Genomic DNA, 57,671 nt, shown 5'->3' on the forward strand with positions numbered 1-57,671 from the left:
AATAGGCGATATGCCTTGAAAACACAGGGTTTACAGAGGATTGAATAGATAAATTGGAATTTGTTTATAACTTTCTAATCGGAAAAAACATATAATTTTTCCCTGTCTGCGGACAAGTAAAATCATGAACTGCACCCACCAATGGAATAGCATTATCTTCCAGATATTTTATCGCCTTTGAAAAGGTATCGTCACTTTCACATTCCACATAAATATATTCATAACCAGGAATAATCCATTTTGTCCAACCGTTGGGGGCTTCTGCGTCATCACTACATTCTACTCCGGCAAGATAAAGTCCTTTGTTGAAGTCCTCCCATGGATTAAATGAATGAGAAAAATCAGACATTGCTCCCCATATTCCACCTATATTTCCGTTTTCATCTTTCTTTGCTAAATGTTGAACTTCTTCAAAATGGGAATTTGCCTCGTCCCATAATTTTTGAATAAATCCTGCTCCATCTAATGATGAACCCTCTTTCCCTATTACAACAAAGGACTCTTTTTCACATCTTTCAATTTTCATTTTTTACCTCCATCAAATTCCAATTTGTTGAATCGAATAATTCTTATTATTTACTGAATTCACATTCATATGTTACATATGAATGTGAAAGATGATAGCCTAGCTTTTCTGCCAAATGTACTGACCTTAAATCGTGAGCATCCCAACTAGGATAGATATTATTTGCAAGGCATTCCAAAATCAGCTTTGCTCCACAAACTGTAGCCAGACCTTTTTTTCTGTATTCTGGTTTTGTATCAATCTCGATTTCTATTCCATTCTTATATATGGCATAAGGAGAAGCACCAGAAACCAACTGTCCTTTATGAAGTATTGCTACTCCAAGTGCACGCTCTTTATAATCTTGATAATTCTCAAATTGGGAGCATAAATCAACTGACCAATTTTCTTTCTTTGCTAGTTCAAAAACTTCACAGTCAAATTGCCTGATTTCATAGTCATCATCAAGAGATTCTACTATTGATTTAAGATATTCTTTATCAAAAATATCAGGTTCTTTTTTAATTGCATATCGTAATGTTTTTTTTGCTTTTTTTCCAAAAGTGTGTTCAATCATTGGATACCAATCTTCATTATTAGCTGCAATAAGCATAAAGTCACGGACTGGAATTGACTTTAATAAATTTTCATTTGGAATTCCAGCACAAAAACTGAAATCACCATTTATTACAATGGCAGATTCAGGAGTCATTTCATCATCCGTAATCAGTGTCCCCATATACCCTTGCAGACAAGACCAGATTAACGCTTCTTCCCAATTTTGGAATAGCGCAATTGCTTTCTCATTATACATAAACTCACCTTATCCCCCCCCACTAGACAAACTCTATTTTATGAAACGCTTTCTGCTTTGATTGTATCATAGAAGCTTTATAACCACAAATCTTTATGAAAAAAAGAAAGTCTATTATCCTTTAGACTTTCCTTTTCTTATTATTTCTTTTCATACTGTAAACTATAGCTCCCGCAGATATCAGCAGTATTCCGATATTGAATCCAATAGAATTCATATCTCCTGTTGGTGGTACTTCATGGGGAACTGCTGTTCCTACTTCTGTAATCTCAAATTCCTTCACTATCTCTGCTGAATGATAGTATTCATCTTCCCCTACACTAATCTTCACCCTATATGTTCCCACTTCTCTTGGTGCTGAATTCAATTTCACCCAGCTGTCTTCTCTTTTTTCTTCATACAGGATTGTGATAGGCTTTGATGAGCCTTTGACTGTAAGATCTGTTTCATTTAATTCTATTGGCTGACCATCATATGTCTTGCTTAGCTCCTTATTAAGAGTAATGAGACTATCTCCCTTTTTCACATTTAAATGAAGCGTCACCTGCATCGTTTCTTTTCCATTGCCTGATGTTCCACAATCATACTTATATACAATAGGTGTTCCCACCTGATAGTGACTTACAATCCCTGTTTCCTTATCCAAGTCTCCTCCACTTATCATCGTCATGTTATTTGGATCGATTCCTTTGTATGCTTCCTTTATATTAAAGCTGCTTCCTACGACATCCAAATTGACTGTAGAATCTGTTTTATTTAATTCAGTCAGATTTTCATTATTCCCAAGGTTGAGATAAGCTAATGGGCTATTCTCACACCTCAGGATATTTAAATTCTTATGCTGACTTACATCCAGTATATTTAGATGGGTATTATTACAAATTAAATTCCTTAAAGCTAGATTAGCACTGATATCCAGTTCCCTAATATCAGTATCACTAACACCTAACCCCATTAATGCTTTATTTTGACTATGTAATCTTTGTACCTGAACAATACAAAAACCACAATTCTGAATTACCGCTGACATCCAGATGCCCAATCTCTGTATTATCCACGTACAGTGCTAGTAATCTCTTATTGCTTTTGACCTTTAAATCTTTAATACCTGTAGAGCTTAAATCCAAGTATTCCAATTCTTCAAGCCCCATTATATTTAATGAGAATAGATTTTGATTATCCGCACAGTTGATCAATCTGAGTCTCTTATTGCTCGTTAAATCAAGACTTTCTATGCTTGTTCTCCAGCATTTTAGTTCCAGAAGCGATGTGAAATATTCGATTCCTTTTACACTTTTTATCTGTGTATTTCCACCAATACTTATTCTAGTTGCTGCTTCAAGTTCGGCTACAGACAGCACATCATTGCCATTTTTATCAAATTCCGTTTTAACATATTCTCTGAATGCTGAATCTGGGAAGTTTTTGACATTAATCGAAACTTCTCCTTCCTTTGGCAGTTGTGGAATAGGAACGGGTACCTGATATATTCCCAATAAAGTAAAGTCTAGATTTATCCACAATTCCCCACTGCTGATGGATGTAGCTTCTTGTATAATTCTCATTGTTATATCGAGAAGCTCACATTCTATTCCACCCTTTGTAATGGTTTTACCCTCAAGAGCTTCCTTTACAATTTCATATATTTCCTGTTCTGTAATCTCATTGCTTACCTTTCCATCTAGTGCCTTCTCTATAAGCTCCAAAGCTTCATCTGTTGTAATAGTGCTTTGCCCTGTTGCCTTGACACTGGTCAATGGCATTGTGCCTAATAGGATTGCTATTGTAAATAGACATATCCCTATTTTCTTCATTATTCTTTTCATTCTCTTCATCTCCTTTTCATCCTGTTTCTAAACATATACCTTTGCGAATATCTATTATTATATCATAAGTACCTCATAAATTTACATTCTACAATAAAATCAGCTAAATATTGTTGGTTTTTTTATTTTTCTCAACTTTTTATGCTGTCCGTTAAGGTATGCTATTGTGAATAGATGTCATAAATTCTATCAACTTTCTTCAATCATCTTTAGGGCATGATAAACTTTCTCATGAGTAATTGGCTTCATATTGAAGTAGGGGATACCCAGTTGATATGCCTGTACCCCAAAGTCCAGATCTGAGAACCATATCAGCCTTCCGAGTGAAACTTTCAGTCCTGTGATGATATCAAGTCCAGCCACGCCAGCCTTTGCTACAATGACGGGATTGGCTGGCTTTTCTTTGAGCAGACAGGTGAGTTCCTGCCAGTTGGTACAGCAGCGTATCAGCACTTGAACATTCCTGCCTTTACAGTAGTCAATGACAGACTTTTCAATCACAAGAGTCTCTACAATGTCATGGTCACAAATAATTAATTCCATACATACTCGCTCCTTTCTGTGCGTGGTCTTTCCTACTCTTACCATATCAAAAATAAGGAACATTTCAATAGGTTGGCTGCAAATTGCAGATTTTGGCATAAATTTGCATGGAATTGATTCACTTTTTATATAAAATAGGGTTGACAAATTCTTTTTACTCGTTCACTTCCTGTTAAGGGAATATTAAAAATCATAGATGTAGCAGTTGATTATAAGACATTCAAAAGAGGTTATGGGTTCTTGTATGCATGTAATTAAAGATAAATTTTGACATTAGACAGTCAAAAAACTATACCATTAATGCATACTGGAGTTATATGAAAGATGTGATAGTTAAGTCTGAATTTTCTATTAGATTACTTAATGATGGTTCTTTCTTAGATGTTTATGCAATGCCAAAAGATAATACACCATTTGATATGCGTGATATTATTAAAAAAAGAAACAGTAAAAAAGATTGAAATTCAATTTCAATCTTTTCTAAACTTCATTTTTCTTAATATTATCAAAACGTTTTGTTGTGACTATAATAACCAAAGCAATTACAACAATTATAGCACTAATTAAGAAGATTTTATATGATCCAAAATATTGATAAATACTTCCAAAAATGTAACCATAGATAGCTTTAGCAATACTCATTGCAGCATTTAACAATGTAATTGCAGTGCCAAATACAGCAGGATTTACAACCTCTCTGATATAGGCTAAACTTGCTACTGTTGAACATGCAACACCTAAACAGTGAACAATGCTTATTAAAACAAAGACATATGAATTAGGAATAAAAGCATAAACGAATAAACGTATAGCCATTAAGGCTGTTGCAATAGTAAAAAATTTTTTATAACCAAGTCTTTTTATAATCTGTGAGGCAACCATAAGAAATAAGAATTCAGGTAAAACTTGGACAAATGTTAACCAACTGATTAAAGAATTATCTCCTTTAAGAGTAGAAATCAAGTGGTTACCAGCATAAGCACCAGAACTGTCTACAACAATTTGTGTAATCATAATTAAAACTAAGATAAAAATAAAGTTTTTATTTGTGAGCAGTTCTTTAAAGTTACCTTTTTGAGGTTTCTCTTTCTCTTCTTCTTTTGGATCTGCTTTTGGAAAGGTAAAGCAGATGAATAAGGCAATACCCAATAAGAGTATATAAGATGTAAATAGAGGTCCATCTAATCCATACATATCAGCTAGAAAACCAACTGCCATACTTCCTAACATGTATCCTAAAGAGCCCATTCCTCTTATAGAACCATAGTTACCACCAATTTTAGCAGTATAATTCATCGTGATAGTGTCAGCCATAGGTGTAGAACCCAATCTTGCAACTTCCAACATAAGTGCAAAGACAATGACACCAATATAAACTGTTTGTTTAGAGTAAAAATATAAGACAACAATGCTTGCTGCTAGTGAAATCATCAACATTAAATTATATTTCCTTGTTTTATCACCAATGATTCCCCATAAAGGAATAACACAAACTCCAAGTATTAATGAAATAGCAGTAATGAGACCAATTTGTGACCCATTTAATCCAATGCTTTGTTCTAAATAAACATTAATATAAGGAGTAAAACAACCAACTGCCCCAATCAATAAAAAATAGAAGACTTGAAACTTCAATATATTTTTATCCTTCATATAAAAAATCCTCCCGTAATCTTTATTATACATAAAATATATTTCAACAGACTCAATCTTTCATAAATAGAAAATAATAGATTTCATTCTTCTATGTCAAATCATAAAAATACACTGTATAATGTATTTGAGAGGAGTGGCTTTATGAAATTTAAATCTTCCATTAAGAGAGTAGATATTCAAGCATCTTTCATTTGTGTTATTTTAGTTATTTGTTCGAGTTTATCTATCTTCTATATTAATTATCAAATTACATATAATAATATTATAGAAACTTTACATACTAGAACAGATGCTATTTATAATGTAGTAGATTCATTATTATATTCTGAATTGTTTGATCAAATCAATTCTGAGGATGATTTCAATAGTGACATCTATAAAGAATATCAAAATAGATTATTACAAATGCGAGAAGTAGCCAATGTTCGTTATCTTTATACTGCTAAGAAAAATGCTGATGGAGAATATATTTATTTAATTGATGGACTACCACTGGATTCAGAGGATTTTAGAAAACCAGGAGAACTGATTGAATCAGATATCATTGATGATATTGCTAGAGTTTATCAAGGTGAAATTGTCTTACCTAATGATATTTTAGATACATCTTGGGGAAAAATATTTTTAGCATATTACCCTATTCATGGAGGACCTGGTCATACGGAGGAAATTGTTGGTGTTGTTGGTATAGAAATAGATGCTGAAACACAATATAATACATATCATGATCTTCTTAATGTTACACCTGTTATTATTATTACTGTATGTATCTTGGCGTTTCTCATATTTAGATGGTGTTTTAGATACATTTCCAATCCAAGACGAAAGGACTTGTATAATGTTGATGGATTGACTGGGCTTAAGAATAGAGCTTCTTTAGAATATGATTATATGAATTTCTATATCAAAGATAAAGTTTTAAGTATTATCATGATAGACTTAGATAGATTAAAAAAAGTAAATGATAATTATGGGCACAGTTATGGTGATGAATATATTCGCTTGGCTACTGAGGCTATCAAGAAGGCAGTTGGCAAATTGGGGATCAGCTATCGGCTTGGTGGTGATGAATTTGTTGTTATTATGAATTGTGTAAATAGGCAAAAAGTAGAGACTATGGTTGAATGTATTTATAATGAGTTTCATAAACGTACTATTGATTTTCTAGAAAATCCAGATTTATCAATTGGTTTTGCTATTTATGATGAGAGTAAAGATAGTGATTTTTATGACGTATTGAAACGTGCTGATGAAATCATGTATAAACATAAAAAAGAGAAATATATGAGAGAAGATGATTAATCTCTCCTTTTTTTATAATTAAATGTAAAATGAACTTTACATTTAATGTAAAGTGTACTATACTATTTATAAGGAGTGATAGTGTGAAAACCAAAATAAAAGAGTTAAGAAAAATAAATAAAGTCTCGCAAGATGAATTGGCTTTAGCAGTAGGTGTAACAAGACAAACAATTATATCACTAGAAAAAGAAAAATATATAGCATCTTTAGTTTTGGCTTATAAGATAGCAAAATATTTTCATTTAAGTATAGAAGAAGTATTCGATTTTTCAGATATGGAGGGAATGATTTAATGGAAGATTTTAAAAGAGTTATTCAAAGAAGAAATTTTATATTAAAATGTCTAATACTTTTGGCAGTTATATTAGATATTGTTTTAAATATTATTCCTATTGATCCTCAATTAGATATAGCTACTAGTTTTCAAATAGGACTTCTTATTGGATTGTCATTGTTAGGATGTATAGGTGTTTATAAGTATTCACGCATACTTAAAGATGATAATGAATTAAAGAAACTTGAAATTTCTGAACATGATGAAAGAAAAAAGATGATTAAGCAAAAGACAAGTCAATCTACACTTATAACAGTTGTTATCACTTTATTAATGGTAACTTGTGTTATAATTTATTTCAATCAATTGATTGCTTTTACATTGTTATGTGTTATTTATAGTATTCTTCTTATTACAATTGCTTTCAAAATTTATTATTCTAAAAAATACTGAGGAGGAATAAATATGTGTAAAAGAGGGTGTAAACCAAATTATTATATTTCTATTGGGATGCTGTTGAGTACAGCAACATATTTTCTTTATGATGCACATTGGATAACGCATGAAATAAGATTTATAAGTTTGGTTATATCAGTTATATTGATGATGTATGGTTTGTTTAAAACAAAAAGTCAATCAAAGAATTAAGGATAATTAGAAATAATTATCTTTTTTGTTTCATATTTAGAAAAAATAACACTGAAAAATGACTTATAATATAAATATATATGATATAATAAGAGAAAGCAAAGGGGGAGTTATTGTGAATTTTGTTTATATATCACCAAGTTTTCCAAAAAATTTCTTTCATTTTTGTGATCGTTTAAAGAAAAAGGGTGTGACAGTTTTAGCTATTGGAGATACCCCATATGGAGATTTAACAGAAGATTTAAGAAATGCTATAGATGATTATTATCAAGTTTATTCTATGGAAGACTATCAAGCAATGGTAAAAGCTATGGGTTATTTTGTATTTCATTATGGCCATATCGATTGGTTAGAATCTAATAATGAGTATTGGTTAGAACAAGATGCAAGATTAAGAACTGATTTTAATATAACAACTGGAATTCATACAAATCATATTGATGATATAAAATGCAAATCAAAGATGAAAGCATTTTATCAGAAAGCAGGAGTCAAAACAGCTAGATATCATTTGGTTAGTGATTTACAGGATGGTTTAAAATTTATTAAAGAGGTTGGATATCCTGTAGTTGTCAAACCGGATAATGGAGTAGGAGCAGCTAAGACATACAAAATAACTAATCAACAGGAGTTGGAATTGTTTTATCAGGAAGAACATATCACACAATATATTATGGAGGAGTATGTTAATGGATTAATTATTTCTTATGATGGTATTGCAAATTTAAATAAGGATATTCTTTTTGAAACATCTCATGTTTTTCCAAATCCAATTATGGATGTTGTGAATAATGCAAGTAGTATGTATTACTATTCTTTAAGAGATATTCCATATGATTTAAAGATGGCTGGTCAGGCATGTGTGAAAGCATTTTATACAGCTGGAAGATGTTTTCATATGGAGTTCTTTAGATTATTAGAAGATAAGCAAGGATTAGGCAAAAAAGGTGATCTCATTGGATTGGAAGTTAATTTAAGAACGCCAGGAGGATATACACCAGATATGATGAATTTTGCAAATAATATTGATGTTTATGATATCTATGCTGACATGGTTACGAAAGGCTTTAGTGAATATAATCATGAAAGACCATATTATTGTGTATATTGTGGAAGGCGAGATCTGTTGAGTTATACTCACAGTCATAATCAAATTATGAATAAATATCAATTTGATTTGGTTACAGCTGAAAGAATGCCAGATATTTTAAGTGGTGCGATGGGGAATTTTACATATACAGCAAGGTTTGCAACGATGGATGAAGTCAATGCTTTTGTTGAATATGTTCTAGAGTAGGAGGAATCAATATGAAAAAAGAATGGTTTAAAGAATATAGTGAATGTTTAAATAGAGATATGGAGTTTATGGTTTATGGTCATGCTGGACAACCCATGCTAGTTTTTCCGTCGCAAGATGGACGTTATTTTGATTTTGAAAATAATGGAATGATTGCAACAATAGAACATTTAATTGATCAAGGAAGAATTCAATTATTCTGTTGTGATAGCATTGATCAAGAGTCATGGTCAGCTAAAGGAGCAGATAATCGCCATAGAACTTATATACATGAGCAATGGTTTTATTATATCGTTAATGAATTGGTACCTAGAATTTTTGAAATCAATTATTATGGAAATGGTGAAAGTTATGCAAGAGGTATTTATACAACTGGATGTTCAATGGGAGCTTCACATGCTTTGAATTTTATGTTAAGAAAACCTGATATATTTATTGGAACAATTGCATTAAGTGGATATTATGATAGTGATTTATTCTTTGATAATTATCATGATGAAATTCTCTATCGTAATTCTCCAATCCAATATCTTCATGGCATGAATTATGATCATCCTTATGTAGAAATGTATCGTCACAGTCATATTGTTTTATGTACTGGTCAGGGAGCCTGGGAAGATGATATGATAAGAAGTACGGCAAGAATGAAAGAGTTATTTGAATATAAAGATATTCCAGCATGGGTAGATTTTTGGGGTTATGATGTGGATCATGATTGGCCATGGTGGAGAATCCAATTTCCATACTTTGTAGAAAGGGTGGTGTAGTATGAATCTTATTTTTATATCACCACATTTCCCTCTTTATTTTTATAATTTTTGTGATCGATTAAAAGCACGAGGTGTGAATGTCTTAGGGATTGGTGATGCAAGTTATGAGAGTTTGCCATTTTATACTAAGATTGCCTTGACTGAATACTATAAAGTTAATAGTTTAGAGGATTATGAAGAGGTTTATCGTGCTTGTGCATATTTTACTTGGCATTATGGAAAACTTGACTGGATTGAATCTCAAAATGAATATTGGCTTGAATTAGAAGCAACTTTACGTAATGATTTTAATGTCACAACTGGAACAAAAATTCAAAATATGGTACCAATGAAATATAAATCAAAAATGAAAGATGTTTATAGGCAGGTTGGAATTCCAACAGCCAGATTTAGAATGGTAGATGATTATCAAGCTACAAAAGCTTTTGCCAATAAAGTTGGCTATCCAGTTATTGTTAAACCTGATAATGGGGTGGGAGCGAGTTCTACTTATAAACTTAAAAGTGATGATGAATTAGATTATTTCTTTGCGACAAAACAACCATATATATCATTTATTATTGAAGAAATGGTGCCTGGTCATGTTGAAACATTTGATGGTATTACTGATAAAGATAAAAATATTTTGATAGCAACAAGTCATGTGATGCTTAATTCTATTATGGATAATGTCAATGAAGCAAGTGATACAGCTTTTTATTCACAACCCATAGAAGGATTAGATTTATATGAAGTAGGAAAAAAGGCAGTTGAAGCATTTGATACAAGAAGTCGTTTTTTCCATTTTGAATTTTTTAGACTAGATGAAGATCGTGATGGTCTTGGTAAAAAAGGAGACATAGTTGGGTTAGAAGTCAATATGCGTGCTCCAGGAGCATATATGCCTGATATGATGAACTTTGCGTATAATGTTGATGTTTATACAATTTGGGCTGATATGGTCAAATACAACCAATGTTTTTATGATATAAAGAGAGAATATTGGGTTGCATATACTGGTCGTAGAGAAGGTTTTGGTTATGCACACAACTATGATCAAATTCGTGAAATCTATGGTCAAAATATTGCTTTAGAAACTGATGTTCCTGAAGTATTGGCAGCAGCTATGGGAAACTATGTATTTATTGTAAAATCTCGAACACAAGAAGAACTATTTAAAATGATTCGTTATATTTTAAAACGTGAGGATGGAACTGAGTGGATGTAGAATCTCATATTTAACTGTATTTAAACTTTTCATAAACAATATGTTATTGATATGAAAAATACAAGATAGTAAAAAGGAAGATAGAAACTATTAAAAATAAATAGTATCTACTTCCTTTTTATAAAATGTTGTTTTAAATTAAATATGGTAAAAATAAATTGGCAAGGCTTAGAAAAATGAAGAATCCTAAGACATCAGTTGCAGTTGTTAAAAAAATAGACGAAGCCAATGCTGGGTCAGCATGTAAAGCTTTTAATGCAACAGGTATAACAAATCCAAAAAAACCAGAAACTACAAGATTTCCAATCATAGCAATACAAATAATAATACCTAAATAAAAATTACCATATAAAACATAAACAATAACACCTGTCACTGCACCTGTCACTAATCCATTAATTATACCAAGAAATATCTCCTTTATAAAAGCTGGAAAGCAATCTTTAAAATGAACTTCTCCTAAAGCAATACTTCGAATCATAATAGAAAGTGTCTGACTTCCAGCATTTCCACCCATTCCAGTTACAATCGTCATTGTTGCTGATAAAGCAACAATTTGTTCAATAGTACTTTCAAACATTTTAACTGTAAAAGATGCTAAAAACGCAGTAACAAGATTCACAATCAACCAAGGTAAACGCATCTTGATAGATTCTAATAAAGTTGAATCCAAAGATTCTTCTTTATTAACCCCATGCATTTGTAACATATCTTCAGTATGCTCTTCTTGAATAACATCAATGATATCATCAACAGTAATAATTCCAAGCAATCCATTATTTTTATTAACAACAGGAATCGTTGTTAAGTCATATTTAGAAACGAGTAAAGAAACATCTTCCTGATCTGTTTCAGGAGCAACAGAAATAACTTGATCATCCATAATAGAGCCTAATGTTACATTATCATTAGCAACCAATATATCTCTTAAATCAGCTGTTCCAATTAATTGCTTTTTATCATTGAGAACAAATATAGTCTCAATAACTTCTGTCTTTGGACCAATCTCCTTAATCTTCTTCAATGCATTAATCATTGTAAGATTTTGAGAGAGAGCAATATATTCAGTAGTCATTAAACCACCAGCACTATCTTCTTCATAGCCTAGTAATTGTTCAATAACTTTTTTATCTCCAGCTTTCATTAAATTAATAAGTTGTTTTCTTTTTCCCATAGGGAGTTCCCCTAAGATATCAACAATTGTATCCTTTGGAATAAGATTAAATAAATCTAATATACGTTTATTATTTAAGCAATCAATAATATCAACTTGTAAATCTTCATCTGATTCTTCAAGAATCTCAGCTAATTTTTCATCATCAATATGATTACATAGATATTCTAATTGATTGTCTTCAAGATCTTCAATCTCTTTTGCTAAGTCAATGGTTTGAACATGTTCATAGATATCATCAATCTGTTGAGTATCATGCTTAACCAATGCTTGTAATAATTTTTCTAATTGAATCTGTGTTTTGTTTTCCATATTTGACCTCCATTCTTTATGTTGGTCTCATCATTGTGAGATCATAACTACTCGGTTTCGGTTTGCCTTCATCCATAATCCCACATCCTTTCTTTTTCTATTCAAAGTATGATGAAAATGTAGTGTAAAGTCAAGTAAAAATCTGTTAGATTTTGTATAAGTTTAAGATAATTTTGAGAATAAAAATATCTATCTCTATGAAGTGTTACCATTGATTATCATAATATAATATATGTGATATAAATTTTGTCGTGTATATCAAATAAGTCATCCATATAGAAAGAAAATGTAAAACTGTTTCAGTTTTTGAAAAAATAACTAACTTTTAAGGTAGAATATTATAATGGGAGTAAATATAAGGGATGTGTTTATTTTAGTATAAGAAGTCAGTGAATACATTTTCTTTTGAAAGGAGAAAGACATGGTAGAATTTAAATTTGATACACAATTATTGATTGAAGGACAGAATCTAAATGAAGATCAGATTAATGATTATATAACTAATCATTTTAAAGGAGATTGCTTATTAGCAGTTGGTGATGAGGAATTAATTAAAATTCATTATCATACTAATGAACCTTGGCTAATTCTGGAATATGCAGCAACACTTGGAGAGATCTATGATGTTGTCGTGGAAAATATGGAAAGACAGGCTAATGGTTTAAAAGGTTAGGGGGAATAAGTTGTGGATATTCAAGTTATATTAATGCAGATGATTCAGTTATTTTTGGTTATAGCGTTAGGATATTTTTTATTTAAAATGAAATTATTTGATGTTGATTTGAATAAGAAGTTAACATCAATATTATTAACAGTGACAACACCGGCTATGATTGTGTCATCTGTTTTATCTACAACTGTTACTCAAGGGTTAAGTGATATATTTTTTGTTTTTATATTAGGCTTTGCTATTTATTTCATTATGCCTATTTTGGGCTTTTTCATTGTTAAAGTTTTAAGAATTCCTTTGCCACAACAGGGACTCTATATCTTTATGACAGTTTTTTCAAATATTGGTTTTATGGGATTTCCAGTTATGAAAGCGATATTTGGTTATGAAGCAGTGTTTTTTACAGCTATCTTCAATATGATTTTTAATTTATTTGTTTTTACAGTAGGCGTTGTGATTATGAATTATGGGACAGGCCATAAAGTGAAATTGAATCCTAAGAACTTATTGTCTCCTGGTGTTATAGCTTCACTGGTTGCCTTATTCATTTATTTTACAGGCATAAAGTTACCTGATGTTTTATCTTCAACAATTACAATGATTGGAGATATTACAACCCCAATGGCAATGCTATTAATTGGGTCAACACTTGCTACAATTCCAATTAAGGAAGTGTTTACTGAATTTAAGATATATCCTTATACAATGATTAAACAAATTATTGTTCCAGTTATTGCTTATCCTCTTTTAAAATTGGTTGTTGGAGATCCACTTATTTTGGGAATTGCTTTAATTATGATATCTATGCCAGTTGCTAATAGTGCAGTTTTGTTTGCTACAGAATATGATGGAGATATTTCTCTTGCTGCTAAAACAGTTTTTATGACGACTTTATTGTCAGTTGTGACTATACCATTGATAGTTGCTTTATTTCTTGTGTGATAAGTCAATGCTGTTTTTCATTGAAAGGAATGTTTGAAGTTATTATTTCATAGATAAAAACAAGTTATCAAAACTCAAAACTTGTTTTCGTTGACAATTTATTGAAAATATGGATATAATAATTGAGGATAATTCATTTTATGCCCAGAAATGAGGCGTTTTTTTATGCAAAAAAATTATGATGTTATCATTGTTGGTGCTGGACCAGCAGGAATTATGACAAGTTATGAATTGTATTTAAAGAATCCAGAATTAAAAGTTCTTTTGATTGATAAAGGTCATGATGTTATGTATCGCCATTGTCCAATCAAAGATAAGAAAATCAAGAGCTGTCCACAAATCAAAGAACATGAGCCTGGGTGTTTACCAGCATGTTCAATTACTTCAGGATTTGGTGGAGCGGGGGCTTATTCTGATGGAAAATTTAATATTACAAGTGAATTTGGTGGTTGGCTGACTGACTATTTAGATAATCAGGAAGTTGAAAATGTTATTCATTATGTTGATGAATTGTATTTAAAACATGGGGCAACTCATGACATTACTGATCCAACAACTGATAAAATTAAGGATATTGAAAGAAGAGGTTATGCAGTAGGATTAAAGCTTCTTCGTGCAAAAGTCAGACATCTTGGAACAGAAGAGAATTTAAGAATTATGACTGAAATGTCAAATGAATTAAAAGAACATATAGATACAGCTTATAAAACTGCTGTGAAGGATATTATTGTAGAAAATAATCGTGCCAAAGGTATTGTTTTAGAAAATGGTGAAGAAATTACTGCATCTTATATTGTATTAGCACCAGGTAGAGATGGTTCAACATGGTTATCAAAAGTTTTGAAAAACCAAGGGCTGGAGTTATATAATAACCAAGTTGATATTGGTGTTCGTGTAGAAACAAATAATATTGTTATGGATGAAATTAATAAAAACTTATATGAAGGTAAATTTGTTTATAATGCATCAGTTGGTACAAAAGTGCGTACTTTCTGTTCAAATCCAAGTGGACATGTTGTTGTTGAAAATCATTCAGGAACAATGTTAGCAAACGGACATGCTTATCATGATCCTAAATTGGGAAGTCCTAATACAAATTTTGCATTGTTGGTTTCCCATGTATTCAGTGAACCATTTAATGAACCCAATGAATTTGCACATGAAGTAGCAAGATTAGCAAATATGCTATCTCATGGAAGTATTATTGTGCAAAGATATGGTGATATTAAAAGAGGGAGACGTACGACTGAGAAACGTTTAAAAGAAGGATACACAGTACCAACACTTCCAGAAGCTGTGCCTGGTGATTTAGGACTCGTTTTACCATATAATACTATGAAATCAATTATTGAAATGATTGAAGCTTTAGATCATGTTACACCTGGAATTGCAAATGAACATACACTGCTTTATGGTGTTGAAGCTAAATTTTATTCAGCAAGACCAAAAGTAAGGGAAGGCTTTGAAAGTGAAATTGATGGCTTGTATGTTGGTGGAGATGGTGCAGGTTTAACAAGAGGGCTTGCACAAGCTGGTGCGAATGGAATATTGATTGCCAGAGATATTATGAAAAGAATAAAATAGATAAGAAGAAACATATTTGTTTTTGCTCTTCTTCTTAACATAATTGATATAGAAATAGTGTTTACAATTCAATATTATTCTTGGTTAATTTGTATATAATGCTAAAAAACATGTTATAAGTTTCATAACATGTTTTTTTATTACCCTCATCTCTTATCATAGTATGTCGATGTTTGTATAATGGCATTGTGATATTAATTGAATACAAGAGTCTCAAAAGCAATGATTGTTTCACCAAAAAATGTATTTGCTTGATTTAAATCATGAGAAAATGAATCATAATTTCCTATAATTAATGGTAATGTCGAATATTTAAAAATAGAAGAATCCTGATTGCCTAGGAAACTGATAATTGGAACATGATTTGAAGCAGCAGTTTCAACAATCTCATTGAGACGTGGTGTTTTTCCTGAATAAGAAATAACAATTAGAATTGTATCATCATTAAACCATTGACTGAACATTTCCATATGGACAACACATAAGGCTTGATAACCAAGTAAAGTTAAACGTTGTTGCATGTATTCAGCAATAGGTGCAGAGAAACCTAATCCAAAGACAATAATTCGTTTAGATTTGTCATGAATTATGTAAGAGAATTGTTCGTGGTATTCATTATATTTCGATTGTAAGTCGATAGCATTATCCTTGGTAGATGTCAGGTGATAAATCATATCGCTATATCCGTCAAATCCAAATTTATCACATAACTTATAAATAGTGGATGTACTTGTATAGTTATCTTTTGCCATTTGACGTATACCAATTGACTTCAATTCCTTCATATGTTCTTGGATATATATGATAATTTGTTTTTCAAGATCATTTAATTCATATTTCTCTGATAAATGGACAATATTCATAAAGACACCTCCTGATATTATTATGTCATAGAAAAAAGAAAGGAGCAAGACGAATGGCTAAAACTATGTATGACCCATGGTCAAAAATTACAACAAGAAATGGATATGCTGGAGATGAAGTGATTTCAGCATTACAAAAATCAATAAGAAGAGGTTTAGAAGAACAAGCATGTATGTTTGCATATGAGATGTATATTTCATCACCTCAATTAGAGGAAAAGTTATGGAGGAGACTTCTAACAATATCAGTTGAAGATATTGGTATGGGAAATCCTATGGCTGCAATTATGGTGAATAATCTTTATCAGATGAGTAAACAATTTGATTATGCTGATGGTGATAAGCCAATGTATTTTATTCATGCAATCCGTTATTTATGTTCATCAGAAAAGGATCGCTCTAGTGACTTATTAAAGAATATCTGTATTAAGTCTTTTGCAATGGGTAAGTTTCCAGAAATTCCTGATTATGCATTAGATAAACACACACAAAGAGGACAGGCAATGGGAAGAGATTCATTTCACTTCTTAAATGAAGCTAGTAAAGTATATCCTCAAAAAGAGGTTGATAATGACTATAAAGAGAGATATGCAAAAATCTTAGAAGAATATGATCCAGAGAATGTTGTAGATTCTGCATTCAAATTCAATGGATGGCAATTTTAAATAAGGGAGAGCAAAAATGATTAGTTGTTTAGAAAGAATGTTAGCACCGTTAGCAAACAAACTCGGTAATCAAAGACATTTACAAGCAATTTCTAACGGAATGATGATGTCACTAGCATTAATTGTTGTGGGATCTATCTTTTTAATTATCGCCAATCCACCAATTAATTTAGATATTGTTGATTTGAATACAAGCAATATCTTTATGAAAATGATGATTGGATGGAAACAATGGGCAGTTGCAAACTATAATACAATTACAATTCCATATACGATGACAATGGGACTCATTGGATTAGTTACTGCTTTTGGAGTCAGTTATTCTTTAGCTGAAAGTTATAAAATGAAATCAGCAATTAATGGTATTATTGCAATGTGTGTATTCTTAATGATTAGTGCACCAGTGACTGATGGGCAATTGTCAATGACATATTTAGGTGCTGATGGATTATTTGTTGCCTTAATTGTTGGTTTATTATCGGTTGAAATCTGTCGTATTGTAGGTCATAAAATTGTTTTCACTTTTCCTGAAAGTGTGCCTACTGCTGTAACAAACTTCGTCAATTCATTATTACCATTAGCAGCAAATATTATTATATTATATGGATTAAATTTGATTTTAATAGCAATAACTTCAAAAGCTTTGCCAGAATTAATCATGAGTTTATTGACTCCAGCAATTTCAAGCGTTGATAATATTTGGGCTTATATGGCAATCTTTGCGTTTTCTAATATTTTGTGGTTATTTGGTATTAATGGATCATCTATTATTTTTCCAATTGTCTTTGTATTGGGATTAACAAATTCAGGGATTAATGCTGAACTCGTTAATGCTGGTAAAGGTCCAACTCAAATTATGAACTTACAGATGTATCGTTATGCTGTCCTTGGTGGTGGAGGAAATACATTAGGACTTGTTTTATTAATGTGTTTCTCAAGAGTAAAGCATTTAAAATCAATTGGACGTTTAAGTGTTGTTCCAGGTATTTGTGGTATTAATGAACCTGTTATTTTTGGAGGACCTATTGTCTTAAATCCAATTTTAGCAATTCCATTTGTAGTGATGCCATGTATTTCTATTGGATTAGGCTTTATAGTACAAAAAGTTGGATTGGTTAGTATGGGATATATCATTGACCCATCATTTACTCCATTCTTTGCGCAAGGTTTCCTATCAGCACTTGATTTTAGAAATATTATATTTATGTTTATTTTATTAGCAATCAGTGTTGCAGTATACTATCCGTTCTTTAAAGTATATGAAAGATCATTAATAGAAAAAGAAGGAATTGAAGGATAATGAGAAAACCAGAAAATCAGTTTGATTTCTGGTTTTTTTATCATAACGAAAAATATTATGATGAGGATTTTGATAGTGGCTTAAATCATTGAACTGGTAATAAGTCCAATTAAAAATGATATAACATTGGCAGTCATTGTGTATACTTGTATTTTTCTATGAGAAGGTTTAGGAAGTCCACATTTTTTAATACATTGTATATAAATAACCATCTCAATACCAATAACAAGTAATTCTATCCATAAATAATGAAAGATCAATAAAATAGTGCTTTGTTGAAGTGGAAGAAGATTAAATAAGGCATTTAATAGCAATTGTGTAAAAATATTCGTAACAATAATCAGTCCCCGTTGTTTAGGATTCTTGATATGAAACATATTAGCAACCATAAGTTCGATAATAATAGTGAGTAAGATTCTGATAAATAAAGAAGTTTGTATCCATCCAAATGCTATATTCTGTTCAACTTTTATTTGTCTATCCCATTCTTGAGAAGTCACATTAAGTTGTTGGGACTGACTATCTATTGTCACTTTATAATAACTATCAAAAGCATATCTTTTATAGGTTTTACTAGATATAAATTGATGAGAATCTGGAAAGAATAACAGTATTTTAAATTCTTCTGGTGGATGATATCCCCAGGTTACTCTTTGATTATTAGTGCATTCATCAAAAAACTGGAGAAAATAATAACCATCATTATCTTTATAATTCACAAAGGATTGCCAAATGTTTTCATCCATATTTTCCATAAGACGCTTAGAATCTTCTGTGTTTTTATATACAGACCAAGGACCAGATGAATCCTCTTTTGATAGAAGGGTAACATAACACTTTTCATTGTTTAAACCATAAAAGTTAAGAACAACACTTGGCTTTGGACCCATATCTGCATAGACATTTGTGGGAAGAAGAATGAAAATGAGGATACAAATAATAGCAGTTATTTTACGCATAATAGCATTCTCCTATCTTTTATTTTTGTTGAATATCGATTATATAATAGGCTTGATTATTGTTAATAGTATCTTGATTAAGGAGATCATTATAAGCATACAGTGTATTTTCATATATACCAAGAGACTTAAACTCCTGTTTTGTAATCTTTGAATCTACTCCATATTTGTCCCTAGTTGCATCATAAAAAATAGTGACTTTATTATTTTGATATTGTACATCTAGCAAAATCGGATCACCTTCAATCGTATATTGTACAATAATAAGAGAAGCCTTTTCTTGATTTTCAATATGATTAAGAAATTGTGTTAACAGTTCTTGATGATAGTCATCTTGATGGACTCTTATATAGAATGGATATGTTTTCATATCTTCTAAGGAGATTTCTGAAGGTAATGAGTAAAGTTCAGAATTTGTGTTTGTCTGATTTTGTTTTGAAGGTTGTGTTGATGGGTTTGCAGTGTTTGGCTTTTTTGGCATAAACAAGATAAAACATATAAATGCAATACATATACAGCAACTTAATGTTATCATTTTATAACGGTCATTTATTCTTTTTGGTTTTGGATGAGAAGATAAGATGTCTTGAAGCACTTCTTTTTTTGATTGATTGTCCATTTGTATGTGTTGGTAAGCTTTTTGAATAGGATTCATAATGTTAAATCACCTAACTTTCTTTTTAATATTTTTTTAGCTCTTGCTAATTGATTACGAATTGTAGAAGATGGTTTGTGCAAGATTTCTGCAATTTCCTCACTATTATACCCTTCATAGTAATACATATAGATAACTGTTTTATAACGAGCTGGTAATTTAAGAATGGCTTCCAATGTTTGATCAATTTGAAAAGTTTCCAATTTTACAATATGATTTTCATCAAAAGAGATATGTCTTCGCCATCTTTGTTTAAGCATATCTTTACAAACGTGTGTACAGGTGACAATGAACCACGCTTTTTCATGTTCAATAGAATGAAACACAATATCATTATTCATATATTTTATAAAGGTCATTGATACAGCGTCTTCACTATCGGCTATATTTTTCAAATATGAATAAGAAATTCTGAATACCATATCTATATGTCTTTGATAGACGGCAATAATTTCCTCATCACTATGGATTCTTGGTTGATGCATAATATCCCTCCTTCATTTATAACACGATTCAAATCAATAGAATGTCTCATTTTTTTTATTTTACCATATTATTTTAAGGTATTAAAAAGTTCTGCATGACTGAGCAGAACTTTTAAAGATGTGGATTAATATGAATCATACAATGTTTGATATCTGGAAATTCCTTTTCCAAGGCATCATGAACTTTATGAGCAATAAGATGGGCTTCTTTTAAGGATAAATCTTCTTGAACACCAATTTCTAAATCTACATAGTATTTTTCACCAAACATTCTGGTTTTTAATGAGTCTATACACTCAACATTTTGTTGTTGTAAGATAAAAAGTCTTAATTGATGGGTGATTTCATTTGAACAGCTATGATCTATCATTTTGGTAGTCGCATCATAAAAGATAGTGACTCCAGGCTTTAAAATAAAAACACAAATAACTATACCTGCCAAAGGATCTAAAAATGTATATCCTAGCATTGCTCCTGCAATTCCTACCAAACTTCCAATAGATGATAACGCGTCACTGCGATGATGATAAGCATCTGCCATAAGTGCTGATGAATGAATTTTTTTGGCATGAAATCGAGTATACCAATACATCATTTCCTTTGTGAGAATAGAAACTACTGAGGCAATAAGCGCAATCATAGAAGGAATCATAATCGTTTGAGTATCAAATAATGATAATAAGCTGTTATAGCCAATTTGTAATCCTGTGAAGACTAATAATACTGATAATATCATAGCAGCAATGCATTCCATTCGTTCATGCCCATATGGGTGCTCATTATCTTCCTTCATACTTGAAAAATGGACACCAATCATGACTATGACAGTACTTATAACATCACTCATAGAATGAATAGAATCACTTAACATTGCATGCGAATGACCATAAATACCAGCTAAGAATTTAAAAATGGAGAGGATTAAATTTTCAATCATTGTTAAAACAGAAACATGATAAACTGTTTCTTTATATATATTTTCGATAAAATCACTTCCTTTTCATATTTTATGAAAATAAATCTATTTTGTGATTAGATGTGGGCAATTGATTTATAATTTTTGTTATTAACAAAATACTTTAAAATAAATAATAATAGAAATTGATAATAAAGTAATTATATAACATATATGTAGTTCATTTCTTTTTTCTTGTTTAAGTTTACATGAAGCTAAAATTCAATTATAATAAAAACAATTATAGGGGGGATTTTTATGATTATAGATGGGAAAGCAATTTCTTTAAAAAGAAAAGATGAATTAAAAAAGAAAATTGATTTATTAAGAAGTGAAGGAAAAAGAATTCCTAAATTAACTGTTGTTTTGGTGGGGGATAACCAAGCAAGTCAAACATATGTAAGAAACAAAGAAAAGGCATGTGCATATGTAGGCATGTTATCAGAAATTATACGTTTAGATGATACAATAAATGAACAAGAACTTATCCAAGTTATAACTGGTTTAAATCAAGATCAGTCAGTTGATGGAATACTTGTTCAATTACCATTGCCTTCACATATACATGAAGAGAGAATTTTAGATTTAATTGATCCTAGTAAAGATGTTGATGGCTTTCATCCATCAAATGTTGCAAAACTTTTATTAGGTCAAAAAGGCCTTGTTCCTTGTACACCACAAGGGATGATGGTTTTATTAGATGAAATTGGCTTTGATCTAACTGGAAAAGAAGTTGTTGTAGTAGGAAGAAGTAATATAGTTGGGAAACCTGTTGCATTATTATGTCTACAAAAAAATGCCACTGTAACAATTGCCCATTCTCGGACTCAAAACTTAAAAAATGTATGTCAAAGAGCAGATGTTCTGATTGCGGCTATTGGACAGACAAAATTCTTTAATAAGGATTATATAAAAAAAGGTGCAGTGGTATTAGATGTTGGAATGAATCGTGATGAGAATAAAAAACTATGTGGTGATGTTGATTTTAAAGATGTTGAAGATATTGCATCATATATAACTCCAGTTCCTGGTGGAGTAGGGCCAATGACTATTGCAATGTTATTAGAAAATACTTTATTAGCTTATAATCAAAGAGAGGGATAGAACATGGAATATAATTTAAATGATATTGTTGAAATGAAAAAACAGCATCCATGTAAAAAATCTAATCAATGGCAGATTATTAGAATGGGTGCAGATATTAAAATTAAATGTTTGGGTTGTGGAGCCATAATTATGTTTTCTAGAAGGGATTTTGAAAAGCGTTTAAAAAAGGTCATTCCGCATGCTGATTAGACTGATTGAGGAAAAAGATAATCAAGAGGTTGAGCAATTGATTCGCACCTGTCTTCTTGAATTCAATGCTAATAAACCTGGTTGCGCTTGGGAAGATCCAAATCTTGGACAATTCTTTCAGGTTTATCAACCTATGAATATGCAGTATCTTGTTGTTGAGAATGAAGGTCACATTGTTGGGGGTTGTGGAATTGGACCTGTTGAGGGAAAAGATGATGTTTGTGAACTTCAGAAAATGTATTGTCTTTTGGAAACAAGAGGAACTGGAATCGCACAACAGCTTTTAGATTTATCTTTAGATTTTGCTAAAAAGCATTATTCAAAATGTTATCTAGAAACATTTGAAAACATGGTAGCTGCTAATAAGTTTTATATAAAAAATGGCTTCCAATTATTAGATAAGCCAATTGTAGATGGACCACACTTTGCATGTGATAAGTGGTATATAAAAGATTTATAGTTAACTGTGAGAAATCACAGTTTTTTAATAAAAAAACTTAAAGATGTGTCTAATGATTTTGAGGTAATGGAGATGCATAAGTTTTTGAGGAGAAAATATGCATACGAAATGTATTTGACTTTTATCCTCTCTTTTATTTATGAAATGATGTGTGACTGTGCCTAAGATAACTATATATCTTTATCTATATTTCATAAACCTTATAGTCAACTCTATCATCATACTATCAATTGATAGTTTTTACTTCGTAAAATGAGATAAATTAGGTATCTTGACAAATAAAGACAAGAAGTTTATGATATATTCGTTAGGTACCTAAAGGGAGAAGTTATGTATGAATAAAGAGAAGATGGAAACTGGCAAAATTTTGCCACTATTAGTAGAACTTTCAGTTCCAGCTATGATTGGAATGATTGTTAATGCAATATATAATATTGTTGATAGAATGTTTATTGGAAATGCACCACATCTAGGTTCGATTGGATTGGCAGGAATTACGATATCATATCCAGTAACACTTGTATTAATGGCGTTAAGTTTAATGGCAGGAGTTGGTGGTGCAACTCGATTTTCAATTGCTTTGGGTGCAAAGCAAGATGAAGATGCAAAATTTTATCAAGGTAATTCCTTAATGATTACTGTTATTTTTGGATTGGTGTTTATGATTTTTGGGAACTTATTTATGGATCCTATACTTACAGTCTTGGGCGCAAGTGAAAGTGTTTTACCGCATGCAAGGGCATATTTAAGTATTATTTTGTATGGAGCAGTTTTTCAATGTGTTGCAATGTGTGGCAATAACTTTTCAAGAGCACAGGGCAATGCAAGAAATGCAATGGTTTCACAATTATTAGGTGCAGGATTTAATATTGTTTTTGATTATATATTCATTGTTCAATTTCATATGGGAATGGAAGGTGCAGCACTTGCAACAATTGGTGGGCAATTTTTAAGTATGGTATGGCAACTTGCTTTCTTATTTGGAAAGAGAGGGCTTATTCAATGTAAATTAGTTCATATGAAGTTGAAAAAACGTTTTACATATATGATTTTGAAAACAGGATTACCAGCATTTTTAATGCAGATGTCAGCCAGCGTTTTAAATATTGTTATTAATGGAACATTAGGGACATATGGTGGAGACACTGCTATATCTACAGTGGGTATTATTACCAGTGTACAGACACTTATGTTAATGCCATTGACAGGAATGGTACAAGGACAACAACCTATTATTAGTTATAATTATGGAGCTAAGCGATATGATCGTGTCAAAGAGACATTGAAATATACAGTCATTGGCTCAACAATAATAGCATTTATTGGTTTTTTAATTATTGAAATATTCCCTGCGATGATAATCTCTATGTTTAATCAAGAAGCAGAAATTATTAATTTAGGAAGTATATCATTGAGAATATGGTTTATCTGTTTACCACTTATTGGTTGTCAAACAATGTGTGCAAACTTTTTCCAAGCCATTGGAATGGTTAAACAATCAAGTTTTTTAAATTTATTAAGACAATGCTTGTTGTTAATACCGCTAATACTTATATTGGCCATGATATTTAAATTATATGGTGTTTTTATAGCGGTACCAATTGCAGATTTAATAGCATTTCTTATAACTATGTATCTTATAAGAAGAGAAATGAAGACATTTGTTGTAGAAGAGGTGTCATAGTGGAAGAAGAAGGAAGATTTGCTCAAGAAAATCAATGCTCTAAGCAAAACAGTGATTTGCAACAGGTATGTCAATTCAATGATTTGACAAGTCAATTGATAAAGTGTGGACAAATTCTTATGCATAAGACAGGTAAGAAAAGAGGACAAGAAAATATTTTAGAAATATTATTTCAATATGAATCCATGTCCCAAAAGCAGTTACAAGAAGTTTTAGGAATTGAAGCAGGATCGTTGAGTGAAATATTATCGAAACTGGAACAAAGACAATTCATTGAAAGATATAAAGATATAAATGATAAAAGAAAATCAATTATACATTTAACATCATTAGGAAAAGAAAAGATTAAACATAAAAAATCAAATGATGAAGATATGTTTGATATGTTAACATCTATTGAACAACAGCAGTTAAATGATATGTTAAATAAAGTTTTAAAAGAATGGTATAGAAGACATATGAAATATCATAAAACAAAATAATACGAAAATATGTAGGCTACTTTCCATAAAAAGTAGCCTACAATCTTTTATAATATAGCAGATTCAGATGTTATCTAGTTGTTATTATATACAAATCATATAGTAAATATTATAATAAAATAAAAGGGGTTGATGGGGATGCAACGTATACTTATTGTTGAGGATGATAGTGAAATTAATAATATGATTAAAGAATTTCTAGAAGGCTATGACTATAATTGTCATCAGGCGTTTTCTGGAAGTGAGTGTAAACTTTTAACACATATGGAAAGTTATGACCTCATATTATTAGATTTAATGTTGCCAGGTATTTCAGGAGAAGAGCTTATTCAAGAACTAGCGAAGACATCTAAAGTAATTGTGTTATCAGCAAAAAGTGGTATTGAGAGTAAAGTGAATCTTTTAGAATTAGGTGCGAATGATTATATTTGTAAGCCATTCGATATTCATGAATTGCTTGCTAGAATTAAAGTTCAATTGCGTCAATATGAACCTAAACAAAGACAATTGATCTATAAAGATTGGACAATTGATTTAGATTTAATGACCTTAAATGCAGCAGGTCAATCCATAGATTTGACATCTCTAGAATTCAAAATTATTGAATTATTCATGCGTTATCCACAAAAGGTCTTTACAAAAGAGAATATCTATGAGTATGTTTGGGAAGATGATTATGTAGTTGGAGACAAAACAATTCATGTCCACATCAGTAATATACGAACAAAACTGAAATCAACAGGAACAGATCATTATATTCAGACTGTTTGGGGGATGGGATTTAAGCTTATAGATTAAAAACTTAAACTTTTCTTAAACATTCCTTTACGTTTATTGAAACTTAATATTCTATTCTATATTTAGAAAAGAAAGGGGTGTTGATATGAACACACAATATGTTGTGGAAACACATCAGTTATGCAAGCAATATGGTAAACAGTATGCTGTTAACCATATGGATATGCATATTAAGAAAGGTGATATTTATGGTTTTATTGGTAGAAATGGGGCTGGGAAGTCAACGACATTAAAGATGATAGCAGGGCTCATACATTCAAGTTTTGGGGAAATTAAACTTTTTGGTGGACCATCTGATAATCAGATCGCACATCAGCGTATAGGAATATTAATAGAAGAAGCAGGTTTATATCCTCATTTGAATGCTTATGATAATTTGGAATTACAAGCATTGTCTCTTGGAATCGTAGATAAGCAAGTTATTAATGATGTTTTAAAACTTATGAATTTAGAGCATGTAGGCTCAAAAAAGGTTAAGAATTTTTCTATGGGAATGAAACAAAGATTAGGTATTGCAATGGCAATGCTTGGAAATCCTGATTTCTTAATTTTAGATGAACCTATTAATGGTTTAGATCCAGAAGGTATTCGTGAAATGCGAGAAACTTTATTAAAATTAAATAAAGAACAAGGTATGACAATGATTATTAGTTCACATATTCTTGGTGAATTAAATAAATTAGCAACAACTTTTGGAATTATTAAAGATGGTGTTTTGATTCAAGAAATATCAAAAGATCAATTAGATGAAAAATGTAAAGAGTATTTATCAATTGAAGTTGATAATACTGAAAAAGCATGTTTTGTATTAGAAGAAATGACAGAAGAAATAGAATATGAAGTTAAAGATCAAACAGCATTACATATTTACAATTATACTGATTCATCAAAATTAATATCAGAATTTGTAAATGAAGGAATTGCTGTGCAATCTGCCACTTTCCATAACCAAGATTTAGAAGAATATTTCTTATCTTTAATGGAAGGAGGAGAAAGTCATGTTTAATATGCTGAGAATGGATTTAAAGAGATTACAGAAATCAAAATCATCCTATGTTATTTTCATATTATCTATATTCTTATTATTTATTTTCTTTGTTGCTATGTATATTGCATTAAATCCAGATTTGCAAAGTTGGATGAAAGCACGTGGATTCATTTTTCAAATGGATGGTATGGATTCTACTCAAACTTTATCTTTCATAGATTTATTTCATCTCACATATACTCAAAACTTTATAGCTATTCTTATAGGAATAGTCGTTGTTTTGTTTAACTGTCATGAAAATGAATGTGGTTTTTCTAAAAATATTTTAAGTACACATGTTAATCGTTTTTATTATGTTGTGAGTAAAATTATAGCTTTAAGTTTATATGCACTTCTTCTTATACTTGTGTGCTGTGGGGAACTTGTGTTATTAAATATTTGTGTTTCTTCATTCTTTATATGGAATACAATTAGTGAGATATTCCTTTATATTGCACTATTATGGTTTATTGCGATTGCATATGTTTGTATGTATACAACTTTGACAGTATGGCTTAAGAGTAAGTCTGGCTGTATAGGAACTGTTATTGTTTATGCAACAGGTCTTTGGATGGCAATCGCAAGTCCGTTATTAAATTTTGTTGGTTGGCAAAAAATACTTGATTATACATTGATGAGCCATTTAGGGCTATTAAGTAGGCAAGTACAGAATATTGATATCAATGTTATTTTGTTAATGTTAGTGAATGTACTTATCTTTATATTTCTTTATATATTATTAAGTACCTTAAAGTTAAATAGAAAAGATATCTAAAGGTGGTGGAATGATATGGTTTACTTCATTGTATTATCAATAATGCTAAATGTTTTTTTAATTGGATATATAATACGTAGTCATAATGAGATGAAACATCTGACTAAGCAATTGAAGACAGTCAAAACAGGTAGCCATATTCATTTGACATCACAGATTCATACCCAAGAATTTCATAACTTATATTTACAATTAAATCTTTTGATGGATAACTACAAAGAAAAACAGTATATCAATCAAAAAGCTGAACAACAACTCAAAATGACAATACAAAATATGGCACATGATTTAAGAACACCATTAACAAGTTCGATTGGATATATGCAGATGATAAAAGATAGTTATAATCAAGACAAAAATGAACGTTATCTTCATATTTCTTTATGTAAAATGGAAGAACTTAAAGATATGTTAGAAGAATTATTTCTATATACCAAATTAACATCTGAAAGTTATCAATTAGACAGAGAAGAAATTCCCATTTATCCAATCTTTGCAAATATTTTATTAAGCTTTTATGGACTTTTTCAAAATAATCATCAAGAGCCAATAGTTCATTTTGAAGATGAAGCTATTCAATGTCTAGTGAATCAGGAAGCTATTGAACGTGTATTTCAAAACATCATTAATAATGCCATTATACATGGAAAAGGTGATTTAAGAGTTTATCAAAAGGGACATCAAATAGAATTTATAAATACGATAAAAGAAACTTGTCCTCCTAATATTGAACATGTTTTTGATCGTTTTTATAAAGCTGATGTTTCAAGAAATAAGACATCATCTGGTCTTGGTTTAGCAATTGTAAAAGAATTTGTTGAGAAAATGGGTGGAACAGTACAAGCGAGAATTGAGGGAAATCAATTTATTATAGAATTATTATTAGATGAAACTAGGATTTATGAATCTTAGTTTTTTTGTTGACATGGAAACAAATATAAATTATATTGTATCTAAGGAAACAAAAAAAGGAGGGTGAATTATGTTTGTTGATTTCACTTTAAAAATTACACCAGAACTTATAATAGATGCACAAGGAAATGAGAAAAAATCATTAGTAGGGCATTTAGGGACACATTTTGATGTCATGAATAAGGAATTTCCATTGGAATATCTGCGTTTGCCTTCGGTTATATTTAATGTCCATAATAAACAAGAAATTCAATTCAATGACATTGATTTTAGTCAAATTAAGGAAGGAATGTTTGTTGGTTTTGCAACAGGCTTTATAGAGAATGTTGGCTATGGAAATAAAGAGTATTTTACTCAACATCCACAATTATCAAATGAGTTAATAGAAAAACTTATTGCCAAAAGAGTCGCTATTATAGGAATAGATTGTGCTGGTATTCGCAGAGGTAAAGAACATACGCCTATTGATCAGTATTGTGCTGATCATAATGTCTTTGTTATAGAAAATTTATGTAATCTACAAACCTTTCTTCATTCAAAGGATCACATGACCTGCTATATAAATACATATCCTGTTCATTATAGTGATATGACAGGATTACCATGTCGTGTTGTAGCAGAGGTATAATATGCATCAGGATTTATTAGATCTATTTGCTGAACAATTAGAAAAGCAGGATCAACTTTCTAAACTTACAGAAAGTGAATTTTTACATCAATATGGTTATTCTGATGTTCATAGCATCGATTTTATTGGTAATCATAAAGATGCTAATATTACACAGTTATCTTTACATCTTAAAATGACGAGAGGTGCAGCAAGCAAAATTGTCAAACGTTTATTAAAGCAAGAACTCATAGAAATGTATACAAAAGAAACCAATAAAAAAGAAAAATATTATTGTTTAACAAGAAAAGGTAAAAAGATCTTTAAAGAACATCAAAAACGTCATAAATTATGGGTGAAACGTGATACTGAATTTTTTAAAAGATATCCAGTCATTGAACTTCAATATGTGAAAGAATTTATGAAAGATTATAATCAGTATCTAGAAGAACAAATCAAAAGTATAGAAAAATAGTGACTATATAATATTTTATATTAACAATCCTTCCAATGGTAGTATGGAATGAACTATCATTGGAAGGATTTTCTTTCTTTAAGGAGATATATTAATTATTACATAAGATTTAAATTTTTATATCTTTATATATTTAAGTGTAAATATTAGTGATTAAATCATGTTTTTTTTACGCTATCTCTTTCAACAATTTTTGTTGCCACAAGTATTTTTAAATGACTTATATCACCATTGATTTTATTTATTAATCTTGATACTGCGATTTTTCCTAATTGCTTTTTGTCAACTTGTACAGTTGTTAAAGGTGGATTGAATAATTTACTAATAGGCAAATCATCAAATCCACATATTGAAATATCTATATTTAATTCTTGAAATGCACGTACTGCCCCAATTGCAATATTATCATTTACGGCATAAAAAGCTGTTGGAAGTTCATCCAAACTTAATTCGTTTAGAAAAGCCTTTAAATATGTTGCTGTATCCCTATATGATCCTTCAGGACTAGGATCGACTAATATTTCATTCTCTGGTCTAAAAGGTAAATTGTAATCATCCAAAGCATTTCTATAACCCATTTTCCTTTTCTTAAAGTTGTTAATTTGATAAGAAGAATTGATAAGTCCAATATTTTTATGCCCATTATCAATCAGTAGTTTTGTAATAGCATAACTGCCATCAGAATTGTTGATCGCAACATAGTCATATAACATATCATCATATTCATTATCTAATACAACAAGAGGTGTACAAACATTATCAAAGAGTTTTAAATCATCTATATCCATTTCTGTTCCTAACAAAAGTACTCCTTTTGTTTGATTTGATTTTAAACTTTTAGTAATTTCTGTATGTAGTGAATCAGAGTTAACATGGTGAATAATTAATTCGTATCCTTGGAGACTACATTCATTTTCGATTCCTCTAATCAGTTCTGAGAAAAATGGGGTATCTCCTATAATATGGGCATCTTTATAAATGATAATTAAACGAATGGTATTGTTATTACTACTGCTATTGTTTTTAAAATATCCCATCTCTCTAGCAATTTTTAATATATATTCACGTTTTTCTTCACTAATTCCTTTTCTGTTGTTCAATGCATTAGAAACAGTTCCATCAGAAACACCTGCTTTCAAAGCAATATCTCTAACTTTAACTTTCATGAAAACCCTCCTTTCTAAAGTAGGTATATGAAATATTATATATTATATTTTATTGTTTCTCAAATTATTTAGTTGAAAATTTATTTTTATTTAGTATATTACCTTGATTAATTGTTTTATCAAGCTCAAATACTAATTATTTAGTAAATGTTTAGTATATAAATTAAAAATATTTAGTTTTTGTATTGACTTAATTTAGTTGTGAAGTATATAATAAAGTCGAAGTAAGGGGTTTCAAGTAGGTTTGCAACAAAACAAAATGATATTGTATGAGGAGGAAATTAAAAAATGAACAAAGATGAATTGATGGTAAAGGTTTTGGGATTTGCAGGTAAAGTTCAGGGTAATAAATACTTAACAGCCATTTCCCAAGGATTAATGCAAACATTACCAATATTGATGATAGGATCAATTGCGTTACTATTAGCAGTGTTACCAATTGATGCATGGCAAGGTTTGATAACTGATTTGGGAATTAAAGCAAAGCTATTAGCGGGTTCAACATTAACAACGAGTTTAATTGCTTTATATTCATGTTTCTGTATTGGATATCAATTAGCAATTCAATATAAGCAAGATGGAATTGCAGCAGGATTGATTTCTGTATTTTCATTCTTGGTTTTAACGCCATTAAATGAGGGGGCTCTAGATACTTCATGGTTATCTGCTCAAGGCTTATTTGCAGCAATGATTGCTTCATTAGTGTGTACAAGAATTTATGTTTTATGTATTGAGAAAAATTTAACAATTAAAATGCCTGAAGGTGTTCCTGGGTTTGTTCAAAGAAGTTTTCAAACATTATTTCCTGCAATTATTTCAGGAGCAGTTGCTATGGTTGCCAGTTTCTTATTTGGTTTAACTAGCTATGGTTCATTTGCACAAATGATTTACTCAGTTGTCGCAATACCTTTACAAGGTTTAAGTGGAAATGTCTGGTCATTAGTATTTATAGTATTTATTCAGATGATTTTATGGTTCTTTGGTATCCATGGTTCTTTAGTAGTTGGAAGTTTTATTACAGCATTATATTTACCAATGGATACTGCAAATATGGATGCATTGGCAGCAGGTTTATCAAATAGCGAATTGCCACATATTCTAGGTAAGACATTCTATGGTTTATATGCAGGTATTGGTGGAGCAGGTGGAACTTTATCATTATTAATTGTTATCTTAATATTTGCTAAAGCGAAAAAGAATAAAACATTAGGTAAATTGGCTATTGTACCAGGCTGTTTTACAATTAATGAACCAGTAGTATTTGGTTATCCATTGATATTAAATCCAATTATGGCTATTCCATTTATTATAACACCATTAGTTCAAATTTTAGTGGCATATGCAGCCATTGCAGTTGGTCTTGTTCCAAGATTAACAGGTATTCAGGTTCCATTTGGCATGCCAATATTACTTAATGGATTCATGGCTGGTGGATGGCAACACGCTATATTGCAAATTATATGTATTGCAATAGGAGTAGCTATTTGGTTCCCATTCTTTAAGTTATCTGATAAAAAAGATTATGAACTAGAGCTCTCTGGAGAAGTTACGGGAGAATAAGTATGATAAGTGAAAAAATACAATTGAATAAAACAGCTTATTTAGAGACTTATTTATTAAATAATTCCCAAGAATATAACGTTGGTAAAAAGCGACCATTTGTTCTAGTTATACCTGGTGGTGGTTATGCCTTTACGAGTGATCGGGAAGCAGAACCAATTGCCCTAAAATTTAATAGTATTGGATTCAATAGTGGAGTTTTATGGTATACAGTCATGGACCAAGTTACAAATGTTCCCCATAATGCTTTAATAGAGGGGGCTATGGCTATTAAATATATAAGAGAACATGGAGAAGAATGGTTGATTGATACAGATAATATTATTGTATGTGGATTTTCTGCTGGTGGACATCTTACTGTTCAGTTGGCAACAAGATGGCATCAAGAATGGTTGGCTAAAGAATTAAATACGACAAGTGATATGTTAAAGGTTAATTTGGCTATTCCTTGTTATGCGGCTGCTAAAAGTAAAAAGTTTGCAGTAGATGATTTAGGGTTTGCACATCAGTTGATTGAAAATCCTAATACTGCAAATGTTCGTTTCTTTGGAGTGGAGGACCCTACGGATGAAGAGGTTGAAGCATATAATATATTAAATTATATTGATAAGCATACACCACCTATGTTTATTTGGCATACATTTGAAGATGTGTTGGTTGATGTATCAGCATCTATTGAATTAGCAGCAAAATTAAAAGAAAAAAATGTTCCATTTGAATTACATATATTTGAAAAAGGAGAACATGGTTTAGCATTATGTGATAGAACAACTTCACGAAAAGCCAGTCATCATAATAACCATGTTATTCATTGGTTTGAACTATGTGAGGAATGGTTATCTGATTATATAGATTAGGTATAAGAATATAGTCTAGGAATAGTTTGAATTCTTAGACTTTCTTAGTAAGGAGGGTAAAATGGATTTGCAGATTCTAAAAAATCAATCTTATGATTTACGAAAAGATATTATTGATTTATGTTATCAATCACAATCAGGACATGTTGGTGGCTCTTTATCTTCAATAGATCTTTTAAATGTTTTGTATTTCCATGTTATGAATGTTAGCCCAGTTCATTTTAATGAAGAAAATAGAGATCGTTTTATATTGAGTAAAGGTCATATTGCTGAAGCATTATATGTCGTACTTGCTAAAAAAGGATATTTTGACTTTAATGAATTAAATCAATATTGTAAATATGGTTCAAAATATTTTGGGCATCCCTCTTCTAAAGTAAAGGGAGTTGAACTGAACAGTGGGGCATTAGGACATGGTTTGGCTTTAGGTGTTGGGATAGCCATTGCAGCCAAAAAAATGAATAGAGATTATCGCACATATGTATTAATGGGCGATGGTGAATTGGCAGAGGGTTCAGTTTGGGAATCAGCAATGGCAGCAGCATTTTATCAATTAGATAATTTATGTACGATTGTTGATAGAAACCGGCTTCAAATTAGTGGTAATACTGAAGATATAATGGCGTTAGAGAATTTAAAAGAAAAATGGCAATCATTTGGTTTTGAAGTATTAGAGATTGATGGAAATAATTATCACCAAATTATAGATTCTTTTGAAAAAGCAAAAGAGATTAAAAATAAACCAACTCTTATTCTAGCAAATACAATAAAAGGTAAAGGGATATCTTTTATGGAAAACAAGGCAAGTTGGCATCATGGTGTTATTACTGATGAACAATATCAAACATGCTTAAAAGAATTGGAGGAAGCTAAAAATGAGCAGAATATCTAATAGAGCAGTTATCTGTGAAAAATTATTAGAATATGCAAAAAAAGATTCTCAAATCTGTATAGTGACAAGTGATTCAAGAGGGTCAGCTTCTTTAACTCCATTTGCTAATCAATATCCAGATAGAATTATTGAAGTTGGAATTGCTGAACAAAATTTAGTTGGTGTTAGTGCAGGACTAGCTTATGCAGGATTGAAACCATATGCAGCTTCGCCAGCTTGCTTTTTAACAATGCGTTCAATTGAACAAATTAAGGTTGATGTTGCCTATTCAAAAACAAATGTTAAATTAATTGGAATTAGTGCAGGTGTAAGTTATGGAGCATTAGGAATGACACATCATTCATTGCAAGATATTGCAGTCCTTGCAGCAATTCCAAACATGACAATTATAGCACCTGCTGATAGATATGAGACCGCAAAAATGATGGATGCATTACAAAAATTTGAAGGACCCGTATATATAAGAGTAAGTCGTAATCCAGTTGATGATGTTTATAGTCATACTGATTTTGATTATCAAATTGGGAAAGCGAATATTTTAAAACAGGGTGATGATATAACTCTGATTGCCTATGGGGATATGGTAAATGTGATTGATAAAGCAGGCCAGATTTTAGAAACTCAAGGAATACATGCTAGAGTTATTAATATGCATACTATTAAGCCATTAGATAAAGAAGTTATTATTAAGGCTGCTAATGAAACAAAAGGAATCATAGTTGTTGAAGAACATAGTATTTATAACGGTTTAGGAAGCTTAGTTAGCCAAATTGTTTGTGCAAATCATCCATGTCCAGTGAAAACAGTAGCATTACCAGATGATACATTAGTAACTGGCGAAGCACAAGAATTGTTTGATCATTATGATTTAACAAAAGAAAATATAGCATGTATGGCTAAGGAAATGTTAGAGGGTTAAAACATGAAATATATCTTAACTGTTGATCAAAGCACATTCTCAACAAAAGTATTTTTAATAGATGAAATGGGCCAGATCCATGCTTCAAAATCAATTAAACATAAACAAAACTACCCTGAAAATAACTGGGTAGAGCATGATGCTAGTGAAATTTATCATAACTTAGTTACAGCAACAGAAAATATTAAGCAGCAACATTCTAAATTATTTCAAGACATAGTAGGTATTGCAATTACAAATCAAAGAGAAACAACTGTATTGTGGGATAAAATCACACAAGAACCTGTTACAAATGCTATTGTCTGGCAATGTCGAAGAACTTTAAAAATATGTGATGAATTATCAAAATATGATGAAAGAGTAGAAGAGTTAACAGGTTTAAAAATCAATCCATATTTTTCAGCAACAAAATTAAAATGGCTTTTAGAGCATTATCCAGATAAAAATCGTTCATATGCTTTTGGAACAATAGAATCATGGTTAATTTATAAATTAACTCATGGCAAAAAACATGTTAGCGATGTTACAAATGCTTCAAGAACTTTATTGATGAATATTGAAACGTTAAAATGGGATGATGAGTTGTGCCAAATATTTGATATTCCCCAATATCTATTACCAGAAATATTAAATAATGACGATATATTTGGTTATTCAGATATTGAAGGGTTATTGCCATATAGAGTTCCAATATGCGGTATTATTGGCGATTCTCAAGCATCATTGTATGCCCAACATTGTTTTGAAAGTGGGGCAATGAAAGTTACATTAGGTACGGGTTCAAGTTTGTTAATGAATAGCGGGCATGAAAAACCAGAGAAAATGATAGGTATTGTTTCAGCTATAGCCTGGTGTTTAGATAAAGAAGTGACTTATGCTAGAGAAGCCATTATTAATTGTAGTTGTGATACTTTAAACTGGTTAAAAGATCAAATGCATTTGTTTAAAAAAGAGGATGAATTAAATGATATTTGGGATAAAGTTCCAAATAATGATGGCGTTTATTTAGTTCCAGCCTTTGTTGGTTTATCAGTTCCTTGGTGGTCTAATCATGCTAAAGCAAGTATCAGCGGATTATCTAGAAGCCACACTTATAATCATGTACTCAGAGCGGGATTGGAGTCAATTGTTTATCAGATTTTTGATGCTGCTGCGACATTAATGTATGATTCCCAACAAAAATTAAATGTTGATGGTGGGGCAGTATTTAATGAAGGATTATTACAATTTTTATCTGATATTTTAAATATGGAAGTTGGTGTAAGTCTTCATTGTGATTTATCAGCAATGGGAGCTTATGAAATTGCCAGAACCCGTTTATTAAGTAAAGAGAAATTGATAAATGTTCAAAAAACATATTATCCAAATATGTCTAAAGAAGATAGAATTAAAAATATTGAAGGGTGGCATTATGCTGTTGAAGGTGTTCTTGCTATGAGTGAGAAAGAAAGGTGACAAAATGAATAAAGTAAGATTAGGGTATATTCCTACAAGGAGAGATATTTTTAGTAAAGAAGATGCTATTAAATATAAAGAGTTAATTCTTGAAAAACTAAAAAGTTGGAATATTGATATTGTTGATATTGAAGATATCAATGAAGAAGGTCTATTATTTGATGATAATGATATAGATAAAATTGTTGATAAAATGGTAGAGAATAAAGTAGATGCGTTATTCTTCCCACATTGTAATTTTGGTACAGAATATTTGGTAGCTATGGTTGCGAAAAGACTGAATTTACCGACTTTAATATGGGGTCCAAGAGATGAAGAACCATTATCTGATGGTGCACGTTTAAGAGATTCTCAATGTGGTTTGTTTGCAACTGGTAAAGTTCTAAGGAGGTTTTCGGTCAAATTTACTTATTTAACAATGTGTCGTTTAAAAGATAAACAATTTAAAGAGGGGGTATTTAGATTTCTAGCAACTGCTAATATTGTTAAAGAAATGAGAGATCTGACTATCTTACAAATCTCTACAAGACCAGCAGGATTCTGGACGATGATGGTTAATGAAGGTGAATTATTAGAAAGATTTAATGTTAAAATTCATCCAATAGATTTATCTGAAATCAAAGAGGAAATGGATCGTATAAAAAAAGAAGATGGAGATGCTTTGCATAAAACTATGGTATATTTGAAAGAAAATACAGTTGTAGGAATTAATGATCAAGCGGTTAAAGATGTTTCCGCATTAAAATGTGCAATTAAAAATTTAGCAGATAGATATCATTGTAAAGCGGCGGCTATTCAATGCTGGAATGCCATGCAAGGTGTTTTAGGAATTTTCCCATGTGCAGCAAATGCTTTGTTAACAGATGAAAGATTTCCAGTGACTTGTGAAACAGATATCCATGGGGCTATTACGGCAATCATGGCACAAGCAGCATCATTAGAGAATAACGTGACATTCTTTGCTGATTGGACAGTTCCACATCCAACAAATGATAATGCTGAATTATTACAACATTGTGGACCTTGGCCAATTTCATTAATGAAAGAAAAACCAAAATTAGGAGCTCCATTTGCTTTTCATCATTCTCATCCTGGATCATTACATGGTGAAATGAAAGAAGGTCAAGTGAGTATCTTAAGATTTGATGGTGATAATGGAGAATATTCTATGCTTATGGGAGAAGCTCATACTGTAGAAGGACCATTTAATCAAGGAACATATGTATGGATTGAAGTAAACAATTTAAAGAAACTTGAAGATAAACTTGTAAAAGGACCATATGTACATCATTGTGTAGGTATTTATGAAAATATATTGCCACAAATCTATGATGCATGTCATTATATAGATGGATTAATTCCTGATCTTTATGATCGAGATGAAGAATCATTAGCAGCAATTATAAGGGGTGAATAATATGACATTAACAATTCATAAGAAAAATTTTATTAAAGATGGAAAACCATTCTTTTACCTAGCAGATACATGTTGGTCGGCTTTTACGAACATTCCTGAAAATGATTGGCATTACTATTTACAATATCGTAAAAGACAGGGATATAATGTATTACAAATTAACATACTTCCCCAATGGGATGCTAGTGGCACAGATTTAAATTATGTACCATATGTATTAAAAGAAGATGGAGGGTATGACTTTACAAAAATTAATGATGATTATTTTCAACATGCGAAAAGAATGTGTGAAATTGCTAAAGAGTATAATTTTGAATTAGCATTAGTTGCATTATGGTGTAACTATGTACCAAAAACATGGGCAAACAATATGTTACCATTAAATACAATGCCATTTGATTGTGTTGATAGATATATTGAAAAAGTTGATGAAACATTTACACAATTTAATCCCATCTATATTATTAGTGGAGATACTGATTTAAATGAAGAAATAACAAGAAACTATTATAATAAAGCAAGTGACCTATTAAGGGAAGCTGCTCCTCAATGTATACAGACATTACATGTAAGAGGACGCTTAATGGAAATACCTGAAGAAATGATTAATAGAATGGATTTCTATATGTTTCAATCTGGCCATAATGCAAAAACAGAAAATTTATGTATGACATATCGTTTACCTGAATATTTTGTTGAAAATTATCCAGGAAAACCATTAATTAATTCAGAACCTTGTTATGAACAAATGGGTTCTTCAGGAAGAATTTATGGTAGACATCATCGTTTCAATATTAGACGTGCAGCTTGGCAAAGTTTACTTTCAGGAGCTTGTTCAGGTATAACATATGGCGCAGCTGGTATCTATAGTTGGCATATTTATGGTAAGAACTTTGGTTCAGCAATAGGTGAGGGATTTGATATGCCTAATCCATGGCAACAGGCAATTCATTACCCAGGGGCATGGGAATATGGGGATATTAAACATATTTTTAATGAATTCCAGGTTACTGAATTAATTTCAAAGCAGAAGGTTTTGTTGAATAATACAGAAGAAATTAGGGTAGCTTGTACTCCAGATGAAAAATTGATGATGATCTACCTTCCAGAAAATACAACAATTAAATTGAATTATCATTTTTCAGAAGATGATGAATGCACAATCATTGATTTAAATACACTACATAGAGAATGTGGAAGAATATACAATCACAAGGATATTTGTTATTTGGATATGCACGTTTTTGAACATGATGTGCTTTATATTATTAGGAGAAAATAATGAGTAATATTTTATTGTTATGTGCTAGTGGAGTAACATCATCATTATTAGCACAAAAGTTAAATAGAATAGTTGAAAATGATTTGAATGGCTATAATTTAATAACTTGTTCAATTTGTGATGTGGCAAGGTATGCAGATGATACATCAATTATGTTACTCACACCACAGGTGAGATTTAATTATGATAAAATACAACAAATGTATTCAGATAAACATGTTTTAAAAATAGATAATAAAGATTATAAACAATTAAATATTGATAATATTCTTGAGATGATTAAAAATCAAATATACTAGTATAAAAAAGGATTATAAGTTTTCTTCTATATGATTTTCTTCCCTTAAAGCAAAGAGAACGCATAATCCTATTTTTGGAGGTTCATATGAAATTATTTTTAGATAGTGCAAATATAGAGGAAATAAAAAGGGCTAATGAATTTGGAATTATTTGCGGAGTGACAACAAATCCATCTATAATTGCAAAAGAAGGAAAAGATTTTAAAGAAATGATTCAACAAATGACACAAATTATTGATGGTCCAATAAGTGGAGAAGTCAAGCCGACAACAGAAGAGGCCAAAGATATGATCAGAGAAGGTCGTAGTATTGCTAGTTTACATCCCAATATGGTTGTTAAATTGCCAACAACACCAGAAGGATTAAAAGCCTGTCATGTATTATCGAAGGAAGGTATTAAAACAAATTTAACACTTGTTTTCTCAGTCCCTCAAGCCTTACTTGCTGCCAGAGCAGGAGCTACTTATGTTTCACCATTTATTGGTAGAATAGATGATATTTCTATGGATGGGTTACAATTAATAAAAGATATTGCTCAAATATTTAAAATTTACAATTTATCAACGCAAATCATTTGTGCTAGCATAAGAAATGCATATCATATTATTGGATGTGCAAAAACTGGTGCTGATATAGCAACTGTTCCATATAGCATTATTGAACAAATGGTTAAACATCCTTTGACAGACAAAGGATTAGAAAAGTTCAAAAATGATTATATTGCTGTATTTGGAGAATAAAATTAGGTAATAGAAGATATAAGAGTATTGCTTTTAATTTGTATAGAGTTAAACTTTCTCTACTATGTAATAAGATGATTGACTGCATCATTATATTCAAAGAAAACTTATTTAATAATAAATCTATGTGAAGAGCAATATGAGATATAAAATACCATAAAAGATGAGAAGATATGATTTTTAGATTGATTTTAAAAAAGTATTTGATAGCATAAGAAATTCCATAAAGTAAAAAGGCAGAAATCTGCCTGCAAATGGTTCATAGGTTAATTTAAATTGGTACTTTGACAAATAGAACTAAAAAAGAAAAATTGAATTAAAAATCGTTTTATAATTTATTAAAAATGCAGTTTAAATACTGTGTTTTTTAGAAAATAAAACTAGAAGCAGATCCTTATTGTATTCTCTTACTTCCAGTTACATTCCTTCACTATTTTTTTACATATGCAATTAGACGAGCTCCTGGACCTGCATGTGTTCCAATGACTGGACCAACAAAACCATGAAGAACATCCTCAAACTTAAATTCATCACGCAATGCTTGCTCAAATTTTTCTAAGCCCTCATCATTACCTGTATATCCTATACAAATAGGTTCTTTGAAATCAATTTCACCATCTTCATGTATTAATTCAATGATTTTTGCAGTGGCTTTCACAGCCCCTCTTGCTTTAGAGAACATTTCTAGTTTTCCATCACGTAATCCAATAATTGGTTTTACTTTTAGAAGTGTTCCAGCTGCGGCAACTGTCTTAGACATTCTTCCACCTTTACAAAGATATTCTAAAGTGTCAACAAATGCGACAATACGTACACGTTCTTTATAAGCTTGTAATTCGTTGAAAATAGTTTCTGCGTCTTTTCCTTCTTCACGTAAAGCAACGGCTTTTAATACCAAAAGTCTTAAAGCTTGAGTTGCATTTAAACTATCAATAACATAAATATTTTCATATTCAGCTAAATCTTTTGCTATATTAGCACTTTGATAAGTTCCGCTAATAGTACCAGAAAGTGTCATAACAATGACACTATCACCTTTTTCTTTGGCTTCTTCATAGTAGTTTAGGAATTCTTGTGGTGAAGGTTGCGATGTTGTTGGCAGAACTTCACTTTTTTCTAATAAACTATAGAACTGATCAGGCTGTAAATCAACTCGGTCTTTATATTCTTTACCATCAATAATCACTTTTAATGGAACAATGTCAATATTTAATTCTTTTGCATAAGTAACATCTATATCAGATGTTGAATCAGTTATAATTTTAATCATTTTATTCTCCTTGTGTCATATTCTCTTGAACTGTTCTTAACATTTTTTCAAGAAGTTCAACTTCTTCGCGACTAAACATATTTTCAATATCACCAAGGGTCTTTTTAATATAGCGATCGTTATCACGATAACAAGATAAGAATTTCTTTGTGACTTTTAAACGAAAAGCTCTTTTATCTTCTTTGCAGACTGTTTTTGTTAAATAACCTTTATCAATCATTTGATTGATTTTATAAGTTGCATTAGGTTGAGAAATGCCCATATATTTTGCATAATCTAAAATAGTAGGGTTATCTAACATATATATAATGTCTAAACTAAATGCTTCTTGCATAGTTAATTCTTTTGAATTCGCACACATAGATGCATAGAAATTCATTTTGAAGATGTTATAAACTGCTTGGAATTCTTTACTTAACATAGTACACCTCCTTTGATGATACTTAAAATATTTTAAGTACAGTATAATAGATTTTTTATGATTGTCAATAAAATAATTAAAATATTTGAATTAAATAAAATAAAAAAGTGTAGCAATAATCACAGAAACCAAAACATCACTAATAAAGTGAACACCTGCAAGAATGCGGCATATACTCATTATCATAGCCACAATAAGCGCAAATATACCTAAATAGATATTCACATGAAAGCATACCAAAGCAATAATAACTGCACTTACAGTATGACGACTAGGAAAAGATTCACCGTGTTTATGCCCTATTAAAGGCTCAATATTCATTGCTTCATAAGGACGAGGACGATTCACAATTTTCCTGAATACTGTTACAACAAGAAAAGCAGCAAAGGGTTTCCATATCGTTTCAAAGAGGAAAGGACTCTTTGAAATAAATAAATACAAGAGAACACAAGGATAGAGAATAAAAGTAATCATTGGAAAATAGCGAGTAATCGCAATGATTGTTCTTTGTAAAAAAGCTGATTTACGTATATATTGTAACATTGCAACATAGAATTTTTCCATAATCCCACCCTTTCTTTCTTATTATAACCAAAACGACAGATGATGACAAATAGAAATCACTTGTATTTTAGAGTGTTTTTAGATAAAATGTATAGGAAGTTAAGGAGTGATAATTTATGGCATTAACAGCCGGTATTGTAGGATTACCAAACGTAGGAAAATCAACATTATTTAATGCAATTACAAACGCACAAGTGGAAGCTGCAAACTATCCATTTGCAACTATTGATCCAAATGTAGGTGTTGTTGAAGTTCCTGATCATCGTTTAGAAGAATTAACAAAGATTTGTAAGCCTAAAAAGACAGTTCCAACAACATTTGAATTTACAGATATTGCTGGACTTGTTAAAGGAGCATCACGAGGAGAAGGTTTAGGAAATAAGTTTTTAGCGAATATTAGAGAAACAGATGCTATTTGTGAAGTTGTTCGTTGTTTCCGAGATAAAGACATTACACATGTTGATGGTGATGTAGATCCAATTAGAGATGTTGAAACAATTAATTTAGAATTAATCTTTGCAGATTTAGAAACTGTTGAAAAAAGAATAGGTAAGATTGAAAAGAAAGCAAAATCAGGAGATAAAGAATCAAAGGCAGAATTAGATATTTTAGTTCCCCTTAAAGACATTCTAGAAGCTGGAAAACCGGCACGCACTATGGAATATAGTAAAGATGAAATGGATATTGTTAAGCAATTTACATTGTTAACAATGAAACCTTTAATCTATGTTGCAAATTTAGGTGAAGAAGATTTAGAAAATCCAGATGCCAATCCATATTATGTAGAGTTGAAAGATTATGCATCAAAAGAAGGATGCGATGTTGTTCCAATTTGTGCAAAAATTGAAAGTGAATTGGTAGGGCTGGATAAAGAAGAAAAAGATATGTTTTTACAAGATCTTGGAATTGATGAAAGTGGTTTAGATAAGTTAATTAAAGAAGCTTATGCATTGTTAGGTTTAAATACATTCTTTACTGTAGGTGTAGATGAGGTTCGTGCATGGACATTCAAACAGGGCATGTTAGCACCTGAAATGGCTGGTGTTATTCATACAGATTTCCAAAAAGGATTCATTAAGGCTGAAACTTATGCTTATGATGATTTGATAAAATATGGTAGTGAACAAGCTTTAAGAGAAGCAGGAAAAATTCGTCAAGAAGGTAAACAATATGTAGGGAAAGATGGAGACATTATGTTCTTCAAGTTTAATGTTTAATGAAAGAAAAAATACGAAAAGTTATTCTTGTTATTAGTGTTTGTGTCTTTGTTTTTTCTGCTTTTCAATTAGGTAAGATTTTCTATGATTATTATATGATAGAAAAAGAAACAAATGATATTGTTGATACTTATGTAGAAGAACCTCAAGATGATAAAGATCCCCTTCATAGAGTTATTCATTTTAAAGAATTACAAAAAAACAATAGTGATGTTATTGGCTGGTTATATATTCCTGATACAAAGATAGATGAACCTATTTTAAAAGGAAAAGATAATGACAGTTATCTTTATACTGATATATATAAGAAAAGCAATAAAGCTGGGGCTATTTTTATAGATAAAATCAATGAAAAAGATTTTAAAGATGATAATACAATTATTTATGGCCATAATATGAAAAATGGTTCTCGTTTTCATGATTTAAGATATTTTGTAGAGAATGATTATTTTCAGGAACATTCATTGATCTATATATACTTACCTGATGGAACTGTTAATATTTATGATGCATTTGCTTCTACAATTATTGATGCAAATAGTGATTTATATGCTAAAGGAATCAATTATAAAAAATATATAGAAAGTATTCAGGATGTTGCTAAAGTGTATAAAGAAGTGAGTGATAAAGAAGCTCCTTTAGCAATGCTAAGTACATGCTATAATGGCACTGACAATCGTTATGTTGTCTATGGAAGATTAAAAGAAAATGTAAAGACTGATGTTTCTGTGTCAAGAGTGGGAGGCAAGTAATTAAATTGGTTTTTACTCACTTTTGGGTAAAAGGAATATCTGAACAGTACAAAAAACTGTACTGTTTTTTTCTGGATATCTATTTCTTATATTTGGGTATTTTGATATAATAGATATATAGGATGGTGTTATTCATGAAATATAATGAAATTGATTTAAATGAAAAGTTGTTTGGTGATGACTTTATTGTCTATGACTGGAAAGAAGATACCGATAAAATAATTATCTATGTCAAGGCGACTTCTCATGATGATGTATGTCCTGTTTGTGGTGCTCCTACATATACACTTCATAATACTTATCACAGAGTCATACAGACTTACCCTATTCGAGGCAAAAAAACTTGTTTGGATGTCATTACCTATAAGTACAACTGTACGAATATTGAATGTGATAGGAAGGTCATTATGCAGAATCTCCCATTCGTGACTTCCTATCAAAGAAGAACCGATGAACTTAACTGCCTGATATTGGCTGTTTCCATGTTTGTGAGCAATGAAGGTGCAAGCAAAGTATTAGGACTGCTAGGGGTAACAATCAGTAATGATTCCATCAAAAGAGTACTGGATAAGATTGTCATTGAAGATCATTATGATGTTGAGCAGGTAGGTATTGATGATGTGGCTATAAGAAAGGGACAAACATATGCAACTGCAGTCTATGATATGGAGGAACATCATCTGATTGCACTTCTTGATGGAAGAGACAAGGAAACGGTAACAAAATGGCTAGAAAGTCATAAGAAGATAAAAATAGCGACTCGTGACAGAGCCAGTGCCTACGCTTCTGCAATTAATGAGATTCTGCCAGAATGTATACAGATAGCTAACCGTTTTCATCTTCTTCAGAACCTTATTGATAGAATGAAAGAAATATTCAAGGAAGAAATACCAGAAATGATATTCATAAAAGATGGAAAAATCATGGATGAGATGCCAAAAAAAGAAGCAGTACTGAAAATTGCTCCTAGTTCTGATGAACTGAATAAATTGAATTATGATAACAGTGAACCAGTTGATGAAAGCGGAAATATCATAGACTTTGATAAAAGCTGTACTGACAAGAATGATAAGTCCCATCAAAGACATGCAGAAAGCCATAAAAAAACAAAGATTAATTAGAGATATACAGAGAAGATGAACCGACCTGAATAAAAAGAGATACAAGACAATAATGGTTGAATTTGAAGTGTCGCAGCTAACTGTCAAGAAATATATTCAAAGGAGATCAAATGTTAAGATGTCAAATGCCACAGTCAGCGATATTAGATTCTATCCTGATAGAGAAATAGATAAAGTTATGACAGCGAAACTAGCATCGTGTGATTATATTCATGATCATCTTAATATTATTGTGATTGGAGCAACAGGTGCCGGAAAAACATTTTACGTCTCTGCCCTGGGCAATGAAGCATACAAGAAAGCAATCAATGTTAGATATATAAGACTTCCTGATCTGCTGTATGATTTAGATCAGGCAAGAAATAAAGATAACTATAAAAAGAAGCTAAGAGCATTGTCAAGAATTGAACTGCTTATCATTGATGAATTTTTATTGACACCAACAACGACTGCTCAGCAGTCAGATATACTGGAATTACTTGAATTGAGATATAATACTCATTCAACAATATTTGCATCACAGTTTCTGCCACAGGGATGGCATTAGAATTTAGGTGGTGGTGCAGTAGCCGATGTCATTCTCGATAGAATAATTGCAAACTCCTATCTGATTCATATAAAAGGCTCTAAATCGATGAGAGTAAGAGAAAATGAGTAATTAGAATATTTAAAGATAATCATAGTGCATATTCGCCCATGATTTAAACTAATTACAAAAAAAGAGAATTCAAAATCATTGTATTAACTAATGAAATTTGAATCCTCACTTTTATATACTTGAAAACAAATTTAAACATTCTTTTTCAATGAAATATAATTTTGTCACTTTAATTAACACACTATCATCATTTGATTAACATAGTGCATGCAATAGACTGAAATATTCATAGGAAATGTTATGTCCCATTTTTAATGAATAATATTGATTTTAATTTATCAGATTTATTAAAAAGATAAAAACAGTACAATTGCTTGTACTGTTCAGATATTCCTTTTACCCAAAAACGAGTAAGAACCAATTATTTTCCTATCCAGTTTTAGTATAGAACAAAGACTGGTGAATTATTCTTATTTAATTCATTTTTATTTCGTTTTAGTAGGTTCACTAGAATTTTTTTTAAAAAAACCTATTAACAGAATAATTATACCAACAATTTCCATAAAAAGTCCTAAAAACATATACATATTTGCATCGGTTGTATAACCAACTATATAGTTGCAAATAGAGAAGAGTAAAATTCCAATCCCTAAAAGCAATATTTTTATTTGTTCCATAATTTAGCTCACCTTGTGTCCGTCATATCTGTATCGTACAGAGTATGTTTCCTCATTTTGGGTTGTCCATCCAAAACTCATACCAATACTTGGTCCTGATCCAGAAAAAGAAACAGATGGAGTTCCAGTTACTACACTATGACCATATCCAAATTTAAGGTAAACTTCATAAATTGTATTGGATACAACTGCATCTAATACTAGCTTTCCAGATCCATAATATGTCCAATATGACATACCACTTCCCATATTATACCCCATATCGAATTGGATTTTTGCAGCTCTATATTCGTGAATAGGATTCCATTTATAAGTAGTGTCTTTCATATTTGGTGCTCCACCTGTGGATTTATATTTTACAGTAAGAAATGATGATGATTTATTGATTGCGACATTTACAGGACTTCCATTAGAACCAGTTGCTGACCAAGTTGCTGCTAAAAGATCATCTTGGATAAAAATTGGACATGATGACCATCTAAATGAATAATTAAATGTGTATTTAGATTTAGATGCTATTGCACTTCCTAATACTAGATTAAGGGTCGCTCCACGGATTTCTTTAATTATTTCATCTTCGTTTATATTTTTTTTGCTTAAACTAACTCTTAATTGTTTAATATCGTTATCACTATAACCCATATCTTTTAATTGTTCATTACTAAGTTTTGCTCTTTCTTGTAGTTCGCTAATTAAATCAAAATTTTTAATATATTTTATTTGATCAGGAGTCATTCCTTTTGAAATTAATTCCTCATTTGTTTGAGATTTTAATTCCTTGAAATATTCTAATTCTGATATTTCATACTCTAGTAACTCTTCATTGGTTTTTGCATTTACTGATGAGATAGGACTTATCATTAAACAAATAGTACAAACAATACTTAAATATTTTCCTAATTTTTTCATTTGTGATCCCTATATATCAATATGAAATATTGATATAATACCTTTCCCTAACTATTAGAAGATAGTATTAAATTGTATTTCAGCTCCTCTCCATACATCATTTATCTCTATATATAAACTATATCAAATTTTCTTGTTTTTTAAAAGTACTTTTTATTAAAAAGTACTTTTAAAAATATAATTTCTCTATCTGTATAGAGAAATTTATTAAAAAATTAAAGATTAAAGTTTACTGTATATGATTTATTATTAGCAATACCTGTTGTTGTAATTACTCGTCCTTTTGCAATAACCCTATATGTCTTGTTAGAATTCAAAAATTGCCCAGAATAACTACTCATTTCAAAAAACATTATACTACTTACTCGTGATACAGTAACGATTGGTTTATAACTTGTATCGAATTTAGAACCACTATATTTATATTTTAATGTCATTTTATTATTTCCATTAAAGAACAACATTGTTTTTGATCCAATAGTAGAACGTGAATTAATCCATATTTTTGTATTAATAACATTCTCTGATGTATATACTAATTCATCAATCAATGATTTTTTAAATGATCCAATATCTTGTGTAGTAATAAACTTAATATACTGTTTATAATTTGAGCTAAATTTTTCTTTTAGTTCACTATTGAGAAAATCATTTTCATCTAAAATATAGTAGTTTGTATTATATTTTTGATTGATTTTTTCAATTTCTTGAGTATAGAGATTAAGTTCACATTTGTATTCTCTTGAGTATGCACTTACATAATTGAGATTAAATAAAATGGAAATAAATAGAAAAGCTATAGTAATAATTTTTTTCATATCTTATCCTCCTGGTTGACTACATTATTTAATAATTTTATATAATTTACAAATTCTTCTCTCCCTTTTTCAGTTAAACTGTAAGTGGTTTGAGGTTTGTTATTGACAAATTCCTTATTTGTTAATATAAAGCCTTCACTCAATAATTTTTTTGTATGCGTTGCCATATTACCATCACTACAGTTGCATACTTCTTTTAATTCATTATAGGTAAGGCTTGAAATATATAAACTAGATATCATTTGCACTCTAATTATTGATTCAAATACTTTAGAATAATTTATGATTTTATTTTTCATTATTAATATTACTCTTTCTTTTTTATAACAATAATTGATATTAATAAAGAGAGAATTTCAATGATTCTATATGATTGAATATTATTTAATATCATAAAAAGGTTTGTTTGAATCAAACTAGCATCTATTAAATTCAAATAAATTGATAAATAATAAAACGAAAAGCCACAATATATTATATACATTATAATCAATACTGAAATACCTTTATATTTGAAATAAGAATATAAATACAATAAAAATACTATATTAATAATTCCAGATATTGGAAATGATTGATAAAAAGAAATCATTGTTTCAGCATTCAAAAGAGAGGAAAAACTTGAAAGGCAATTATCCAAACAAAAAAATATAGGAAAGATTAGCCATATTTTCAAATACCTTCTTTCTTTTACTGAAATTTCAGATTTTAACACACAAAATAATAATAGAGTAGGAATAGCAATACAAATTATTATCCTATACACATTATATATGGTGTAAAATGAGGAATAATTGTATAGTTCATAATACATATTTATTTTATCAATACAAAAAAAAGATAGAATACTTAAAAAATATAGTATAAACCAATATTTTAGTATTTTTATAATACCAAAAGTAGGCTGATATGAATCTTTAATATATTTTGTATCATTCATAGTTTGTTCAATGATATTTAAATATTTTTTATATTCATCCATAGATTAACATTACTCCTTTTTTAGTAAACTTTTTATTGTAAATATTATAATATAATAATTCTTATTTTTCTATAATAAAATAAGAATCTTGATATCATTATGTATATGAAATATTAAGTTTATATATTTTTTACTATTACTTATAAATTAGAATCCACCATTTGTGCTCTTAAATAAACGCTTGTTATGAGTGTACTGCGAATAATATAAACCATCAATAGTTAGTTTTTTACTTATAAATAAAATAATATAGAAGCTTGGGAATTACCTGTAGAAGTAGATTTACAATTAGTTATATTTGTTACAAAAATAGTGTTCCACCATCCTTCTCTTCATATACTATTTTTGATGATTCTATCAAAACCAGTTATTTTCTTCTTGATAAGTGTTATCACTAATTCACCATTATTATATAAGTAGAATATTTTTTTTGTTTTCACTATTTAAATTATAGTTAAATGTTTTAAATTTCTCTTTTTTAGCAAAAATGTCATTAACGTTTATAAGAAATATTGATACAATAACTGCCTTTGTAATTATTCTTTTAATCATTTTATTCTTCACACATAGTATGTACGTAATTAGAAAGTAAAGAATTTATTCATTTACTCATGATTGCATATTCTCATTTTCAGATAATATAGTTTGTTTTGAATCAAGTGTTCATTCTTTCTCCTTGTGATTACTCCATATTTATATTCACAACGACTTATTCTTTTTGATTAAGATGGTATTTTATACCTGAATGAGTTTGATATAGCAATGTTCCTACACTTGTCTCCGTATTTACAAGGCAGTGTTTATCTTGATTTAGAGGTGTAATTTAAAACAGATTTACATTCAGAAAAGAAGTCCATTAGAGTTAATAGGTGGAACGAATTCACAGAAATGTCATATATGTGGATAAATTAATGAGGGAATCAAAGACCTAAACATAAGAGAGTGAGCCAAAATACGAAATATTGCATAATTGTGATATTAATGTAGTAATAAATATCAAAAAAGTAACTAATATAATAATATCATAAAAAAACAATGGGGTAGGAAACAGTCTATGTAGTATTCTTGCAAGTTACACTTAACATAAAAATGTGATTACATGAAACATAGAGATTGAAGATAACATGTTTTGCTAATGAGTAGTGTTATAAAATAGGTATTGCTATCTATGCATTAGGTTAGATAAGAAAATATAAAAATTTTATGTTCAACAGCGAAGATTATTAATTTTTTAGATACTTGTGATTCCATTATTATGATTCAATGTGTATTAGTAATCTTAGAGAAATTTCATTGTATATCAAGTATAAGTGCAATGTTTGCATTTAAGGTGAGTTTTATGTTTATAATTATAGGATTTTTCATGTATTTAGAAAAAATCATATAAAATAAAAAGATGTTTTGTTCATTGAGGAATAGAAACATTCTTTGTTGAAGAAAATTTTCGGAAGAGACAAATCGTTATGAAATTGATTAAATATAAGAAATGGTGTTAATAATTTCAAAGAGAGTTCATATGATAGAAAGGAAAAGAGGTGTAGTATGCTCACACAATTTCATGAGAAAGCGCAAAAAGCAATTGTCATTGCAGAGAGTATTGCTTTTGATTTAGGACATAGTAGTGTAGGAAGTGAACATCTTCTCTTATCTCTTTTGAAGATAAAAGATTGTCCTTTTTCTAAGATATTAAAGACGTATCATGTTGATGATGAAATGATATATGAGGATGTTGTAAGGTTGTTTGGTGAAAAAGATATTCAACCTTTTTATATGGAGTACAGTGAAGTCGTAAAGAAGATTTTAGAAGATGCTATGAGTATGAGTGAAGCGAAAAAAGAAAGTAAAGTTTCTTTGAATACTTTATCAATTGCTATGTTACTACAAAAAGAAAGTGTAGCAGTAGAATTACTCAACAAATATCATGTTCCCTTTGATGAAATCAAAAAGGAACTTAGTGAAGAAAAATCTTTACTCCATGAATTAGATCTCATTCATGAATTAACGAATTTTAATCATCTTGTTCAAAAACAAGAAAGATTAATGATTGGAAGAGACAAGGAGTTAGAACAACTTTTTTTAACTCTTTGTAAGAAAGAAAAAAATAATGCTTTACTTATTGGTAAAGCGGGTGTTGGTAAAACAGCTTTAGTTGAAAAACTTGCATTAAAGATTAATAGTCATGAAGTTCCTGCTATTTTAAAGGATAAAGTTATTTATGAATTAAGTTTATCAAGTATTGTTGCAGGCACAAAATATCGTGGTGAATTTGAAGAAAAATTCAAGAAGATTATTGATAAAGTAATACAGGCTAAGGATGCTATCTTATTTATTGATGAGATTCATAATTTGATTGGTGCAGGTGGAGCTGAAGGAGCTATTGATGCTTCTAATATTCTCAAGCCGTACTTAGCAAGAAAAGATTTAACGATTATTGGAGCAACAACGATTGAAGAATACTACAAGTATTTTGAAAAAGATCAGGCCATGAATCGGAGATTTGCAGTTATTAAATTAAATGAAAATTCTAAAGAGGAAACAAGACGTATCTTATTAGGATTAAAAGCTCAGTATGAAAATTATCATCAAGTTCAAATCAGTGAACAAAATATAGATGATGTTATTGAGTTATGTGATCAATATTTAATTCAACGTGTTTTTCCTGATAAAGCTTTAGATGTATTAGACTTGTCATGTGTCAAAGCTCTTTTCTTAAAAGAAAAAAGTTTACAGAAAAAACATATTGAAAAAGTTATAGAAGAGATGACAGGAATGTCACTGACAACTTCTTTTTCATACCAAAATCTTGAAGAACAAATGAAACAAGAAATTATTGGACAGGATAAAGCGATTCATACAATTGTTGAATCATTAGAATCATTATCTCAATATCCTCATCCTCAAAAACCAAGTGGAATATATTTGTTGGTAGGCGGAAGTGGAATTGGTAAAACACAAACTGCTAAGTCTTTAGCAAAATTATTAAATCGTAATTTTGTAAAATTAGATATGTCTGAATATAGTGAACCAAGTAGTGTCTCTAAAATCATTGGGTCTCCACCTGGATATGTAGGATATGATGACCATTCATCAGTTTTGCACGAAATCATCTTAAAACCTAATACAATTTTGTTATTAGATGAAATAGAAAAAGCTCATCCTACTGTGATGAACTTATTTTTACAGGTCTTTGATGAGGGTGTAATAAAAGACAATCATCATCATAAGATTTCATTTAAAGATAGTTTAATTATAATGACATCAAATGTTTCCTCTCATAATCAACCAAGTGTAGGGTTTAAGAAGAAGACATTCTCACAAGAAAGTCTTAAAGATGTCTTTTCTCAAGAATTTATGAATCGTATTGATGAGATTGTTCCTTATCAGATGTTAAAGAAAAAAGATTTAAAAGAAATCTTAAAAAAGAATGCACCTGTTGAGTTATCTGATGAAATGATTCATGATATCTTGCTTGATTATGATACAACTTTAGGTGCCAGACATCTGCTTTCAAAGATGAAGAAGTATCTTGTATCAAATAGTCGTTAAACAATACTCTTCTATGATTTGAAAACGTTGTGTGTCTATTAAGATTAAATAAATTTTAAATGATAAATGTTGAAGTTGAAGGGAAGCCATTTTATAGTAAATGTCTCTTTGGCTAGTTTTAAAAACAATAGTATAAGTTTTAATAGAGACATCTTGGAGTTTTGTGATTTTGAAAATAGCTTTCGCAAGAGTATCCTGAATGTCTTCCTGTTTGGTTAAAAGAGAATCTATCTGGTCAACAACCATGATATTTTGAGGTTCTCTTTTTTTTGTTGCTTTGATAGCAAATTGTAATTTTTCACCATTGGGATTTATGTGACTATATAGATTTTGGATAAACCATCCCTGTATATATAAATAATTTCCATAAAGAAAAGCAGTCTGATTTTCAAAGAAAGGTTGACTTTGGATATCTTGTAAGATTTCAACTTCACTTTTTTGAAGATAATAAGCGAGTTTAGAAATTAAATTTTTTGATGGTGAAACTGTTATACCATTTTCAATTCTCACAATTGTGGCTGCTGAAATACCCAGTTGTTTTGCAAATTCACGTTTGGAAAGATTATGTTGTTTTCTGATATTCTTCATGTATTGGTCTAGACTCATATTTTCACCTTCTTTTCAATTATATGATATATTTTACTTTTTTGCAATGAATGAGTTGCAAAAATGAAACACAAGTGATAAACTGAAAATGTGTTACAAAAATGTATTGAATTATAAACAAAAATGAAACGGAGGGATGACGATGAGCCAATATATACTAGAAGCCAAAAAACTGACTAAGATATATGGGATACATAGTCAAAATGAATTTGAGGCATTACATGCACTTGATTTTCAGGTAGAACCAGGTGAGTTTATATGTATCATGGGACCGAGTGGGAGCGGAAAGTCAACATTTATTAATAATATTTCAACTATTGATATTCCAACCAAAGGGAGTGTTCGTATCCAAGGGGTAGACGTAAGAGAAATGTCCGCTCAAGAAATAGGACGTTTCCGATATCAAAATTTAGGATTTGTTTTTCAGGATTTTAATCTGCTAGATACTCATACACTGTTTGAAAATATCTCAATGCCATTATCACTTGCCAAGATATCTAAAGAAGATATTTTTGAGCGTGTCCATGATATGGCTAAGAATATGGGGATAGAACATTTATTAAAGAAGTATCCTTATGAATGTTCAGGAGGACAAAGACAACGTGCAGCTATATGTAGAGCATTAATTGCGCAGCCAAAAATAATTATTGCTGATGAACCAACAGGAAACTTAGATAGTGTCAACTCTCATGAGCTTTTAATGACATTGAAAAGTTTAAATGAACAAGATGGAGTGACTATTATTATGGTTTCACATGATCCTATGATTGCTTCTTATTCTTCGCGATTTGTTTACATTAAAGATGGACATATTGCTGAAACGCTTCAACGCCAAGAATTATCTCAAGATGAATACTTCCAGAAAATTGTAGATATCAATTCATTAGAATCAAGAAAGTTATTTGAGAAGCATCATGATTAAACTTGCATGGCGTGGTATTCATGAGAATTTTTCAAGGTCATTATTTTATTGGATAACTTTTGTTTTAACGACAATGTTTATTTTTATTTTTTTTAATGTCGCTTGTTCTGAAGCAGTTGGAATGACTTTTATCAATAGTAGAAATGATGTCATTACGTATTTATGTGTCTTTGTCATGACAATATGTATGATTGTTATCTTTTTTGCAAATGATTTCTATGTGAAGAAAAAGTCGAAACAAATGGCTATACGTTTGGTTAGTGGCGCAACATTTTTACAAATTACAGGATATTTACTTTCATCAACATTGTTTATTTTTTTCTGTGCTGTACCAATTGGTATTGCTTTGGCAATATTATCTATGATGTTTATTAATAATTTTATATTAGATATGTTACAAATCACAACAATTTTGAGTTTTAATCAACAGGGTATTCTTGTGACGATTGTTATCCTTTTATTTGTTGTGATATGGTGTACAATTCTCAATGTTGGATATGCATATCGAAGTTCAATACGAAATCTCTTGGTAGGAGATGTTATGGTCGATGGCTTAAAACCTGCCTTTCCTTTTCATTTTGATATCAAATTTACAAAATATCTCTATTCAATCATGTTTTTATTACCTATTTGTTTGTTTTATATCTATGGAAATGAACCAACAGCAATGATTCTTTTCTCTGTTATAGGAATGATTGGTCTTTATGGTTTGTGGAGTAAAATGCTGATTCCATTTTTAGATCAATATATTATGAATCATATTGATTATTCAGAAAAAACAGTTTACATTGGTTTTATGAGAAGAGATCTTGTTTTCATGAAGAAGAATTTAATTCTTTTTATCATGAGTACAATTCTTATAATTACATTGCTCGTTTCCAATTTATCTGATTCTATGACTGTTGTTTTATGTTTTGTATCTTATGTTGTTATTCATTGTTTATTATCATTAACAGTAGTTTTTAGATTTTTAGTAGAAATACTTGGAAGAAAGAATGTTTTTTTAACATTATCTCGGATTGGTTATGAACGAAAACCTCTTCTTTCTATTATTAGAAAAGAAGTTATTGTTTTTTTTGGAATATTGATGGCTGTTTGTTTGATTTATATTGGAAATATATTGTTTTCACTATATATTCATAATCTGATGAAATTTGATTTTATTATAATGTTGATAACTTTTTTTGTTGGACCATTATTGATATGTGGATGTATTGTCTTTTTTACATATCAAAAAAATATTCTTTAGAATTTAGATAAGGTAATATTTATTATTTTGGCTATCTTTTTAAGAAATGGGATTGTATAATATAAAAAAGGTGGGTGGAATATATGTATAGTGTCATTATTTTATGTGCTGGAAAAGGCACAAGAACAGGTTTAGATTATAATAAAATGCTTTATGAGTTTAATGGAAAAACAGTTTATGAAATGACTTTGGAGAATTTTATTCATGATTCAAAATGTGGTCAAATTATTGTTGTTACACAGCCTTTTGAAAGAAAACTGTTTGAGAGACTATCAAAAGATTCACGTATTGAATTTGCTGATGGAGGACAGGAAAGACAAGATAGTGTGTATGAAGGATTGAAGAAGACAAAAGGTGATTATGTTCTTATACATGATGGGGCAAGACCATTTGTAAAAAGAAAACATATTGATGCTTTATTAGAATGTTTAAAAGTGCACAGTGCCTGTTTACTTATGGTTCCTTGTAAAGATACAATTAAAAAAGTTGTCAATGGGAAAGTTGTTGAGACTTTAAAGCGTTCTGAATTAATGCAGGCGCAAACGCCTCAAGCTTTTCATAGAGATGTGATTGTTGATGCATATTCACAAGGAATTCTAGAAGAATATCAAGCAACTGATGATGCTCAAATGGTTGAAAAATTTAGTGATGTTAAGGTATATGCCATTGTTAGTGATTATGAAAATATAAAAATTACCACTCCTGAGGACTTAAGAGATATTTAATGAATATGATTAAAGGGGTGATGTTGTGAAGAAAAATACAAAACATAGTTTTTTAGTCATTGTTGTTTTGCTATGTGTATGTTTTATTGTTTACTTTTTGTTTCCTAGACCAACATGTTCATTATCCTCTTTAGATAAACGAGCAGTTTGGTTTTCTTATTCTGATCTAGCTAAGTTTTCATATGAATCAAGAGATGCTTTTATAGAAGATTTCTCAGAAGCATTAAGGGTTGTAGATAACTATAAAAATAATACAATTATTGTTCAGGTCAGGCCATTTGCTGATGCATTATATCAATCTAAAATTTATCCAATATCAAAAGTCATTTGTCATCGCTCTTCATTGTCTTTTGATCCTCTAGAAGAAATGATTAAATTAGCACATAAAAAAGGGATATCAATTGAAGCTTGGATAAATCCCTATCGTATATCTTTAAATAAAAATACTTATCAAAATTTCATGGAATTGTCATCAAAAAAATCATGGTTAGAAGATACCAAACAAAGTATTGGGTATGCAACGTATAAATATATATTTAATCCTGAAAGTCAGGACGTTAGAGATTATATAATTGCTGGTGTGAAAGAGATTGTTGAAAACTATGAAGTAGATGGTATTCATTTTGATGATTACTTTTATATTGAAGGTACACATGGTGAAACGACACAAGGGCAACGTATGGATAACGTAAACATGCTTATACAAGATGTCTATCAAAGTATTAAGTCTATTAATTCAAATATTGTTTTTGGTATTAGCCCACAAGGAAATTATGAGAATTGTG

At 30.1% G+C, this 57,671-nt stretch carries 64 protein-coding genes (1 of these 64 running past the window's edge); 42 read left to right on the forward strand and 22 right to left on the reverse strand.

Annotated features, from left to right (window positions below; all coding sequences use genetic code 11):
* Positions 1-64: 64 nt before the first annotated feature.
* The 5 genes from AC5M21_RS09325 to AC5M21_RS09345 form a co-directional block, all read right to left on the reverse strand.
* The gene (locus tag AC5M21_RS09325; protein ID WP_008789359.1) at positions 65-526 is read right to left on the reverse strand and encodes a GyrI-like domain-containing protein; all 462 of its coding nucleotides are present in this window, start codon (positions 524-526) and stop codon (positions 65-67) included.
* Between the two features lie 46 nt (positions 527-572).
* Entirely contained in the window at positions 573-1,319 is a 747-nt protein-coding gene (locus tag AC5M21_RS09330) for a GNAT family N-acetyltransferase (RefSeq protein ID WP_054690143.1), read from the reverse strand.
* Between the two features lie 121 nt (positions 1,320-1,440).
* Positions 1,441-2,349 (reverse strand): hypothetical protein, encoded by a 909-nt coding sequence (locus AC5M21_RS09335; RefSeq protein ID WP_008790706.1) that lies wholly within the window; start codon positions 2,347-2,349, stop codon positions 1,441-1,443.
* Positions 2,291-3,145, reverse strand: a complete 855-nt coding sequence (locus tag AC5M21_RS09340) for a leucine-rich repeat domain-containing protein (RefSeq protein WP_017143983.1) — start codon at positions 3,143-3,145, stop codon at positions 2,291-2,293. Before AC5M21_RS09340 ends, AC5M21_RS09335 begins: the two co-directional genes overlap by 59 nt.
* Before the next feature lie 189 nt (positions 3,146-3,334).
* A complete protein-coding gene (locus AC5M21_RS09345) occupies positions 3,335-3,688 on the reverse strand; it encodes a hypothetical protein (RefSeq protein WP_008790704.1) in 354 nt (117 codons plus the stop codon).
* Positions 3,689-4,005: 317 nt separating this feature from the next.
* On the opposite strand from AC5M21_RS09345, the gene AC5M21_RS09350 reads away from it, so the two are divergent.
* The gene (locus AC5M21_RS09350) at positions 4,006-4,149 is read left to right on the forward strand and encodes a hypothetical protein (RefSeq protein WP_017143982.1); all 144 of its coding nucleotides are present in this window, start codon (positions 4,006-4,008) and stop codon (positions 4,147-4,149) included.
* A gap of 19 nt (positions 4,150-4,168) precedes the next feature.
* Here the strand turns inward: AC5M21_RS09350 and AC5M21_RS09355 are convergent, their stop codons facing one another.
* Entirely contained in the window at positions 4,169-5,341 is a 1,173-nt protein-coding gene (locus AC5M21_RS09355) for an MFS transporter (RefSeq protein WP_017143981.1), read from the reverse strand.
* A 144-nt stretch (positions 5,342-5,485) separates the two neighbouring features.
* Here AC5M21_RS09355 and AC5M21_RS09360 point away from each other — a divergent pair, with 144 nt between their 5' ends.
* The 7 genes from AC5M21_RS09360 to AC5M21_RS09390 all read left to right on the forward strand — a co-directional run bounded on the left by AC5M21_RS09360 (position 5,486) and on the right by AC5M21_RS09390 (position 10,842).
* Positions 5,486-6,646: a GGDEF domain-containing protein gene (locus AC5M21_RS09360; protein WP_008790702.1), complete on the forward strand. Its 1,161-nt coding sequence runs from the start codon at positions 5,486-5,488 to the stop codon at positions 6,644-6,646.
* 83 nt (positions 6,647-6,729) lie between these two features.
* Positions 6,730-6,939: a helix-turn-helix transcriptional regulator gene (locus AC5M21_RS09365; RefSeq protein ID WP_008790701.1), complete on the forward strand. Its 210-nt coding sequence runs from the start codon at positions 6,730-6,732 to the stop codon at positions 6,937-6,939.
* The gene (locus tag AC5M21_RS09370) at positions 6,939-7,373 is read left to right on the forward strand and encodes a DUF2178 domain-containing protein (protein ID WP_008790700.1); all 435 of its coding nucleotides are present in this window, start codon (positions 6,939-6,941) and stop codon (positions 7,371-7,373) included. The genes AC5M21_RS09365 and AC5M21_RS09370 overlap by 1 nt, the downstream gene beginning before the upstream one ends.
* 12 nt (positions 7,374-7,385) lie before the next feature.
* Positions 7,386-7,568, forward strand: a complete 183-nt coding sequence (locus AC5M21_RS09375) for a hypothetical protein (RefSeq protein ID WP_017143980.1) — start codon at positions 7,386-7,388, stop codon at positions 7,566-7,568.
* 115 nt (positions 7,569-7,683) lie between these two features.
* Entirely contained in the window at positions 7,684-8,865 is a 1,182-nt protein-coding gene (locus AC5M21_RS09380) for an ATP-grasp domain-containing protein (RefSeq protein WP_008790699.1), read from the forward strand.
* A gap of 11 nt (positions 8,866-8,876) precedes the next feature.
* Complete coding sequence (locus tag AC5M21_RS09385; RefSeq protein WP_008790698.1) at positions 8,877-9,632, forward strand: esterase family protein; 756 nt, start codon at positions 8,877-8,879, stop codon at positions 9,630-9,632.
* 1 nt (position 9,633) lies between these two features.
* Positions 9,634-10,842: an ATP-grasp domain-containing protein gene (locus tag AC5M21_RS09390; RefSeq protein WP_008790697.1), complete on the forward strand. Its 1,209-nt coding sequence runs from the start codon at positions 9,634-9,636 to the stop codon at positions 10,840-10,842.
* Positions 10,843-10,975: 133 nt separating this feature from the next.
* On the opposite strand, the gene mgtE is transcribed toward AC5M21_RS09390, so the two are convergent.
* Entirely contained in the window at positions 10,976-12,328 is a 1,353-nt protein-coding gene (gene mgtE / locus AC5M21_RS09395; RefSeq protein ID WP_008790696.1) for a magnesium transporter, read from the reverse strand.
* A gap of 421 nt (positions 12,329-12,749) precedes the next feature.
* On the opposite strand from mgtE, the gene AC5M21_RS09400 reads away from it, so the two are divergent.
* From AC5M21_RS09400 to AC5M21_RS09410, 3 genes are all read left to right on the forward strand, one after another.
* Entirely contained in the window at positions 12,750-13,001 is a 252-nt protein-coding gene (locus tag AC5M21_RS09400) for a hypothetical protein (protein WP_008790695.1), read from the forward strand.
* A gap of 12 nt (positions 13,002-13,013) precedes the next feature.
* Positions 13,014-13,940 (forward strand): AEC family transporter, encoded by a 927-nt coding sequence (locus AC5M21_RS09405; protein ID WP_008790694.1) that lies wholly within the window; start codon positions 13,014-13,016, stop codon positions 13,938-13,940.
* A gap of 165 nt (positions 13,941-14,105) precedes the next feature.
* Positions 14,106-15,524 (forward strand): NAD(P)/FAD-dependent oxidoreductase, encoded by a 1,419-nt coding sequence (locus tag AC5M21_RS09410; RefSeq protein WP_008790693.1) that lies wholly within the window; start codon positions 14,106-14,108, stop codon positions 15,522-15,524.
* Positions 15,525-15,718: 194 nt separating this feature from the next.
* Here AC5M21_RS09410 and AC5M21_RS09415 read toward each other — a convergent pair whose 3' ends face one another.
* On the reverse strand, positions 15,719-16,387 hold the full coding sequence (locus AC5M21_RS09415) for a MurR/RpiR family transcriptional regulator (RefSeq protein WP_008790692.1): 669 nt from the start codon (positions 16,385-16,387) through the stop codon (positions 15,719-15,721).
* Positions 16,388-16,440: 53 nt separating this feature from the next.
* Between AC5M21_RS09415 and AC5M21_RS09420 the strand changes: the two genes are divergently transcribed.
* Together AC5M21_RS09420 and AC5M21_RS09425 are read left to right on the forward strand one after the other, a co-directional pair.
* Entirely contained in the window at positions 16,441-17,052 is a 612-nt protein-coding gene (locus AC5M21_RS09420; protein ID WP_008790691.1) for an AAA family ATPase, read from the forward strand.
* Between the two features lie 16 nt (positions 17,053-17,068).
* A complete protein-coding gene (locus tag AC5M21_RS09425; RefSeq protein WP_008790690.1) occupies positions 17,069-18,352 on the forward strand; it encodes a PTS sugar transporter subunit IIC in 1,284 nt (427 codons plus the stop codon).
* 80 nt (positions 18,353-18,432) lie between these two features.
* Here the strand turns inward: AC5M21_RS09425 and AC5M21_RS09430 are convergent, their stop codons facing one another.
* The 4 genes from AC5M21_RS09430 to AC5M21_RS09445 form a co-directional block, all read right to left on the reverse strand.
* Positions 18,433-19,311, reverse strand: coding sequence for a hypothetical protein (locus AC5M21_RS09430; protein WP_008790689.1), 879 nt, complete (start codon positions 19,309-19,311; stop codon positions 18,433-18,435).
* Positions 19,312-19,330: 19 nt separating this feature from the next.
* Positions 19,331-19,966: a DUF4362 domain-containing protein gene (locus AC5M21_RS09435; RefSeq protein WP_008790688.1), complete on the reverse strand. Its 636-nt coding sequence runs from the start codon at positions 19,964-19,966 to the stop codon at positions 19,331-19,333.
* Positions 19,963-20,451, reverse strand: a complete 489-nt coding sequence (locus tag AC5M21_RS09440) for an RNA polymerase sigma factor (RefSeq protein ID WP_008790687.1) — start codon at positions 20,449-20,451, stop codon at positions 19,963-19,965. The genes AC5M21_RS09435 and AC5M21_RS09440 overlap by 4 nt, the downstream gene beginning before the upstream one ends.
* A 112-nt stretch (positions 20,452-20,563) precedes the next feature.
* Complete coding sequence (locus tag AC5M21_RS09445) at positions 20,564-21,388, reverse strand: cation diffusion facilitator family transporter (protein WP_008790686.1); 825 nt, start codon at positions 21,386-21,388, stop codon at positions 20,564-20,566.
* A 276-nt stretch (positions 21,389-21,664) separates the two neighbouring features.
* Here AC5M21_RS09445 and folD point away from each other — a divergent pair, with 276 nt between their 5' ends.
* The 11 genes from folD (at position 21,665) to AC5M21_RS09500 (ending at position 29,922) form a co-directional block, all read left to right on the forward strand.
* Positions 21,665-22,510: a bifunctional methylenetetrahydrofolate dehydrogenase/methenyltetrahydrofolate cyclohydrolase FolD gene (gene folD / locus AC5M21_RS09450; RefSeq protein WP_008790685.1), complete on the forward strand. Its 846-nt coding sequence runs from the start codon at positions 21,665-21,667 to the stop codon at positions 22,508-22,510.
* A 3-nt stretch (positions 22,511-22,513) separates the two neighbouring features.
* Positions 22,514-22,702, forward strand: a complete 189-nt coding sequence (locus AC5M21_RS09455) for a DUF951 domain-containing protein (protein WP_008790684.1) — start codon at positions 22,514-22,516, stop codon at positions 22,700-22,702.
* Positions 22,692-23,162: a GNAT family N-acetyltransferase gene (locus AC5M21_RS09460; RefSeq protein WP_008790683.1), complete on the forward strand. Its 471-nt coding sequence runs from the start codon at positions 22,692-22,694 to the stop codon at positions 23,160-23,162. Before AC5M21_RS09455 ends, AC5M21_RS09460 begins: the two co-directional genes overlap by 11 nt.
* Positions 23,163-23,496: 334 nt before the next feature.
* Positions 23,497-24,846, forward strand: a complete 1,350-nt coding sequence (locus tag AC5M21_RS09465; RefSeq protein ID WP_008790682.1) for an MATE family efflux transporter — start codon at positions 23,497-23,499, stop codon at positions 24,844-24,846.
* Positions 24,846-25,328 carry a MarR family winged helix-turn-helix transcriptional regulator gene (locus AC5M21_RS09470; RefSeq protein ID WP_008790681.1) on the forward strand — a complete coding sequence of 161 codons (483 nt, stop codon included), beginning with the start codon at positions 24,846-24,848 and terminating at the stop codon, positions 25,326-25,328. The genes AC5M21_RS09465 and AC5M21_RS09470 overlap by 1 nt, the downstream gene beginning before the upstream one ends.
* Before the next feature lie 138 nt (positions 25,329-25,466).
* On the forward strand, positions 25,467-26,126 hold the full coding sequence (locus AC5M21_RS09475) for a response regulator transcription factor (RefSeq protein WP_017143978.1): 660 nt from the start codon (positions 25,467-25,469) through the stop codon (positions 26,124-26,126).
* Between the two features lie 85 nt (positions 26,127-26,211).
* Positions 26,212-27,132 (forward strand): ATP-binding cassette domain-containing protein, encoded by a 921-nt coding sequence (locus AC5M21_RS09480; protein WP_008790679.1) that lies wholly within the window; start codon positions 26,212-26,214, stop codon positions 27,130-27,132.
* Positions 27,125-27,928 (forward strand): ABC transporter permease, encoded by an 804-nt coding sequence (locus AC5M21_RS09485; protein ID WP_008790678.1) that lies wholly within the window; start codon positions 27,125-27,127, stop codon positions 27,926-27,928. The genes AC5M21_RS09480 and AC5M21_RS09485 overlap by 8 nt, the downstream gene beginning before the upstream one ends.
* A gap of 15 nt (positions 27,929-27,943) precedes the next feature.
* A complete protein-coding gene (locus AC5M21_RS09490; RefSeq protein ID WP_008790677.1) occupies positions 27,944-28,840 on the forward strand; it encodes a sensor histidine kinase in 897 nt (298 codons plus the stop codon).
* Positions 28,841-28,910: 70 nt separating this feature from the next.
* Positions 28,911-29,468, forward strand: coding sequence for a cyclase family protein (locus AC5M21_RS09495; protein WP_008790676.1), 558 nt, complete (start codon positions 28,911-28,913; stop codon positions 29,466-29,468).
* A 1-nt stretch (position 29,469) separates the two neighbouring features.
* Positions 29,470-29,922 (forward strand): MarR family transcriptional regulator, encoded by a 453-nt coding sequence (locus AC5M21_RS09500; protein ID WP_008790675.1) that lies wholly within the window; start codon positions 29,470-29,472, stop codon positions 29,920-29,922.
* A gap of 158 nt (positions 29,923-30,080) precedes the next feature.
* On the opposite strand, the gene AC5M21_RS09505 is transcribed toward AC5M21_RS09500, so the two are convergent.
* Entirely contained in the window at positions 30,081-31,088 is a 1,008-nt protein-coding gene (locus tag AC5M21_RS09505; protein WP_008790674.1) for a substrate-binding domain-containing protein, read from the reverse strand.
* Positions 31,089-31,376: 288 nt separating this feature from the next.
* On the opposite strand from AC5M21_RS09505, the gene AC5M21_RS09510 reads away from it, so the two are divergent.
* From AC5M21_RS09510 to fsa, 9 genes are all read left to right on the forward strand, one after another.
* Entirely contained in the window at positions 31,377-32,648 is a 1,272-nt protein-coding gene (locus tag AC5M21_RS09510) for a PTS sugar transporter subunit IIC (RefSeq protein ID WP_008790673.1), read from the forward strand.
* 2 nt (positions 32,649-32,650) lie between these two features.
* Complete coding sequence (locus tag AC5M21_RS09515; RefSeq protein WP_008790672.1) at positions 32,651-33,505, forward strand: alpha/beta hydrolase; 855 nt, start codon at positions 32,651-32,653, stop codon at positions 33,503-33,505.
* A 61-nt stretch (positions 33,506-33,566) separates the two neighbouring features.
* Positions 33,567-34,397, forward strand: a complete 831-nt coding sequence (locus AC5M21_RS09520) for a transketolase (protein WP_008790671.1) — start codon at positions 33,567-33,569, stop codon at positions 34,395-34,397.
* Positions 34,381-35,316, forward strand: coding sequence for a transketolase family protein (locus AC5M21_RS09525; protein ID WP_008790670.1), 936 nt, complete (start codon positions 34,381-34,383; stop codon positions 35,314-35,316). Before AC5M21_RS09520 ends, AC5M21_RS09525 begins: the two co-directional genes overlap by 17 nt.
* A 3-nt stretch (positions 35,317-35,319) precedes the next feature.
* Entirely contained in the window at positions 35,320-36,771 is a 1,452-nt protein-coding gene (locus AC5M21_RS09530; RefSeq protein ID WP_008790669.1) for an FGGY-family carbohydrate kinase, read from the forward strand.
* Between the two features lie 4 nt (positions 36,772-36,775).
* Positions 36,776-38,188, forward strand: coding sequence for an L-fucose/L-arabinose isomerase family protein (locus AC5M21_RS09535; protein WP_008790668.1), 1,413 nt, complete (start codon positions 36,776-36,778; stop codon positions 38,186-38,188).
* A gap of 1 nt (position 38,189) precedes the next feature.
* Positions 38,190-39,470 (forward strand): glycoside hydrolase family 140 protein, encoded by a 1,281-nt coding sequence (locus AC5M21_RS09540; RefSeq protein WP_008790667.1) that lies wholly within the window; start codon positions 38,190-38,192, stop codon positions 39,468-39,470.
* Positions 39,470-39,769, forward strand: a complete 300-nt coding sequence (locus AC5M21_RS09545) for a PTS sugar transporter subunit IIB (protein ID WP_008790666.1) — start codon at positions 39,470-39,472, stop codon at positions 39,767-39,769. Before AC5M21_RS09540 ends, AC5M21_RS09545 begins: the two co-directional genes overlap by 1 nt.
* A gap of 86 nt (positions 39,770-39,855) precedes the next feature.
* Positions 39,856-40,509 carry a fructose-6-phosphate aldolase gene (fsa, locus tag AC5M21_RS09550; RefSeq protein ID WP_008790665.1) on the forward strand — a complete coding sequence of 218 codons (654 nt, stop codon included), beginning with the start codon at positions 39,856-39,858 and terminating at the stop codon, positions 40,507-40,509.
* 430 nt (positions 40,510-40,939) lie between these two features.
* On the opposite strand, the gene AC5M21_RS09555 is transcribed toward fsa, so the two are convergent.
* The 3 genes from AC5M21_RS09555 to AC5M21_RS09565 all read right to left on the reverse strand — a co-directional run bounded on the left by AC5M21_RS09555 (position 40,940) and on the right by AC5M21_RS09565 (position 42,764).
* A complete protein-coding gene (locus AC5M21_RS09555; protein WP_008790664.1) occupies positions 40,940-41,779 on the reverse strand; it encodes a DegV family protein in 840 nt (279 codons plus the stop codon).
* 1 nt (position 41,780) lies between these two features.
* The gene (locus AC5M21_RS09560; protein WP_008790663.1) at positions 41,781-42,200 is read right to left on the reverse strand and encodes a MarR family transcriptional regulator; all 420 of its coding nucleotides are present in this window, start codon (positions 42,198-42,200) and stop codon (positions 41,781-41,783) included.
* A 90-nt stretch (positions 42,201-42,290) separates the two neighbouring features.
* Positions 42,291-42,764 carry a phosphatase PAP2 family protein gene (locus AC5M21_RS09565; protein WP_008790662.1) on the reverse strand — a complete coding sequence of 158 codons (474 nt, stop codon included), beginning with the start codon at positions 42,762-42,764 and terminating at the stop codon, positions 42,291-42,293.
* A gap of 116 nt (positions 42,765-42,880) precedes the next feature.
* On the opposite strand from AC5M21_RS09565, the gene ychF reads away from it, so the two are divergent.
* The 4 genes from ychF to AC5M21_RS09585 all read left to right on the forward strand — a co-directional run bounded on the left by ychF (position 42,881) and on the right by AC5M21_RS09585 (position 46,401).
* Positions 42,881-43,981, forward strand: a complete 1,101-nt coding sequence (gene ychF / locus AC5M21_RS09570) for a redox-regulated ATPase YchF (protein WP_008790661.1) — start codon at positions 42,881-42,883, stop codon at positions 43,979-43,981.
* Positions 43,981-44,733 (forward strand): class B sortase, encoded by a 753-nt coding sequence (gene srtB, locus AC5M21_RS09575; protein ID WP_008790660.1) that lies wholly within the window; start codon positions 43,981-43,983, stop codon positions 44,731-44,733. The genes ychF and srtB overlap by 1 nt, the downstream gene beginning before the upstream one ends.
* A 134-nt stretch (positions 44,734-44,867) precedes the next feature.
* Complete coding sequence (locus AC5M21_RS09580) at positions 44,868-45,854, forward strand: ISL3 family transposase (RefSeq protein WP_017143977.1); 987 nt, start codon at positions 44,868-44,870, stop codon at positions 45,852-45,854.
* Between the two features lie 52 nt (positions 45,855-45,906).
* Positions 45,907-46,401 (forward strand): ATP-binding protein, encoded by a 495-nt coding sequence (locus AC5M21_RS09585; RefSeq protein ID WP_008790658.1) that lies wholly within the window; start codon positions 45,907-45,909, stop codon positions 46,399-46,401.
* A 536-nt stretch (positions 46,402-46,937) separates the two neighbouring features.
* Here the strand turns inward: AC5M21_RS09585 and AC5M21_RS09590 are convergent.
* The 5 genes from AC5M21_RS09590 to AC5M21_RS09610 all read right to left on the reverse strand — a co-directional run bounded on the left by AC5M21_RS09590 (position 46,938) and on the right by AC5M21_RS09610 (position 49,838).
* On the reverse strand, positions 46,938-47,129 hold the full coding sequence (locus AC5M21_RS09590; RefSeq protein ID WP_017143975.1) for a hypothetical protein: 192 nt from the start codon (positions 47,127-47,129) through the stop codon (positions 46,938-46,940).
* 3 nt (positions 47,130-47,132) lie between these two features.
* Positions 47,133-48,038 carry a hypothetical protein gene (locus AC5M21_RS09595; protein WP_008790657.1) on the reverse strand — a complete coding sequence of 302 codons (906 nt, stop codon included), beginning with the start codon at positions 48,036-48,038 and terminating at the stop codon, positions 47,133-47,135.
* Between the two features lie 215 nt (positions 48,039-48,253).
* Positions 48,254-48,856 carry a hypothetical protein gene (locus tag AC5M21_RS09600; RefSeq protein WP_008790656.1) on the reverse strand — a complete coding sequence of 201 codons (603 nt, stop codon included), beginning with the start codon at positions 48,854-48,856 and terminating at the stop codon, positions 48,254-48,256.
* A complete protein-coding gene (locus tag AC5M21_RS09605) occupies positions 48,853-49,155 on the reverse strand; it encodes a transcriptional regulator (RefSeq protein WP_008790655.1) in 303 nt (100 codons plus the stop codon). The genes AC5M21_RS09600 and AC5M21_RS09605 overlap by 4 nt, the downstream gene beginning before the upstream one ends.
* An 8-nt stretch (positions 49,156-49,163) precedes the next feature.
* Positions 49,164-49,838 (reverse strand): hypothetical protein, encoded by a 675-nt coding sequence (locus AC5M21_RS09610; protein ID WP_008790654.1) that lies wholly within the window; start codon positions 49,836-49,838, stop codon positions 49,164-49,166.
* Positions 49,839-51,380: 1,542 nt separating this feature from the next.
* On the opposite strand from AC5M21_RS09610, the gene AC5M21_RS09615 reads away from it, so the two are divergent.
* Complete coding sequence (locus tag AC5M21_RS09615; RefSeq protein WP_017143973.1) at positions 51,381-53,384, forward strand: AAA family ATPase; 2,004 nt, start codon at positions 51,381-51,383, stop codon at positions 53,382-53,384.
* Here AC5M21_RS09615 and AC5M21_RS09620 read toward each other — a convergent pair.
* A complete protein-coding gene (locus tag AC5M21_RS09620; RefSeq protein ID WP_008790650.1) occupies positions 53,370-53,990 on the reverse strand; it encodes a helix-turn-helix domain-containing protein in 621 nt (206 codons plus the stop codon). The two genes, AC5M21_RS09615 and AC5M21_RS09620, sit on opposite strands and share 15 nt — an antisense overlap.
* Before the next feature lie 142 nt (positions 53,991-54,132).
* Between AC5M21_RS09620 and AC5M21_RS09625 the strand changes: the two genes are divergently transcribed.
* The 4 genes from AC5M21_RS09625 to AC5M21_RS09640 form a co-directional block, all read left to right on the forward strand.
* Positions 54,133-54,912, forward strand: coding sequence for an ABC transporter ATP-binding protein (locus AC5M21_RS09625; protein WP_017143972.1), 780 nt, complete (start codon positions 54,133-54,135; stop codon positions 54,910-54,912).
* Positions 54,905-56,161, forward strand: coding sequence for an FtsX-like permease family protein (locus AC5M21_RS09630; RefSeq protein WP_008790648.1), 1,257 nt, complete (start codon positions 54,905-54,907; stop codon positions 56,159-56,161). The genes AC5M21_RS09625 and AC5M21_RS09630 overlap by 8 nt, the downstream gene beginning before the upstream one ends.
* A gap of 83 nt (positions 56,162-56,244) precedes the next feature.
* Positions 56,245-56,886 carry a 2-C-methyl-D-erythritol 4-phosphate cytidylyltransferase gene (gene ispD / locus AC5M21_RS09635; protein ID WP_008790647.1) on the forward strand — a complete coding sequence of 214 codons (642 nt, stop codon included), beginning with the start codon at positions 56,245-56,247 and terminating at the stop codon, positions 56,884-56,886.
* Between the two features lie 25 nt (positions 56,887-56,911).
* Positions 56,912-57,671, forward strand: partial view of a glycoside hydrolase family 10-like protein gene (locus AC5M21_RS09640; RefSeq protein ID WP_008790646.1) — the 5' portion only. The gene runs 377 nt beyond the window's last position; 760 of the gene's 1,137 nt are visible here — the first part of the coding sequence; it begins with the start codon at positions 56,912-56,914; its stop codon lies beyond the right edge, outside the window.

The organism is Coprobacillus sp., assembly GCF_984815275.1.

Excerpts from the sequence above, each read along its gene's own strand:
- AC5M21_RS09325 (WP_008789359.1), bottom strand. The coding sequence starts at position 526 with ATGAAAATTGAAAGATGTGAAAAAGAGTCCTTTGTTGTAATAGGGAAA.
- AC5M21_RS09330 (WP_054690143.1), bottom strand. The coding sequence starts at position 1,319 with ATGTATAATGAGAAAGCAATTGCGCTATTCCAAAATTGGGAAGAAGCG.
- AC5M21_RS09335 (WP_008790706.1), bottom strand. The coding sequence starts at position 2,349 with ATGTCAGCGGTAATTCAGAATTGTGGTTTTTGTATTGTTCAGGTACAA.
- AC5M21_RS09340 (WP_017143983.1), bottom strand. The coding sequence starts at position 3,145 with ATGAAAAGAATAATGAAGAAAATAGGGATATGTCTATTTACAATAGCA.
- AC5M21_RS09345 (WP_008790704.1), bottom strand. The coding sequence starts at position 3,688 with ATGGAATTAATTATTTGTGACCATGACATTGTAGAGACTCTTGTGATT.
- AC5M21_RS09350 (WP_017143982.1), top strand. The coding sequence starts at position 4,006 with ATGAAAGATGTGATAGTTAAGTCTGAATTTTCTATTAGATTACTTAAT.
- AC5M21_RS09355 (WP_017143981.1), bottom strand. The coding sequence starts at position 5,341 with ATGAAGGATAAAAATATATTGAAGTTTCAAGTCTTCTATTTTTTATTG.
- AC5M21_RS09360 (WP_008790702.1), top strand. The coding sequence starts at position 5,486 with ATGAAATTTAAATCTTCCATTAAGAGAGTAGATATTCAAGCATCTTTC.
- AC5M21_RS09370 (WP_008790700.1), top strand. The coding sequence starts at position 6,939 with ATGGAAGATTTTAAAAGAGTTATTCAAAGAAGAAATTTTATATTAAAA.
- AC5M21_RS09375 (WP_017143980.1), top strand. The coding sequence starts at position 7,386 with ATGTGTAAAAGAGGGTGTAAACCAAATTATTATATTTCTATTGGGATG.
- AC5M21_RS09385 (WP_008790698.1), top strand. The coding sequence starts at position 8,877 with ATGAAAAAAGAATGGTTTAAAGAATATAGTGAATGTTTAAATAGAGAT.
- AC5M21_RS09390 (WP_008790697.1), top strand. The coding sequence starts at position 9,634 with ATGAATCTTATTTTTATATCACCACATTTCCCTCTTTATTTTTATAAT.
- mgtE (WP_008790696.1), bottom strand. The coding sequence starts at position 12,328 with ATGGAAAACAAAACACAGATTCAATTAGAAAAATTATTACAAGCATTG.
- AC5M21_RS09400 (WP_008790695.1), top strand. The coding sequence starts at position 12,750 with ATGGTAGAATTTAAATTTGATACACAATTATTGATTGAAGGACAGAAT.
- AC5M21_RS09410 (WP_008790693.1), top strand. The coding sequence starts at position 14,106 with ATGCAAAAAAATTATGATGTTATCATTGTTGGTGCTGGACCAGCAGGA.
- AC5M21_RS09415 (WP_008790692.1), bottom strand. The coding sequence starts at position 16,387 with ATGAATATTGTCCATTTATCAGAGAAATATGAATTAAATGATCTTGAA.
- AC5M21_RS09420 (WP_008790691.1), top strand. The coding sequence starts at position 16,441 with ATGGCTAAAACTATGTATGACCCATGGTCAAAAATTACAACAAGAAAT.
- AC5M21_RS09425 (WP_008790690.1), top strand. The coding sequence starts at position 17,069 with ATGATTAGTTGTTTAGAAAGAATGTTAGCACCGTTAGCAAACAAACTC.
- AC5M21_RS09430 (WP_008790689.1), bottom strand. The coding sequence starts at position 19,311 with ATGCGTAAAATAACTGCTATTATTTGTATCCTCATTTTCATTCTTCTT.
- AC5M21_RS09435 (WP_008790688.1), bottom strand. The coding sequence starts at position 19,966 with ATGAATCCTATTCAAAAAGCTTACCAACACATACAAATGGACAATCAA.
- AC5M21_RS09440 (WP_008790687.1), bottom strand. The coding sequence starts at position 20,451 with ATGCATCAACCAAGAATCCATAGTGATGAGGAAATTATTGCCGTCTAT.
- AC5M21_RS09445 (WP_008790686.1), bottom strand. The coding sequence starts at position 21,388 with ATGATTGAAAATTTAATCCTCTCCATTTTTAAATTCTTAGCTGGTATT.
- folD (WP_008790685.1), top strand. The coding sequence starts at position 21,665 with ATGATTATAGATGGGAAAGCAATTTCTTTAAAAAGAAAAGATGAATTA.
- AC5M21_RS09455 (WP_008790684.1), top strand. The coding sequence starts at position 22,514 with ATGGAATATAATTTAAATGATATTGTTGAAATGAAAAAACAGCATCCA.
- AC5M21_RS09460 (WP_008790683.1), top strand. The coding sequence starts at position 22,692 with ATGCTGATTAGACTGATTGAGGAAAAAGATAATCAAGAGGTTGAGCAA.
- AC5M21_RS09465 (WP_008790682.1), top strand. The coding sequence starts at position 23,497 with ATGAATAAAGAGAAGATGGAAACTGGCAAAATTTTGCCACTATTAGTA.
- AC5M21_RS09475 (WP_017143978.1), top strand. The coding sequence starts at position 25,467 with ATGCAACGTATACTTATTGTTGAGGATGATAGTGAAATTAATAATATG.
- AC5M21_RS09480 (WP_008790679.1), top strand. The coding sequence starts at position 26,212 with ATGAACACACAATATGTTGTGGAAACACATCAGTTATGCAAGCAATAT.
- AC5M21_RS09485 (WP_008790678.1), top strand. The coding sequence starts at position 27,125 with ATGTTTAATATGCTGAGAATGGATTTAAAGAGATTACAGAAATCAAAA.
- AC5M21_RS09490 (WP_008790677.1), top strand. The coding sequence starts at position 27,944 with ATGGTTTACTTCATTGTATTATCAATAATGCTAAATGTTTTTTTAATT.
- AC5M21_RS09495 (WP_008790676.1), top strand. The coding sequence starts at position 28,911 with ATGTTTGTTGATTTCACTTTAAAAATTACACCAGAACTTATAATAGAT.
- AC5M21_RS09500 (WP_008790675.1), top strand. The coding sequence starts at position 29,470 with ATGCATCAGGATTTATTAGATCTATTTGCTGAACAATTAGAAAAGCAG.
- AC5M21_RS09505 (WP_008790674.1), bottom strand. The coding sequence starts at position 31,088 with ATGAAAGTTAAAGTTAGAGATATTGCTTTGAAAGCAGGTGTTTCTGAT.
- AC5M21_RS09510 (WP_008790673.1), top strand. The coding sequence starts at position 31,377 with ATGAACAAAGATGAATTGATGGTAAAGGTTTTGGGATTTGCAGGTAAA.
- AC5M21_RS09515 (WP_008790672.1), top strand. The coding sequence starts at position 32,651 with ATGATAAGTGAAAAAATACAATTGAATAAAACAGCTTATTTAGAGACT.
- AC5M21_RS09520 (WP_008790671.1), top strand. The coding sequence starts at position 33,567 with ATGGATTTGCAGATTCTAAAAAATCAATCTTATGATTTACGAAAAGAT.
- AC5M21_RS09525 (WP_008790670.1), top strand. The coding sequence starts at position 34,381 with ATGAGCAGAATATCTAATAGAGCAGTTATCTGTGAAAAATTATTAGAA.
- AC5M21_RS09530 (WP_008790669.1), top strand. The coding sequence starts at position 35,320 with ATGAAATATATCTTAACTGTTGATCAAAGCACATTCTCAACAAAAGTA.
- AC5M21_RS09535 (WP_008790668.1), top strand. The coding sequence starts at position 36,776 with ATGAATAAAGTAAGATTAGGGTATATTCCTACAAGGAGAGATATTTTT.
- AC5M21_RS09540 (WP_008790667.1), top strand. The coding sequence starts at position 38,190 with ATGACATTAACAATTCATAAGAAAAATTTTATTAAAGATGGAAAACCA.
- AC5M21_RS09545 (WP_008790666.1), top strand. The coding sequence starts at position 39,470 with ATGAGTAATATTTTATTGTTATGTGCTAGTGGAGTAACATCATCATTA.
- fsa (WP_008790665.1), top strand. The coding sequence starts at position 39,856 with ATGAAATTATTTTTAGATAGTGCAAATATAGAGGAAATAAAAAGGGCT.
- AC5M21_RS09555 (WP_008790664.1), bottom strand. The coding sequence starts at position 41,779 with ATGATTAAAATTATAACTGATTCAACATCTGATATAGATGTTACTTAT.
- AC5M21_RS09560 (WP_008790663.1), bottom strand. The coding sequence starts at position 42,200 with ATGTTAAGTAAAGAATTCCAAGCAGTTTATAACATCTTCAAAATGAAT.
- AC5M21_RS09565 (WP_008790662.1), bottom strand. The coding sequence starts at position 42,764 with ATGGAAAAATTCTATGTTGCAATGTTACAATATATACGTAAATCAGCT.
- ychF (WP_008790661.1), top strand. The coding sequence starts at position 42,881 with ATGGCATTAACAGCCGGTATTGTAGGATTACCAAACGTAGGAAAATCA.
- srtB (WP_008790660.1), top strand. The coding sequence starts at position 43,981 with ATGAAAGAAAAAATACGAAAAGTTATTCTTGTTATTAGTGTTTGTGTC.
- AC5M21_RS09580 (WP_017143977.1), top strand. The coding sequence starts at position 44,868 with ATGAAATATAATGAAATTGATTTAAATGAAAAGTTGTTTGGTGATGAC.
- AC5M21_RS09585 (WP_008790658.1), top strand. The coding sequence starts at position 45,907 with ATGGTTGAATTTGAAGTGTCGCAGCTAACTGTCAAGAAATATATTCAA.
- AC5M21_RS09590 (WP_017143975.1), bottom strand. The coding sequence starts at position 47,129 with ATGGAACAAATAAAAATATTGCTTTTAGGGATTGGAATTTTACTCTTC.
- AC5M21_RS09595 (WP_008790657.1), bottom strand. The coding sequence starts at position 48,038 with ATGAAAAAATTAGGAAAATATTTAAGTATTGTTTGTACTATTTGTTTA.
- AC5M21_RS09600 (WP_008790656.1), bottom strand. The coding sequence starts at position 48,856 with ATGAAAAAAATTATTACTATAGCTTTTCTATTTATTTCCATTTTATTT.
- AC5M21_RS09605 (WP_008790655.1), bottom strand. The coding sequence starts at position 49,155 with ATGAAAAATAAAATCATAAATTATTCTAAAGTATTTGAATCAATAATT.
- AC5M21_RS09610 (WP_008790654.1), bottom strand. The coding sequence starts at position 49,838 with ATGGATGAATATAAAAAATATTTAAATATCATTGAACAAACTATGAAT.
- AC5M21_RS09615 (WP_017143973.1), top strand. The coding sequence starts at position 51,381 with ATGCTCACACAATTTCATGAGAAAGCGCAAAAAGCAATTGTCATTGCA.
- AC5M21_RS09620 (WP_008790650.1), bottom strand. The coding sequence starts at position 53,990 with ATGAGTCTAGACCAATACATGAAGAATATCAGAAAACAACATAATCTT.
- AC5M21_RS09625 (WP_017143972.1), top strand. The coding sequence starts at position 54,133 with ATGAGCCAATATATACTAGAAGCCAAAAAACTGACTAAGATATATGGG.
- AC5M21_RS09630 (WP_008790648.1), top strand. The coding sequence starts at position 54,905 with ATGATTAAACTTGCATGGCGTGGTATTCATGAGAATTTTTCAAGGTCA.
- ispD (WP_008790647.1), top strand. The coding sequence starts at position 56,245 with ATGTATAGTGTCATTATTTTATGTGCTGGAAAAGGCACAAGAACAGGT.